Annotated in this window: 49 protein-coding genes and 1 pseudogene (1 of these 50 cut by a window edge); 15 read left to right on the top strand and 35 right to left on the bottom strand. The window is 44.4% G+C overall.

The window, feature by feature from the left end; all coding sequences use genetic code 11:
* Window positions 1-39 precede the first annotated feature (39 nt).
* The 3 genes from AC6CHU_RS11565 to AC6CHU_RS11555 form a co-directional block, all read right to left on the bottom strand.
* A complete protein-coding gene (locus tag AC6CHU_RS11565) occupies window positions 40-411 on the bottom strand; it encodes a DUF423 domain-containing protein (protein ID WP_159863507.1) in 372 nt (123 codons plus the stop codon).
* 26 nt (window positions 412-437) lie between these two features.
* The gene (locus AC6CHU_RS11560) at window positions 438-713 is read right to left on the bottom strand and encodes a YwdI family protein (protein ID WP_159863508.1); all 276 of its coding nucleotides are present in this window, start codon (window positions 711-713) and stop codon (window positions 438-440) included.
* A 322-nt stretch (window positions 714-1035) separates the two neighbouring features.
* Window positions 1036-1713: a uracil-DNA glycosylase gene (locus AC6CHU_RS11555; protein ID WP_159863509.1), complete on the bottom strand. Its 678-nt coding sequence runs from the start codon at window positions 1711-1713 to the stop codon at window positions 1036-1038.
* A 181-nt stretch (window positions 1714-1894) separates the two neighbouring features.
* Between AC6CHU_RS11555 and AC6CHU_RS11550 the strand changes: the two genes are divergently transcribed.
* On the top strand, window positions 1895-2224 hold the full coding sequence (locus AC6CHU_RS11550; RefSeq protein ID WP_159863510.1) for a YflT domain-containing protein: 330 nt from the start codon (window positions 1895-1897) through the stop codon (window positions 2222-2224).
* 81 nt (window positions 2225-2305) lie between these two features.
* On the opposite strand, the gene AC6CHU_RS11545 is transcribed toward AC6CHU_RS11550, so the two are convergent.
* The 5 genes from AC6CHU_RS11545 to mobA all read right to left on the bottom strand — a co-directional run bounded on the left by AC6CHU_RS11545 (window position 2306) and on the right by mobA (window position 5203).
* On the bottom strand, window positions 2306-2704 hold the full coding sequence (locus AC6CHU_RS11545) for a hypothetical protein (RefSeq protein ID WP_159863511.1): 399 nt from the start codon (window positions 2702-2704) through the stop codon (window positions 2306-2308).
* Between the two features lie 105 nt (window positions 2705-2809).
* Window positions 2810-3829 (bottom strand): thiazole biosynthesis adenylyltransferase ThiF, encoded by a 1020-nt coding sequence (locus tag AC6CHU_RS11540; RefSeq protein WP_159863512.1) that lies wholly within the window; start codon window positions 3827-3829, stop codon window positions 2810-2812.
* A gap of 29 nt (window positions 3830-3858) precedes the next feature.
* Window positions 3859-4089 carry a molybdopterin converting factor subunit 1 gene (gene moaD / locus AC6CHU_RS11535; protein ID WP_159863513.1) on the bottom strand — a complete coding sequence of 77 codons (231 nt, stop codon included), beginning with the start codon at window positions 4087-4089 and terminating at the stop codon, window positions 3859-3861.
* Complete coding sequence (locus tag AC6CHU_RS11530) at window positions 4082-4546, bottom strand: molybdenum cofactor biosynthesis protein MoaE (RefSeq protein ID WP_159863514.1); 465 nt, start codon at window positions 4544-4546, stop codon at window positions 4082-4084. The genes moaD and AC6CHU_RS11530 overlap by 8 nt, the downstream gene beginning before the upstream one ends.
* A gap of 60 nt (window positions 4547-4606) precedes the next feature.
* Window positions 4607-5203, bottom strand: a complete 597-nt coding sequence (gene mobA, locus AC6CHU_RS11525) for a molybdenum cofactor guanylyltransferase (RefSeq protein ID WP_159863515.1) — start codon at window positions 5201-5203, stop codon at window positions 4607-4609.
* Between the two features lie 386 nt (window positions 5204-5589).
* Between mobA and pdxK the strand changes: the two genes are divergently transcribed.
* The 3 genes from pdxK (at window position 5590) to bshB2 (ending at window position 7603) form a co-directional block, all read left to right on the top strand.
* Complete coding sequence (gene pdxK, locus AC6CHU_RS11520; RefSeq protein WP_159863516.1) at window positions 5590-6417, top strand: pyridoxine/pyridoxal/pyridoxamine kinase; 828 nt, start codon at window positions 5590-5592, stop codon at window positions 6415-6417.
* A 142-nt stretch (window positions 6418-6559) separates the two neighbouring features.
* Window positions 6560-6907: a YojF family protein gene (locus AC6CHU_RS11515; RefSeq protein ID WP_226618774.1), complete on the top strand. Its 348-nt coding sequence runs from the start codon at window positions 6560-6562 to the stop codon at window positions 6905-6907.
* A gap of 30 nt (window positions 6908-6937) precedes the next feature.
* Entirely contained in the window at window positions 6938-7603 is a 666-nt protein-coding gene (gene bshB2 / locus AC6CHU_RS11510; RefSeq protein ID WP_498121685.1) for a bacillithiol biosynthesis deacetylase BshB2, read from the top strand.
* A gap of 28 nt (window positions 7604-7631) precedes the next feature.
* Here the strand turns inward: bshB2 and AC6CHU_RS11505 are convergent, their stop codons facing one another.
* A complete protein-coding gene (locus tag AC6CHU_RS11505; protein ID WP_498121683.1) occupies window positions 7632-8066 on the bottom strand; it encodes an SRPBCC family protein in 435 nt (144 codons plus the stop codon).
* A 78-nt stretch (window positions 8067-8144) separates the two neighbouring features.
* A complete protein-coding gene (locus AC6CHU_RS11500) occupies window positions 8145-8867 on the bottom strand; it encodes a Crp/Fnr family transcriptional regulator (protein ID WP_498121681.1) in 723 nt (240 codons plus the stop codon).
* 237 nt (window positions 8868-9104) lie between these two features.
* Here AC6CHU_RS11500 and AC6CHU_RS11495 point away from each other — a divergent pair, with 237 nt between their 5' ends.
* The 3 genes from AC6CHU_RS11495 (at window position 9105) to AC6CHU_RS11485 (ending at window position 11574) form a co-directional block, all read left to right on the top strand.
* On the top strand, window positions 9105-9824 hold the full coding sequence (locus AC6CHU_RS11495) for an ABC transporter ATP-binding protein (RefSeq protein ID WP_159863521.1): 720 nt from the start codon (window positions 9105-9107) through the stop codon (window positions 9822-9824).
* Between the two features lie 2 nt (window positions 9825-9826).
* Entirely contained in the window at window positions 9827-10855 is a 1029-nt protein-coding gene (locus tag AC6CHU_RS11490) for an ABC transporter permease (RefSeq protein WP_251283831.1), read from the top strand.
* 68 nt (window positions 10856-10923) lie between these two features.
* On the top strand, window positions 10924-11574 hold the full coding sequence (locus tag AC6CHU_RS11485) for a TetR/AcrR family transcriptional regulator (protein ID WP_251283832.1): 651 nt from the start codon (window positions 10924-10926) through the stop codon (window positions 11572-11574).
* Window positions 11575-11600: 26 nt separating this feature from the next.
* On the opposite strand, the gene AC6CHU_RS11480 is transcribed toward AC6CHU_RS11485, so the two are convergent.
* The 3 genes from AC6CHU_RS11480 to AC6CHU_RS11470 form a co-directional block, all read right to left on the bottom strand.
* Complete coding sequence (locus tag AC6CHU_RS11480; protein ID WP_498121679.1) at window positions 11601-12686, bottom strand: PQQ-dependent sugar dehydrogenase; 1086 nt, start codon at window positions 12684-12686, stop codon at window positions 11601-11603.
* Window positions 12687-12710: 24 nt separating this feature from the next.
* Window positions 12711-13568 (bottom strand): HAD family hydrolase, encoded by an 858-nt coding sequence (locus tag AC6CHU_RS11475; protein WP_159863525.1) that lies wholly within the window; start codon window positions 13566-13568, stop codon window positions 12711-12713.
* Window positions 13569-13658: 90 nt separating this feature from the next.
* Window positions 13659-14318, bottom strand: coding sequence for a DNA alkylation repair protein (locus AC6CHU_RS11470; RefSeq protein WP_159863526.1), 660 nt, complete (start codon window positions 14316-14318; stop codon window positions 13659-13661).
* A 383-nt stretch (window positions 14319-14701) separates the two neighbouring features.
* Here AC6CHU_RS11470 and AC6CHU_RS11465 point away from each other — a divergent pair, with 383 nt between their 5' ends.
* A complete protein-coding gene (locus tag AC6CHU_RS11465) occupies window positions 14702-16021 on the top strand; it encodes a short-chain fatty acid transporter (protein ID WP_251283836.1) in 1320 nt (439 codons plus the stop codon).
* Between the two features lie 81 nt (window positions 16022-16102).
* Here the strand turns inward: AC6CHU_RS11465 and AC6CHU_RS11460 are convergent, their stop codons facing one another.
* From AC6CHU_RS11460 to AC6CHU_RS11445, 4 genes are all read right to left on the bottom strand, one after another.
* Complete coding sequence (locus tag AC6CHU_RS11460) at window positions 16103-16306, bottom strand: hypothetical protein (protein ID WP_341070742.1); 204 nt, start codon at window positions 16304-16306, stop codon at window positions 16103-16105.
* Between the two features lie 66 nt (window positions 16307-16372).
* Window positions 16373-17380 (bottom strand): ABC transporter ATP-binding protein, encoded by a 1008-nt coding sequence (locus AC6CHU_RS11455; RefSeq protein ID WP_498121676.1) that lies wholly within the window; start codon window positions 17378-17380, stop codon window positions 16373-16375.
* Between the two features lie 11 nt (window positions 17381-17391).
* Window positions 17392-18198, bottom strand: a complete 807-nt coding sequence (locus tag AC6CHU_RS11450) for an ABC transporter permease (protein WP_159863530.1) — start codon at window positions 18196-18198, stop codon at window positions 17392-17394.
* Between the two features lie 3 nt (window positions 18199-18201).
* Complete coding sequence (locus tag AC6CHU_RS11445; protein ID WP_236566183.1) at window positions 18202-18960, bottom strand: ABC transporter permease; 759 nt, start codon at window positions 18958-18960, stop codon at window positions 18202-18204.
* Between the two features lie 219 nt (window positions 18961-19179).
* Between AC6CHU_RS11445 and AC6CHU_RS11440 the strand changes: the two genes are divergently transcribed.
* On the top strand, window positions 19180-20544 hold the full coding sequence (locus AC6CHU_RS11440; RefSeq protein WP_159863532.1) for a YjiH family protein: 1365 nt from the start codon (window positions 19180-19182) through the stop codon (window positions 20542-20544).
* A gap of 43 nt (window positions 20545-20587) precedes the next feature.
* Here AC6CHU_RS11440 and AC6CHU_RS11435 read toward each other — a convergent pair whose 3' ends face one another.
* The 8 genes from AC6CHU_RS11435 to AC6CHU_RS11400 all read right to left on the bottom strand — a co-directional run bounded on the left by AC6CHU_RS11435 (window position 20588) and on the right by AC6CHU_RS11400 (window position 28541).
* A complete protein-coding gene (locus AC6CHU_RS11435; RefSeq protein ID WP_159863533.1) occupies window positions 20588-21052 on the bottom strand; it encodes a hypothetical protein in 465 nt (154 codons plus the stop codon).
* Window positions 21053-21078: 26 nt separating this feature from the next.
* The gene (locus AC6CHU_RS11430; RefSeq protein ID WP_498121674.1) at window positions 21079-22176 is read right to left on the bottom strand and encodes a PRK06851 family protein; all 1098 of its coding nucleotides are present in this window, start codon (window positions 22174-22176) and stop codon (window positions 21079-21081) included.
* 243 nt (window positions 22177-22419) lie between these two features.
* A complete protein-coding gene (ybaK, locus tag AC6CHU_RS11425) occupies window positions 22420-22896 on the bottom strand; it encodes a Cys-tRNA(Pro) deacylase (RefSeq protein WP_251283841.1) in 477 nt (158 codons plus the stop codon).
* 115 nt (window positions 22897-23011) lie between these two features.
* On the bottom strand, window positions 23012-24673 hold the full coding sequence (locus tag AC6CHU_RS11420; RefSeq protein ID WP_251283842.1) for a glycoside hydrolase family 13 protein: 1662 nt from the start codon (window positions 24671-24673) through the stop codon (window positions 23012-23014).
* A 195-nt stretch (window positions 24674-24868) separates the two neighbouring features.
* Window positions 24869-25330, bottom strand: a complete 462-nt coding sequence (locus AC6CHU_RS11415; protein ID WP_236566184.1) for a hypothetical protein — start codon at window positions 25328-25330, stop codon at window positions 24869-24871.
* Between the two features lie 97 nt (window positions 25331-25427).
* Window positions 25428-26330, bottom strand: a complete 903-nt coding sequence (locus AC6CHU_RS11410; protein WP_159863538.1) for an NAD(P)/FAD-dependent oxidoreductase — start codon at window positions 26328-26330, stop codon at window positions 25428-25430.
* A 427-nt stretch (window positions 26331-26757) separates the two neighbouring features.
* The gene (locus AC6CHU_RS11405; RefSeq protein WP_159863539.1) at window positions 26758-27348 is read right to left on the bottom strand and encodes a hypothetical protein; all 591 of its coding nucleotides are present in this window, start codon (window positions 27346-27348) and stop codon (window positions 26758-26760) included.
* Between the two features lie 11 nt (window positions 27349-27359).
* On the bottom strand, window positions 27360-28541 hold the full coding sequence (locus tag AC6CHU_RS11400) for a ParM/StbA family protein (RefSeq protein ID WP_159863540.1): 1182 nt from the start codon (window positions 28539-28541) through the stop codon (window positions 27360-27362).
* 468 nt (window positions 28542-29009) lie between these two features.
* Here AC6CHU_RS11400 and AC6CHU_RS11395 point away from each other — a divergent pair, with 468 nt between their 5' ends.
* Both AC6CHU_RS11395 and AC6CHU_RS11390 read left to right on the top strand, forming a co-directional pair.
* Window positions 29010-30278 (top strand): GGDEF domain-containing protein, encoded by a 1269-nt coding sequence (locus AC6CHU_RS11395; RefSeq protein ID WP_159863541.1) that lies wholly within the window; start codon window positions 29010-29012, stop codon window positions 30276-30278.
* Window positions 30279-30506: 228 nt separating this feature from the next.
* Complete coding sequence (locus AC6CHU_RS11390; protein WP_159863542.1) at window positions 30507-32000, top strand: peptide MFS transporter; 1494 nt, start codon at window positions 30507-30509, stop codon at window positions 31998-32000.
* Window positions 32001-32094: 94 nt separating this feature from the next.
* Here the strand turns inward: AC6CHU_RS11390 and AC6CHU_RS11385 are convergent, their stop codons facing one another.
* The 6 genes and pseudogenes from AC6CHU_RS11385 to AC6CHU_RS11360 all read right to left on the bottom strand — a co-directional run bounded on the left by AC6CHU_RS11385 (window position 32095) and on the right by AC6CHU_RS11360 (window position 37458).
* Window positions 32095-32595, bottom strand: a complete 501-nt coding sequence (locus AC6CHU_RS11385) for a cupin domain-containing protein (RefSeq protein ID WP_159863543.1) — start codon at window positions 32593-32595, stop codon at window positions 32095-32097.
* Window positions 32596-32614: 19 nt separating this feature from the next.
* Window positions 32615-33462 (bottom strand): annotated as a pseudogene (gene ypfJ, locus AC6CHU_RS11380) (KPN_02809 family neutral zinc metallopeptidase).
* Window positions 33463-33575: 113 nt separating this feature from the next.
* Window positions 33576-34697 (bottom strand): NAD(P)/FAD-dependent oxidoreductase, encoded by a 1122-nt coding sequence (locus AC6CHU_RS11375; RefSeq protein ID WP_159863545.1) that lies wholly within the window; start codon window positions 34695-34697, stop codon window positions 33576-33578.
* A 184-nt stretch (window positions 34698-34881) separates the two neighbouring features.
* The gene (locus AC6CHU_RS11370) at window positions 34882-35073 is read right to left on the bottom strand and encodes a hypothetical protein (protein WP_159863546.1); all 192 of its coding nucleotides are present in this window, start codon (window positions 35071-35073) and stop codon (window positions 34882-34884) included.
* Between the two features lie 68 nt (window positions 35074-35141).
* The gene (locus AC6CHU_RS11365; protein WP_159863547.1) at window positions 35142-36119 is read right to left on the bottom strand and encodes an ornithine cyclodeaminase family protein; all 978 of its coding nucleotides are present in this window, start codon (window positions 36117-36119) and stop codon (window positions 35142-35144) included.
* 13 nt (window positions 36120-36132) lie between these two features.
* Complete coding sequence (locus tag AC6CHU_RS11360) at window positions 36133-37458, bottom strand: MFS transporter (RefSeq protein ID WP_159863548.1); 1326 nt, start codon at window positions 37456-37458, stop codon at window positions 36133-36135.
* A 198-nt stretch (window positions 37459-37656) separates the two neighbouring features.
* On the opposite strand from AC6CHU_RS11360, the gene AC6CHU_RS11355 reads away from it, so the two are divergent.
* Both AC6CHU_RS11355 and AC6CHU_RS11350 read left to right on the top strand, forming a co-directional pair.
* The gene (locus tag AC6CHU_RS11355) at window positions 37657-38829 is read left to right on the top strand and encodes an MFS transporter (protein WP_498121669.1); all 1173 of its coding nucleotides are present in this window, start codon (window positions 37657-37659) and stop codon (window positions 38827-38829) included.
* 225 nt (window positions 38830-39054) lie between these two features.
* A complete protein-coding gene (locus tag AC6CHU_RS11350) occupies window positions 39055-39255 on the top strand; it encodes a YbbN family protein (protein ID WP_159863550.1) in 201 nt (66 codons plus the stop codon).
* A 43-nt stretch (window positions 39256-39298) separates the two neighbouring features.
* Here the strand turns inward: AC6CHU_RS11350 and AC6CHU_RS11345 are convergent, their stop codons facing one another.
* The 3 genes from AC6CHU_RS11345 to AC6CHU_RS11335 form a co-directional block, all read right to left on the bottom strand.
* Window positions 39299-39907, bottom strand: a complete 609-nt coding sequence (locus AC6CHU_RS11345) for a TasA family protein (protein ID WP_159863551.1) — start codon at window positions 39905-39907, stop codon at window positions 39299-39301.
* 81 nt (window positions 39908-39988) lie between these two features.
* Window positions 39989-40534: a signal peptidase I SipW gene (gene sipW / locus AC6CHU_RS11340; RefSeq protein ID WP_498121666.1), complete on the bottom strand. Its 546-nt coding sequence runs from the start codon at window positions 40532-40534 to the stop codon at window positions 39989-39991.
* The gene (locus AC6CHU_RS11335) at window positions 40503-41267 is read right to left on the bottom strand and encodes a DUF4047 domain-containing protein (protein WP_159863553.1); all 765 of its coding nucleotides are present in this window, start codon (window positions 41265-41267) and stop codon (window positions 40503-40505) included. The genes sipW and AC6CHU_RS11335 overlap by 32 nt, the downstream gene beginning before the upstream one ends.
* A gap of 247 nt (window positions 41268-41514) precedes the next feature.
* Here AC6CHU_RS11335 and AC6CHU_RS11330 point away from each other — a divergent pair, with 247 nt between their 5' ends.
* Complete coding sequence (locus AC6CHU_RS11330; protein WP_159863554.1) at window positions 41515-43230, top strand: M4 family metallopeptidase; 1716 nt, start codon at window positions 41515-41517, stop codon at window positions 43228-43230.
* A 62-nt stretch (window positions 43231-43292) separates the two neighbouring features.
* On the opposite strand, the gene AC6CHU_RS11325 is transcribed toward AC6CHU_RS11330, so the two are convergent.
* Window positions 43293-44549: a helix-turn-helix domain-containing protein gene (locus tag AC6CHU_RS11325; RefSeq protein WP_251283848.1), complete on the bottom strand. Its 1257-nt coding sequence runs from the start codon at window positions 44547-44549 to the stop codon at window positions 43293-43295.
* Window positions 44550-44839: 290 nt separating this feature from the next.
* Between AC6CHU_RS11325 and AC6CHU_RS11320 the strand changes: the two genes are divergently transcribed.
* Window positions 44840-44924, top strand: the start of a protein-coding gene (locus tag AC6CHU_RS11320; RefSeq protein ID WP_498121664.1) for a S8 family serine peptidase. 3668 nt of this gene lie beyond the right edge of the window; only the first 85 of its 3753 coding nucleotides appear in the window; the start codon lies at window positions 44840-44842; the stop codon falls past the right edge of the window.

Below are 44924 nucleotides of genomic sequence, written 5' to 3'. Positions count from 1 at the left end.
GAAAAAGGAGCTTTGACCCCAGGTCAAAGCTCCTTCCTTTTATAAATATTTTACTGCCGCAACGATCAGAAGCACCCAAGCTGCAAGGAAAGAGACTCCGCCTAGCGGTGTAATCGCCCCTAATACGCTGATTTTGGTTAAAGTCAGTACATATAAGCTTCCTGAAAAAAGGATAATGCCGATTACCATCAGCCAGCCTGACCAGGATAATAGAGATGTCGCCGGCAGCTTGCCAAGCAAAACACCAATAATCAAAAGGCCGGTTGCATGGAACATCTGGTAGGTGACACCCGTTTTCCATGTCTCCAGATACTTGGGCTCCACTCTTCCTTCAAGTCCATGAGCTCCGAACGCCCCCAATGCAACTGCTAAAAAGGCATTAATAGCCCCAATTATAATAAATAGCTTCATAGTCCCCTGCACCTCTTATCTCTTTATTAAAAATCGAATAATGAATCGCCATTTGCCTCATCATCCATCTGCATTTTCTTTGGCTGCAGATTCGCCGGCTGAGCTGTCGGCTGTGCACTGTATGTATGGCTAATAGACGAAACAGCAGCTGTATTTCCTGTATCCGACTCATCCAAAACCAGCTCGCATAATGACTTGATCGCCTGTACTCTTTCTCTGATTCTGGCGTCAGACGAGCTGCCTTTCGCTTCCAGCAATTCCTTCTCCATCTTCCCTAATAGCTTCTGAACAGAGATATTCACCCTCTACACCTCTTTCTGTAAAAAAGCGCAGCCGCCTGCGCAAATCGGCCAGTATAACCAGCATATAAAGTTTATCAGGTTTTCTTTTCAAAACGCAAACAGGGATGGCCGGAAGCCCTGAAAACTTCGAGAGCAGGCATGTGCCTTGTTTTAAACTGAAAGGCCCTGCAGCCTTTTGGGTGGTTACGGTCCCAGGTCACATAGAAATATTTGCACTTAAAACAATTGATTTTCTGTGAACTCATTTTCTTTCTCCCCAGAGCATATTTCGAGCACTTCCTGCATAAAACGGTATGTTTCACGTGAAACATGGCGAAACGTATCAGAGATTATGAATCTGCCAGTCAACCGGCTCTTCTCCAAGCTCATTTAAGATTTCATTCGTTCTCGAAAATGGCCTGCTCCCAAAGAACCCTTTCCTAGCCGAAAATGGGCTGGGATGGGGTGATTTGATGATAAAGTGTTTGGAAGCATCAATCAGCACTTCTTTTTCCTGTGCCGGTTTGCCCCATAATATAAAAATAACGGGCTGTTGACGCTCATTCAATTTTTGGATAACCGTGTCGGTGAACGTTTCCCACCCTTGTCCCTTATGCGAATGAGCCTGCCCTTTGCGGACAGTCAGAACGGTATTCAGGAGCAGCACCCCTTCTTTGGCCCATTTTAGCAGATAGCCATTATTGGGCACGCTGAAGCCCAGATCATCCTGCATTTCCTTGAATATATTTTTCAAGGAAGGAGGCAGTTTGACATCCGGCTGAACCGAAAAGCTTAATCCATGTGCCTGTCCCGGTCCGTGATAAGGATCCTGCCCCAATATGACTGCCTTTACATTTTTGTAAGCTGTATAGTTGAGCGCATTGAATATATCCTCCTGCTTCGGATAAATGGTCTGCTCCTCATATTCCTTTTTCAAAAATTCACGAAGATGAAGATAATAGGGTTTCTCGAACTCCTCTGCCAAAATCTCCTGCCAGTCATTTCTTAATATACGCTTCATCCGCCGACTCCTCCTCCTCTTATTTGAACTGTTATTCTCATACCCATTGGCTATCATGACATAATCTATCATTCTTGCATATATGTTTAAAATATCTCACAGCGGATATGTAATAAATAGAACGGGCAGGAAGAGCTGCCCTTAAAATAAATTTTCAATTCTTTTAAGGAGGATGTTAAATATGTATAAAATTGAAATTGTCGAAAATGGTGTACAAGCTACTGATGCGATTGATATGCTGCAAAGCCAGGGGTTCAACAAGGGAAACATCTATATTTTTGCACATGACAAGGATCGTTCCGAGCACCTTTCTGACGCGACAGATACAGGCGAAATCGGCATGAAGGAACAGGGATTATTCGATTCTGTCGGCAACGTTTTTAAAAAGCGCGGAGATGAGCTTCGTTCAAAATTTGAATCCGTTGGGTTATCAACGGTAGAAGCAGAACAATATGAAAAAGTATTGGATGAAGGCAAGCTGGTCATTGTGGGTACAGATGAAGTGAAATAATAAGAAAAGCGGAGGCGCCGTGTGAACCGGCGCTGAACCAGCAAAAAAGCGATGAATTTTTTCATCGCTTTTTTGCTGCACTTAAAACATCCAAACCCATAATCCTATAAGCAGAACCGGGTAAAGCACATACCACCACACTCTGGTGATATTGACCTTTGACAGGATGAAAAATACCAGTTCCGGCAAAACAAGCAGACCTAACTGAAGCCAGATAAAGGTATAGAAATGCTCAGGCGCAATCATGCCATTCCCTGTCGCCCAATCCCCGCTATTAAACAGAAAATAGAAGAAATTCAGGAAAGGGAGAATGATAGCGAAAAGAATCCGGCTGATATGAACAATCAGATCCGCAGGACGCTTGTTTTTATACAGGGGCGTAACCGGCATGATAAAACTATATAAAATCATCACAAACCCCATAAAATTAACCAGCAGCTGATCGAATAAATACCCGAAAAAATACATAAATGTAATCATTGTTAACCTCTTTTGCCCTTGTTGTCTTTATTTTACAGAAAAGGCAGAGGGTAATATAAGATAAATAAGCACTAGTTTTCTACCTCTTGCTTAAAGCTTCTCGCATTACCCCATAATCCGCTGATAAATGGATTTCGCCTGCGCTAAGTCCTTAGTGCCATGGATCAAGGCCCGTCCGTCCTTAAAAAGGACCATACGCTGCCCCTCCATGTCGACGGAAAGCAGATATGGATTGCCTTTCACCTGATATCCGAGTGATTTCAGCTGCCCGGCAATTTCCGTGAACTCCATTTCCAGTTCTTGCGGAGGACGGATCTGAACGGTGTCTCTCCCGCAGAGAACGGTGGATTTCATCATGTTTTCCGGCTGCAGGTATGGATAGGTCCGTTCTGTTCCGCAGGATAAGCAGCCTTCATCCTTCGCTTTTGACACCTTCATGCTTGTGTACTGATTTCTCCATAAATCAAAGCTGACCATGGCAGTCCTGACGGCGTCCCAGTCCTCAGCCAGAATCTTCAGTGCCTCTGCCGCCTGGTGGGCGACAACCATTTGCACAGCAGGCGCAATTATCCCGCCGGTGTCACAGGTCATCCCCTGGATCGGGATTTTTTTCAATAAGCAATTCATGCATGGCGTTTTCCCTGGAATGATGGTCATGCTCATGCCAAAGCTGCCGACACAGGCTCCATAAATCCATGGAATATTATATTTCTGGGAGATATCATTGATGGCCATTCTCGTTTCAAAGTTGTCGGTTGAATCGAGGATCAGATCCACCCCTTCAATAAGCTCCTCCAGCTTTTCCGGAGTAGCATCGCCAATGATCGGAGTGATCTCAACCTCACTATTAATCTGTTTCAGCCGTTTTTCAGCAGCGGCCGCTTTCGGCATTTTTTCAGCTGCATCGCTTTCGGCAAAAAGCTGCTGGCGCTGCAGATTGCTTTCCTCGACATAATCGCGGTCAATAATTGTCAGTTTGCCGGTACCGGCACGCGCCATTAATTCCGCATTTCCCGATCCAAGAGCACCGGCACCGATGATCAGCACATGCTTAGAGCGGATTTTTTCCTGCCCTGCTTTTCCAATGGGCGCAAACAAGGTCTGGCGTGAATACCTTTCAGACAATAGGGCCCCTCCTCTCTATAAAAGCTGCGTCATCCGCCGCTGACTGGAGGGATAAAAGCAACCGTATCTCCATTCTGAATCATTTCATCATCTGAAGCGAATTCCTCGTTCACGGCTGCCATAACGGAATCAAGCTTCAGCTCAAATTCTTCCTCAAGCAGCTGTTTCAGTTCAGCGATTGTTTTGCCGCTGACATCCCTTGTTAATGAATCTTCTCCAACGCGATCCTTTAAATGGGCAAAAAACATAATATTATTCATTTAAATCATCATCCTCCGGTTTTCCTTTTGGATATGACACTGTTTCCAGCTGGTTGCCGATCCACTCTTCGCCGTCTTCCCAATGTTCCTTTTTCCAGATCGGAACAATTTCTTTTATTCGTTCAATCGCATAGCGGTTGGCTTCATACGCATCGGCACGATGAGGAGTGGAAACGGCAATGACCACCGCTACATCGGTAATATCGAGCTTGCCTGTGCGGTGGGTAATCGCCACTTCTGCCCCGTTCCAGCGTTCTTTTATCTCAGTTCCAATCTGTTCCAGCTTTTTCACAGCCATTGACTCGTATGCTTCATAGACTAGGTAAAGTGTTTTTTTGCCGTGAGTCAGCTCGCGGACTGTTCCGATGAAGGTCGTAATCGCCCCCGCTTCCCGCTGGACCACTTTATCAATCACACTTTGAATATCGATCGGTTCTTTAGATATTGCAAAATTCATGCGGTCACCTCGTTTTATTTGATTTTGACATATTCCGAACTTGAATGGAAATCGCAGTTCTTATTCTGGGTCGGCCATTTTCAGTGCCTGCCAGTATTCTTCAGGATGATTCATGTTAAAAAAGTGAGCGTCTTTATAGTCGATCCCCCTCTTCTTAAGTTCATCATCTCTTATAATTTTACTATCGATATCTTTTAGAAATTGGCGGATCCTCAGCTTATTCTCTCTCAAGGCCCGGTCCGCTGCTTTTGCCGCATCCTTCCTGTATGCGGCAAAAAGCGGATGAAGCTGCCCCTCAATTTCAGGTACGGCTGCCTGATGCTGATCCAGCTGTTCAAGAAGATGGCCGGCAAGCTCCCCTGATATAAACGGCATGTCACATGCCACAATCAGATTGCTTTGTGTCCCGGACTTTGACAGGCCGGCATGAATTCCCCCAAGCGGTCCCTTCTCTTTCCATTGGTCACTCACAATGGGATGGCCAAGGAACTGGTACTCTTCCAGGTTATTGGCTACGACAATGACATCAGGCATGATAGAAGACAGCTGCTCAGCAATGCGCTCAATGACCGGTTTGCCCCCTATTTTCAGAAGAGCTTTATTTTCTCCCATCCGGCTTGAATGGCCTCCAGCTAAAATGATGCCTGTCCTGCTCATTTTCTCACCGACTTTCGATATTTCTTATCATTATTTTACATTTTACCATCAATTCGGGTCTGTTTCTTTTAAGAAGACTGGTATTCTATGGAGATTTTGTTTCAGAATTTGAATTTATGTGCGGATAGAACCTTTTATGTGCGGATAAGTGTGATTTATGTGCGCATAACGAAGTTTTTGTGCGGATAAGTACATTTTATGTGCGCATAGCGCTATTTCTGTGCGGATTCCCCAATTTTTTTTGCTCATAGCCATATTCCCTGCGTTCAGGGATAACTGATGTATATTGGGTTACCTTAAGGCTATCTGCAGTCCGTTATAGTTTTTCCCCTTTTCAATTATTGTTATAATTAGACAAAGATATCCAGCAAGGAGGAATTAGGCATATGACTATGAAAAAAGTAATGACCATCGCAGGTTCCGATACGAGCGGCGGCGCCGGCATTCAGGCGGACCTTAAGACATTCCAGGAGCTTGGCGTTTACGGGATGACTGCACTGACGACAATCGTGACAATGGATCCGAAAAACAACTGGAGCCACAATGTGTTTCCGATTTCTGCAGACATTCTGGAAACTCAGATCGAAACGATTGTATCAACAGGAATCGATGCGATGAAAACAGGCATGCTCGGTTCTGAAGAAGTGATTAAGATTGCTGCAAAGACCATTAAAGAAAACAGCCTGGATCATGTTGTCATCGACCCGGTCATGGTGTGCAAGGGCGAAGATGAGCCGATTCATCCTGAATTGAATGAAGCATTAAGAGAGCTCCTTGTCCCTCTTGCAACAGTGGTTACACCAAACCTGTTTGAAGCATGGCAGCTGGCTAAAACCGGTCCGATTAAAACGGTTGAAGACATGAAGGAAGCAGCTGTTAAGATTCATGAACTTGGAGCGAAGTATGTATTAATCAAGGGCGGCAGCAAGCTTCAGCACGAAAAAGCCGTCGACCTTCTCTATGATGGACAAGAGTTCACTCTTTATGAAAGCGAACGCGTGGAAACGACTTACACGCATGGCGCAGGCTGCACCTACTCTTCTGCCATCACAGCTGAAATTGCAAAAGGCAAGCCTGTCAAAGAAGCAGTTCAGACTGCGAAAGACTTCATTACGGCGGCCATCAATCATGGCTTCCAATTAAATGAGTATGTAGGCCCGACCATGCCGGGTGCATATCGCAAATATGGCGCAGGCCATACGGAATCAGAATAAGGCTGAGGAACAGAGTCCAATGGGGCTCTGTTTTTTTGGACAATGTCGAGGTTATATCTTCTAAACTGAGATTACTTTTTCGCTTTTCATTTACTTTTTTAGTAAGATAAACACAAAGATAACATGAAAGGGGGACTATAAAATGGAACCAGCAGTAAAGGAACATGTTCAAAAAGAGATCGACCGCCTTGCCGGGAAAGAGGTCTTTATTCATCTGGAAACAACGAATGGAGCATATGCCTCCCATTTTGATGAAACCTTCTTTTCTTCAGGCGCCTATATCCGCAATGCCCAATTGGTTTATGAACATGGAAAAGTCACTGGCAAAGGCCCTTACCGGGTTGGTTTGAAAATGAATTTTGGCTGGGTGTATGCTGAAGGAATTACCCACTTTGAAGTGGATGAAGAAAACAGGCTCCTTCTGGCCGGCCATGATTTCAGCGGCAAGCTGGCAGTCGCCCTGCAAATTAGTGAAACTCCTTTTGAATAAGAGGAATGAAAGGAAAGGAGCACGACCATGATGGAAAAGGAAAGACATGTACTCGTCATCTTCCCTCATCCGGATGATGAAGCATTTGGCGTATCAGGAACGATTTCCTTACATATCGATAATGGCACACCCGTCACTTATGCATGCCTGACGCTTGGGGAAATGGGACGCAATATGGGAAATCCCCCTTTTGCCACCAGAGAAACCCTACCAAAAATCCGCAAAGAGGAGCTGGAGGAAGCAGCCAGGGTTCTGGGCATTCAAGATTTAAGGATGCTGGGCTACCGGGATAAAACCGTCGAATTTGAAGATGAGGAGATGCTCGCAAACAGGCTCGGAGCCATCATCGGCGAAACGAACCCATCCCTCATCATTACGTTCTACCCAGGATACGCTGTGCACCCTGACCATGACGCGACAGGGGCCGCTGTCATCCGTGCGGTAAAAGAGCTGCCTGCTGATAAACGTCCGAAGGTTCACTGTGTCGCCTTCTCCAATAACTGTGAGGAAGAAATCGGCAAGGCCGATGTGGTCATTGATGTCAGTGCAGTAATCGATCGGAAAATTGCAGCCATTAAGGCACATGCCTCCCAGACACAGCTGATGGCAGCAAACATGGAAGAAAGCATAAAAAAACAGGATCCGGAAGTACTGGCAAGAATGTATAAAGAGCGCTTTTGGACTTATAAAATATAGAAAAAAGGGAGCCTCTCGCTCCCTTTTGTTATTTCTCCATCATTTCCTTCAAATACTGAAGCTGGCTTCCGTCTTCCCGCTTCACAATATTCACGATAAAACGCTTCGTTAATCTGGCAACAAGCCCGCTGGTTTTGACGGTTGCTTCCATCTCCACCTGGGTTCCTTCTTCTATTTCATGAAAATCATATTTATATTCAGTTATCAGTCCATTGGCATTGCTGCGGATGGTATAAGTTCTGTCCTGTTCAAAAACAATGATCTCTACATCCGCGGTGATCTTCTTCCCTCTGACCATGCGTGTTTCAACAAACTTTGTTCCTTCTCCGGTCGCACCCTCGGTCTGTTTTTCCATTTTCACGACAAACGGCATCAGTTCAGAGACGTTTTCCATTTTAATCATATAATCAAATACTTCATGTACAGGTTTATTGATAATCTCACTCGAACGAAAATCAGCCATGCTTTGCACCTCAGAGTCCATAAGTCTATGACTCTATTATATAACAAAAAAGCAGGCTGGAGTAAAGGCAGCATTCCCCTACAGCTTCTGGCGGTAAAGGGAGCAAAATTTGCACCAGTCCACAATAACGATTTTCCTGCCTGTAATTTCGATAATTCCTTCTTTCTTCAGCCTGGAAAAGACGCGGCTGACACTTTCCCGGGAGGTTCCAACAAGGGTGGAAAATTCCTGGACGGTTATCGGAAGCTTCAGATGCATCTGGTTGCAGTAGTTGGCACCGAATTTTTCCGCGAGCCTTTCCAAGGTCCGGACTGTTTTCGTATACACATCAAGCAGTGCAATATCCCTCATAATGGAGGTCATATCACGCAGAGATTCACTCATATAGCGGATAATCTGCACAGCCATTTCAGGCGAATACAGCAGCTCCTGCTCCAGTTCATCGGTATTCAGAAAATAGATTTCTCCATCCTGCACCATGGTGCCGGTCGCTGGATAAGTATGTCCCTTCTGGTTAAAAAGGTTGGCTTCAGCAAAAATCTCGCCTTTTTTCTTTATGCAGACAATCAGCTCATTTCCATGTTCATCCTGCTTCGTCAGCTTCACAATGCCGGAGTGAACAAAGTAAACACCTTTGGCCACCTCATATTCAGACATAATTCTTTCGCCTTTTAAATATGCTTTCTTAATAATTCGATTATCAATCCGCTCTAGGGATTCACTGGGGAGCTCTTTAAAAATGTCAATCTTGCCTAAAAATTCGTTGATTAACGGTTTATGATCCTGCTTTTCATATTCCATTCCCATCCCCCGCTTTTACCATTCTTATGAACTACTTTAGCTAATTAGGGATTGGGATGAAGTGACGCAACTCACAAATGCATTACGTTCTTTTATTAATGAGTGATTACTCACTTTACAGGCAAACAGGGAATGATTTATGATAATAGTGAGTGATTACTCACTTTACAGGCAAACAGGGAATGATTTATGATAATAGTGAGTGATTACTCACTTTTAATAAAAAGGAGTGAACAAATGAATAATTCAATCGTCTCCATTCAACATGTATCCAAGAAGTACGGAAAGCAACAGGTTTTAAATGATATCCGCCTTGAGATTTATGAAGGTGAGATTTTCGGCCTGCTCGGCCCGTCGGGAGCAGGCAAGACGACGCTTGTAAAACAGCTGGCAGGCCTGGAGGAGCCAACACAGGGAGAAAATTATATTTTCAGCGAAAAAATGCCCAGACTTGATTTGATCAAACGAATCGGCTACATGGCACAATCCGATGCGCTGTACACTGACTTGACAGCAAAGGAAAATCTGGATTTCTTTGCAGCGCTGTATGGGCTAAGCCGCAAAGAAAAAAGGCAGCGGATGAATGAGGTGATGGAACTGGTTTCATTAACAGACCACATGCATAAAAAGGTTTCCGACTATTCAGGGGGAATGAAGAGAAGACTTTCCCTTGCCATTTCTCTCTTGCATAGTCCTGGCCTCCTTATTCTCGATGAACCTACTGTTGGAATTGATCCCGTTCTAAGAAAAAACATCTGGGAGTCTTTTAGAAGCCTGAAGGAGAAAGGGACCACCATCCTGGTGACAACCCATGTCATGGATGAAGCTGCAAAGTGCGACAGGCTGGGCATGATCAGGGACGGACAGCTCATTGCAGCAGGAACACCTGAAGAATTAATGCTGCAAACCAGCGCTGCCACTATAGAAGATGCCTTCCTGGCATATGGAGGTGCTTAACATTGAGGATTATGGCTCTGATTATTCGAATACTGCGCCAGATTGTAAGAGATAAACGGACGATGGCTCTATTGATCTTCGCCCCGATCCTAGTTATGAGCATGCTTCATTTAGTATTTAACGGGGATGAATATAAGCCAAAAATCGGCATTGTGAACCTGCCTGAAAAAATAGAGGCTCAGCTTAACTTGGAAAATGCCAAACTCGAACACTATGAAACAGAGAAGCAGGCGAAAAAGGATTTATCAGCCAGTAAGCTCGATGCATATCTGATGTTTGATCAAATGCCGCCGTCAGTCGTTCTCGAAGGCAGCGATCCAAGTGTAAACGGAGCTGTTATGAGATGGGTTCAGGGTGCAGTGAAGCCCCTGCAGCCTAATGGCGGGAATCAGGAAATAAAAACCGAATATATATTCGGCTCCGAGGATATGGGGCAGTTTGATTACTTCGGACCAGTATTGCTTGGATTCTTTGTCTTTTTCTTTGTATTTTTGATTGCCGGGGTATCCTTCTTAAGGGAAAGAACAACCGGAACACTCGAACGGCTTTTGACCAGCCCGCTCCGCAAATGGGAAATTGTTGCGGGATATATCATGGGATTTGGAATTTTCACGATGATCCAAGCAGCCATCATTGCCTGGTATGCAATCTATGTGCTCGGCATGATGATGGAAGGTTCGTTTGGATATGTTCTTCTGATCACACTGCTCCTATCACTGACAGCATTGACTCTGGGAATCCTGCTGTCTTCGTTTGCCAGCAATGAGCTGCAAATGATTCAGTTTATTCCGCTTGTTGTGGTTCCACAGATCTTTTTCTCAGGGTTATTCAATCTGGAAACCATATCAGAGTGGCTCAGCTGGATCGGCCCTGTTACTCCCCTGTATTACGCGGCAGACGCACTAAAGAATGTAATGGTGAGAGGCTTTGGATGGGATATGATTTATAAAGATCTGCTGATGCTGGTCGCTTTCTCCCTGCTCTTTATGATGCTGAATATCGCTGCACTAAGACGGTACCGGAAAATATAAAATTTCTTTTTACAAATTCATTCCTTTATAATAAGACTATAGATTTTGGACGTATAAAGGAGTTTACCATGCCAGAGCAGGATTCCATTTTAGAAGAGTTATTTCAGGAAGAAGATAAACTGACAGAGAAGCAGAAAAAAATTATCGTGGCTGCGATTGAATCGTTTTCCGAAAAAGGCTATGCAGCCACTTCGACAAGCGAGATCGCCAAAAAGGCAGGAGTAGCCGAAGGAACCATCTTCAGGCACTATAAAACCAAAAAGGATTTGCTGATGGGAATCATATCGCCGATGATGGCAAAACTGATTGCTCCATTCGTCATTAAAGATTTGTATAAAGTCATCCATCATCAATATGAACACTTTGAAGATTTTTTAAGAGCCATGATGGCAAACCGGATTGAGTTTGCTAAAAAGAATATGCCTCTTATTAAGATCCTGATCCAGGAAATCCCGTTCCACCCCGAACTGAAGGAACAGTTTAAAGAGCATATTGGCAGGAAGGTATTCGACCGTTTTGCCAATTTGGCTGAACACTATCAGAAAAAAGGCCAGATCATTGAGATTCCGCCCTACAGTGCCGTCCGCATGACCTTTACCTCGATATTTGGTTTTCTCGTCGTCAGGTATTTAGTTTTGCCTGAAGCCGAATGGGATGATGAAAAAGAAATCGAGCGGACCATACAATTCATCATGCATGGACTTTCAGCCAAAGACTAAAGCCTGGCACACCTGCCAGGCTTTTTTTATATATCCGAAAGCTGAATTTTATAAAGCTTGTCATCCTTCTGCAGCGGATTGCCGCGTCCGTCTGTATTGTTGCTGATAAAATAAAGCACATCCCCTTCAATGAAGACATCGCGGATCCTGCCTAAGTTAGACACGATCTTTTTGACATCCTTTGTTTCCAGATCAAACTCCAGAACGGCACTTCCCCTTAAGGCGGCAACATATAGCCTGCCTTGATAATAGTCCATCCCGGAAGGAGCCCAGGTTTCGTTATCTCCTGAGGTAAACAGCGGCAATTCCATGCCTTCCTTCTTCTCGGTCCCTTTTATAACGGGCCACCCGTAATTTTCCCCTGGAAGGATCCTATTGATTTCATCATTGGCAGATGGGCCGTGCTCACTTTCATATAATGTCCCATCCTCAGCCCAGGCAAGCCCCTGCGGATTGCGGTGGCCATAGCTATAAACATAAGAGCCGCTGAACGGATTATCCTCCGGCACACTGCCATCGAGATTTATTCGGAGTATTTTCCCTCCAAGGGAATTCACATCCTGGGCAATTTCCGGATTAGCGGCAGCATCGCCTGCAGTCGCATAAAGCTTTCCGTCAGGTCCTATTTCAAGCCGGCCGCCGTGGTGGAACTGCCCGCTCGGGATTTGATCGAGCAAAAGCCTCTCTTCTTTCCACGTTCCATCCTGAAGCCGGAGGGTTACTATACGGTTAAACTGTCCTGAGGTGTTTTCATAGGTGTAATAGGCATACGCTTCATTTGATTGCAAAAAATCGGGAGCCAGCACAAAGCCGAGCAAGCCGGCTTCAGAAGCTGTAGACAGCTTTTTCTCAAGCTCCACCTTTTGGCGTTCTTTCCTGCCGTCCGCCACTTCTACAATACTTCCCTGTCTTTCCGTCATATAAAAGGTTTCGCCCGTTTTGGCAATGGACCAGGGAATATCGAGCTCATCTGCGAGTACCTCCGGCTCTGCACCAGCAGGCAGACTGGCCACCTGATCCTCGACCTGCTTCCTGCTATCATCCTCCCCTGCACTTGAGCACCCGGCCACAAGGCCCAACACGAACAGCCCTAAACCTAACACCTTTTTCATCGAGCCTTCTGCCTCCTCGAAATTCTACTTCAGTACTTCCCAGATTGCCTCGGCTACACCGCTTTCTTCATTTGCGGATGTTACTGCATCACACTGCGCTTTAATGATGTCATCGGCATTTCCCATGGCAACTGATCTTCCTGCACGTTTGAACATGGACAAATCATTATAATTATCGCCAATGGCCATCGTTTCCAAAAGCGAGATTCCTTTTTCTTTTACAAAAGCTTCAAGGGCAATACCCTTTTGGGCGTTCACACTTGTCAGCTCAAGATTCTCATCCCCTGATGAGCTTACGGCCATGCCTTCAAGCTTAAGCAGGTCTTCTTTAGCAGAAACAAGAAAATCCGGTTCAAAGGAAAAAGCCAGCAGCTTGTAGATTTGATGCTCTTCACTGTTGAATAGCTCATCATAGCTGTTCACTTTACGGACAAGCCCTTTTGTAAAGCGCTCTTCCGCTGCTTTGGTTACTTCATCAATATCCGCTTCAGGATTCCCGCTTAAAAAGATATCGACGATAATGGACACACCGCGGTCTTCATCAATGGTATATGTACCCTGGTTGGTGTATACCTCGAAATAAACATTGTTCTTAACAAGGATATAAGCTGCCTTTTTGGCAAGGTCCTTATCAAGCGGATTGGAGGATACGACCTTTCCATCTGAGGCTCTCACTTCTGCCCCGTTTGCACAAATAATGGGACAGGAAATGCCGGCTTCATCGAGAACAAAGCTTGCTTCGAAGTAGGAGCGGCCTGTCGCTATGACCACTTCAACTCCTTTTTCCTGTGCAGCTTTAATGGCTTCTATATTTTCAGGTGTGACTTTTTGTGTGGCGGTTAAAAGCGTTCCGTCCATATCACTGGCAATGCATTTAATCATTAGATTCACCTTCTGGCTGTAGTATTTTTTCTGAAAAACTTATCTGCCATTCTATCATGTTCTTTCCGTTAGGTTAAATAATTGCTCTTCTTAGACATACTTACTGCCTTCCCTGACACTCAATTTAGCAAGTGTGTTTGATTCAATAAACCTCTTAACGGACTCGGGATTTGTTTTCGAGTATTCCCTAAGAGCCCAGCCAATGGCTTTTTGAATGAAGAATTCTTTGCTGTCATTATTCAGGAGGATGTAGCGGTATAGCAGCTCTTCATCTGTGCTGGCTTTGTATTTCAGCTGAAAGAGGATAGCCGTTCGGCGAAGCCACATATTTTCACTGGTCGCCCATCCCTCTATTTTTTCGGGGATGACCTCCGGATTTTTGGCTGCAATGGCACCTACTGCATGGCTGGCCAGCATGTCAACCGTATCCCACCAGGATTTTGCTGTAATCAGCTTTTCGATTAATGACAGATGGCTTTTGTCCAATTTCCTGGTGTACTTCCCTATGTAATCTAGGGCAGCAGCCTGGTATTCACGCTCGTCCATGTCCCATAAGGTCTTCACAAACTGCGGATTAAATTCCTGCTTCAGGAGCCCTGTTTTATTAAAATATTCCTTTAACAAAACTCTTCTTTCAGGTGACTTGATCCCGAGGAAGGGAAAGTGGTTTTTCATATAGTTTTGCATGGGGACCGCTTTTTCTGTGTCCCGGTTTTCTTCAAAAAGCTCGATTAATAGTTGGATATTCATAAATGCACTCCTTCTTGTCGAAAGCGGGTTTATGTCATCATGTTCCGGTTATGCTTATTCCGTTTTCGTATAGCTCTTCCACTTTTATTTAATTCCATTTTATAGAGTTTTATCTGTACTTTACAAATTCAGTGAGTGATTAGAAAAAAACGGGGCTGGTTCGGACTCTAATTGGCAGGTTTCTGCTTTTTGTGTCCGAAGTTGGACCCGGTTCGGACTCTAACTTCCGCTTTCCCCCTAAATGTGTCCGAAATCCCATTGGATCCATCACTATAGCCCCGTTTTCCAATCCCCAGACAAGTATTATTTCAGAAAAGAAGGAATAAACTGAATTTTAAAGAAAGTATATTAAGTCAAAGAAAAAATCTTTAGGGGGTTGCAGCATGAGGGTACTGGTATCTTTCTTTAACCGCATTATGCAGCGGTATTTGCCGGATCCATTTTTATTTGTCATTATCCTAACTTTTGCAGTTTTTGGTTTGGGCTTAATTTTTACAGATAATGGACCTTACCAGATGGTCCAGCATTGGGGAAATGGGTTCTGGGGCCTTTTGAGTTTTTCCATGCAAATGGTGCTGGTCTTAGTTACAGGGCACGTGTTGGCCAGCAGTACGATCTTTAAAAAGGGGTTAGGTGCTTTGGCATCATTAGCCAAGTCACCCGGCCAGGCTATTCTGATAGTGTCATTCGTGTCCATGATTGCCAGCTTAATTAACTGGGGATTCGGTCTCGTGATCGGCGCTTTATTTGCGAAAGAGCTTGCCAAAAAAGTGAAAAATGTGGATTACCGCCTGTTAATTGCAAGCGCTTACGCAGGCTTCGTTGTCTGGCACGGGGGAATTTCCGGATCGATTCCATTGACGATCGCGACTCCCGGCCATTTCTCTGAGGATATGATAGGCGTCATTTCTACAGACCAGACGATTTTCGCCGGCTTTAATATCTTTATTGTGATTGCACTTTTACTGGTTTTGCCCTTTGTAAACCGCTTTATGATGCCGTCAAAAGAGGAAACGGTTGTGGTGGATCCCGTTCTTCTTCAAGACGACATTCAGGCAGCGACGCTTGAAAAAGGGGCGTTGACTCCAGCTGAACGCCTGGAAAATAGCCGCCTTATTTCCATGCTTGCAGGGATTCTTGGACTAGTTTTCTTATTTTATTATTTCGCAGCAAATGGCTTTAAGCTCAATCTTGATATTGTGAACTTCTTGTTCTTGTTCCTCGGCATTCTTTTCCATGGAACGCCTAAGCAGTTTCTCGAAGCGGTTCTGAATGCGGTAAAAGGAGCAAGCGGCATCATTATCCAGTTCCCGTTCTATGCCGGAATTATGGGGATGATGACTGCCTCAGGGCTGGCTGCAGTGATGTCCGAAGCCTTTGTCAGCATTTCCAATGATTACACGTTCCATTTCTTCGCCTTCTTAAGCGCAGGGGTTGTGAACTTCTTCGTTCCTTCAGGGGGAGGCCAGTGGGCTGTTCAGGCTCCGATTATGCTTGAAGCGGCTCAGTCAATGGGTGCTTCCATTCCCAAAACGGCCATGGCGGTCGCATGGGGTGATGCCTGGACCAACTTAATTCAGCCTTTCTGGGCGCTGCCGGCACTCGCCATTGCAGGGTTAAAAGCGAAAGACATCATGGGATTCTGCGTCCTGACTCTCCTGGTCAGCGGTGTGATCATTTCCGCGGGATTTTTATTTTTCTAAAAGGAAGAGAGCATGGCATCCGCCATGCTCTCTTATTATGGACACCTGCCTCATCAGATGGGCAGGACCCTCAAGCTTATTTTATGACATTCCATTATGATGATCGTTTTTCATATTATGCATATTGGATTCCATATTGGCTCTCTCTGACTCAGACACATGCTTTTCGTTTTCCTCAGGATTAAAATCATCTATTCCATGCTTTTTATGCCACCAGTCCACAAACATTCCTGCTCCCAGTAATACGGCACAAAAGCCCAGCAAATATAGAATCAATATGATCACCTCACTCTATTATATCGGATTTTCAGAAAATATTGATATATTAACCAAGCCTATTTTTCTATGATGCTACACTTTAACAGTCTCCGGCAGATCCTGATAGCCCTCCTGATAAATGCGGCTGATAATCGATTCGATGGCAGGCTCTTCCACTGTCAGATCTTTGATATTATGTGTTTCGGTAATTTGTGCAATGAGGCCTGAGGCTGACATTTCATCACGGTTAAATCGGATCCAGAAGCGGCTTGCTTCTTTTTTAAACACCTCTCCCCCCTTAAGCCTGAGGCTGTGGGATGATTCCTCCAGGTCCACGATGAGTGTCCTCGTTTTGCCGAAACGCTCTTTGACGACTGCAATTTCCCCATCATACACCTTTTGCCCATGGTCGATGAGGATCATCCGCTCACAGAGCTTCTCAATATCCTCCATATCATGGGTAGTTAAAATAACGGTAATATTACGCTCCAGATTGATCTCCTTTATAAAAGTCCTCATCTTTTCCTTTGCGACGACATCCAGGCCAATCGTCGGCTCATCCAGAAACAGAATGGGCGGGTCATGCAGCAGGGACGCGGCAATGTCAGCCCTCATTCTTTGTCCTAGAGAGAGCTGGCGGACCGGTGTGTTCAGGAATTCATCGAGTCCTAATATCTCGGTAAAAGTGTCCATATTTTTCTTATACCGTTTATTCGAAACCCGATAAATTTCCTTCAGCAGTTCAAACGATTCTATTGTAGGAAGATCCCACCAGAGCTGTGTCCTCTGCCCAAAGACCACTCCGATATTCTTGGCATTTTCCTGCCTGTTTTCATAGGGAATGATGCCATTTACCTTTACACACCCTGAAGTGGGGACTAGAATGCCCGTCAGCATTTTGATGGTGGTGGATTTTCCGGCGCCATTCGGTCCGATATAGCCGACCATTTCCCCTTCATTGATCGAAAAGCTGATGTTTTTTACAGCTTCTTTTTTTATATGCTCTCTTTTTACGAGGCTCTTTACTGCGCCAAGGAAGCCTGTCTCCCGCTTGGCGATCATAAAGTCCTTCATTAAATGCTCCACCTCTATAGCCGGCATTTCCAGCCCTCCTATGAACCTGTACTTTTATATCGCTTTAAACCCAGCATCCAAACCCAATAAGCAATGGTAAAAAAGACGATGCCGACAAGCGGCGAATAATACCCGATAGTCTCCGGGAAAAAAGGCGTTTCTTTTTCGAGGATGACAGCGGCGGGAAAATAGTTCACAAAACCGAATGGAATCACAAAAGCTGTAAACCATTGGACGACTTTCGGATAAATGACCAGAGGGTAATTGGTCAGATTCCGGGCCGGATACATGGCCACCCAGTAAAATTGCTCTGATTTCGTCGTCCAGAATGCGAGGGCAGATATCATGACAAGAAGGCCGCCCTGGATGAGGATGCCCCCAATCACAGATAACAGCAGAAACAAACTTTTTCCGATGGTCCAAGCCAGCTGCAGCTCAAAGCTGACCCATATAAAGATGCCGATGCTGAAGATGAACTGGCCAAAAGAGGCAACATCAAACTTCATCGCCATGAAATGAAAAAACGGATTGATCGGCCTGACAAGAAAGCGGTCAAATGTGCCATTTAGAATATAGGTGTCCAGCCCCCTGAAATGAAAAAAGAGAATGATGCAGAACCCCCAGGATAAAACAGCGACTGCAAATAGAAACAGCATCTCGTAAAAGGTCCATGAGCCGAGTTCCTGAAACTGGTATAGCATAATCCACATTGTGACAGCGGTGCCTGTATAGGAAGTAATGAGGCCGACAATCCTCATGACAAAGGCAAACCGGTACTGCAGCTGGGCCCTCACCCCTGCTGAAATAAGCTTAAAATACAAATCAAAATATTTGGCGATACTCACACTTTATCCCCCCTGCACCACTACTTTTTGGGATGCTCGATTCCAGACAAACCTTAACAGCAAATAACTCGCTGCAGCCCAAAATAATTGGACACCCAGGGAAAGCAGAATCTCCGTTCCAGAGATTTTTCCTATAAAAATGGCATTGGGAATGTAATAGATTCCCTGAAAGGGCAGGTAAAGCGCCATCGTTCCCAGCCAGCCCGGGAAAAACCACAGCGGAATGACAGAGCCTGACAGAAGTGACATGGCGAAGTAAAAGACATCGACAATGCCCCCCGTTTCAACAAGAAAAAAAGAAAGCAGCCCAAAGGACATTTCAATGCAATAACGGATCAGAAATCCAATAAAGGCTGATACGATGAATAGAGCCCAGGTCCCCCAGCCTGAAGGGAGTGTCAGATCCATAAAAATGAACATGACGGTATATAAAGGGAGAAGCGCAGTCATTATGTAAAAGGCGACACTGCCAAAATCAGCAAAAAGGTAGCGGAGCGGCACATCGAAGGGCCTCATTAATTCCAGGGAAATATCGCCTGTCCGGACCTTCTCCTGAATTTCCCACAGCGGAGTTCCCGCCCCATTTACTCCCGTTAAAAATTGGCTGACCACAATATATGTCAGCATGGACTCAAAGCTGACTCCGCCTGCCTCTTCCCTTCCGGCATATAAGGCAGTCCAGATTGAACCCCACATCAGCAGAAAAATGAGGTTTGAGCCGAGCCGTGACCATACATCAAACCGATAAACGGCTGATCTCAAAAAGGCCTTCTTTGTGAAAGTCCAATATAGCCGAAACCTGAACATCCGCACACCAGCTTTTTGATTTTTTTGATTATTTCATATTTTAACATAATATGGGAGGCAAAAAATAAGAAGTTTAAAAAGAAGGAAAACGGTGGAATTTAAGAGAAAGAATTGGCTTTTTCAGTGGTTATGAATTAAAATTACATATGGTTTATAAATATAAGAAAAAGGTGAATGATATTGATTGATGCATCCAGAAAGAAGCATTCTTCTTCCGACCTGATAAAATTTCTCATACCGTCTTTAATTGGAATCAGCTTATTCATGGTTCCAATCAAATATCAGGGGGATATTACGATTCCCATCGCCATTTTTTCAGGCTGGATTCAAAACCTGCTTACAGACTATCTCCCTGAAATTATGGCCTTTATTATTGTAATTACACTATTAGGCACGCTGCTTGCGAAATTTGCCAAGCCTGCTTTCATAGAGAAAAGCCCTTTTTTCAAAAACTTATTTGATGTTCCATATATCTGGGCCGCAGCGAGATTTATAGGCGCTGTTTTTGCTGTAATCACCCTATTTCAGCTCGGGCCTGAACAGATCTGGTCTGAAAACACGGGCGGACTTCTCTTAAATGACCTTCTGCCGATTCTGTTTTCGGTCTTTTTATTTGCTGGGCTGTTTCTGCCATTGTTATTAAACTTTGGATTGCTTGAATTCTTCGGCTCACTTTTAACCAAAATCATGCGTCCTGTATTCAAGCTGCCTGGAAGGTCATCAATTGACTGTGTAGCTTCCTGGCTAGGTGACGGGACCATCGGTGTTCTTCTGACTAGCAAGCAGTATGAGGAAGGCTATTATACAAAAAGGGAAGCGGCCATTATTGGGACGACCTTTTCTGTTGTATCCATTACCTTCAGCCTTGTGGTTATTTCACAGGTGAATCTTGGCCATATGTTTGTGCCCTTTTATCTGACCATCACAGCAGCAGGTTTCATTTGCGCCATTATCAGCCCGAGAATCTGGCCTCTGTCAAGAAAGCCTGATACGTATTATAACGGCCAGGAAACGGAGCTTGATGAAAGCATTCCTGAAGGATACACTCCATTCAGCTGGGGGCTTAAGCAGGGCTTAGAAAAGGCACGCACCAATCACAGTCTGAAAGCCTTCTTCCAGGATGGCGCCAAAAACATTCTGGATATGTGGATGGGTGTAGCTCCGATCGTCATGGCTATGGGAACCTTAGCTCTGATTGTTGCCGAATACACGCCGGTTTTCACTTTTCTGGGAATGCCGTTCATTCCGCTGCTTGAATTGATGCAGGTGCCGGAAGCAAGAGCCGCTTCTGAAACACTTGTGGTCGGGTTTGCCGATATGTTCCTGCCATCCGTGATCGGAGCAGGCATCGAAAGCGAAATGACCCGATTTATTGTGGCTGCTGTATCTGTCACCCAGCTGATTTATATGTCAGAGGTCGGCGGACTTCTGCTTGGCTCCAAAATACCTGTATCTTTCTGGGATCTTGTTATTATCTTTATACAGCGTACGCTTATTACGCTTCCGGTGATTGTACTTGCTGCTCATTTTCTTTTTTAACATACGGAAAGAGGTATCCTTTTGCGGGATACCTCTCTTTTGTTTAAAAGCATTGAAAGGATCGAATTCTCCTCAAGTCTGTTCCGTAATACGTCCAGCGCCAGGTTCTCCAGCGCCAGCCCGCTACAGAAGTCCTGCCGACAAAAGTCGGGAAAAACCAGAAGCTGTTTCCGTTTTGCAGCCATACAAAGGTATTGCGGAATAAGCAGCCTCTTATGGCTCCAGGATCAATAGCAAACGTGCTGACCTGCTGCATTTGAGGTGTGAAGCTTGGCGGAGGAGAAGATGGCGGTCCATCCTGTCCTCCAGGGCCGCCTCCGCCTCCCGGGAAACCTGGCGGCGGTCCCGGAGGTCCAAATCCTGGCCCTCCTGGCGGAAATCCGGGAAGATTAAATGTCGGAAGCCCCGGAATGCTAATCCCGCCTCCTGATCCCCCGCCTGGGAAAATGCGGCCATGTTCATTGTGGTCATACATATATGGATAAAACGGATAGTTTGAATAATCCATCTCGATACTCCCTTCGAATCTCTGATTTAGACCTTCTCTGCAATCATCAGCAGCTCAGAGCGGACCTGGTCTTTAATCCGGTCAACCACTGAAAAATCCATAGCATTTACATAGATATTCTCGAGTGTGTCCCTCTGGGTTTTTGCCCGTGCCAGATAAGATATGGCTTCGGTCATTTTATTTTTATAACGGGTGCTGATATCCTTTATCTGTTCAGCGTAAATTTCATCCGTGCCTGAGTTGATTGTAATTTCGTACATATCTACAATTTCATCCCCATCACGATCAGGGAAATATTCATGCGGGGCCGTGCTGTCAAAAATAGCGAGGCCCAGTTCGCGTACAATGATCATATCCAGGCTGTGCGGATCAAAGCCGCAATGATAAATTTCAATATCAAATCCACGGCTCTCAGCTTCTGCTGCCAGCTTCTTCAGCATGGTTGACTTCCCTGAACCCGGACGCCCTTTTATAAAGTACCTTTTTTGAATATTCTCCGTAAGATTTGGCACAAAATCCACCGCTCCGATTGGAGTGGCTGCCCCTAAATAACGATGTTTCACAGTTGGTGTTTTATTTAATTTTGTATTTCCGTAAAAAGTGGAAATGAGCTTCTTCGTCAGTTCATCCGCCTTCTGGAAATTCATATTTTCTATATAGATTTCTTCCCATTCATCATGAATCCTCAATGCTTCGGCAAATGTGTCATATGCCGCTGCAAAGGAATTGCTGATCTGGCCTGACAGTGTCGTGATTTCATCTTTACTCGCAGCCAGTGCCCTTGAATCCCAGGCTTCTCCGAGATTGATATATTCCTCTACCGCGCCAGGTGCTTTTGGTTCGATTACATGCGGCGCTGTTCCATCGACAATGCCTGCTTTTAAAGAAGGAATGATGACGCCATCGAGAGATTGACTGTCAGATGAGCAATAAATATATTCCAGGTCATAGCCTTTTTCAGACAGTTCCGTCCCGATTGCTTTCATCAGGGATGATTTGCCTGTTCCCGGTCCGCCTTTTAAAATAAACAAACGGTCAAGCCCTGCCAGGTTTGATTCGAATAAATTGTGGAACCCCCGGGCCGTATTCCCGCCGGCGAAGTATTTTAATATTTTCCCAGCCACTCCTACACTTCCTTTCGAAATGCATTTTCACCTTACAGTATGCAAATGGGGCCGAATGGGTGAAAGCCTATTTAGAAAAGCGGAAGCGCCTTGCCCACGAATGAACGCAGACTAAGAATGCCAGTCATGTGGCAACGCCTGCATACCCCCTTGAGGGGTTAGGTGCTGCAGCTGGACAATTATGACGTTCAAATTTTTTCATAAAAAAGTGCTGAATCAGGTGATTCAGCACTCTTGCTTCAATTATTTAATTAAATCAGTCAGCTCAGCACCAATGGCCATCTGCAGGTCTTCCACTTTGAGCTCCATCTGCATGCCAATTTTGCCGCCGCTGACTATGATCAGATCAAGCTCTTGCGCCTTTGCGTCAATGAAAGAGGGATACTGCTTTTTCATTCCTACCGGTGAGCAGCCGCCGCGGATATAGCCGGTCAGCTTCTGGATATCTTTGACCGGGATCATTTCCACTTTCTTTTCTCCTGCAGCTTTCGCGGCCTTTTTCAGGTCGAGCTCCTCTGTCACAGGAATAATGTACACGAAGACCTGCTTGCTGACGCCCTGGGCGACCAATGTTTTATACACGGCTTTAGCATCTCTGCCGATTTTCTCTGCAACCGAAACACCATCAATCTTCCCGTCCTGGCTGTCATATGTAATCAATTCATAAAAGACCTTCTGAGCATCGAGCATGCGCATCGCATTTGTTTTACCCTTTGCCATTGCCTGCGCCTCCATTGTTAATTTTCCTCATTTTAACATTTTTAGCCTGTTTTAAAAAGGTACAGAAATAAGAACAGCAGGATTCCTCAAAAAGAGAATCCTGCTGACAGTTCAATTATTTCAATCGGTACACACGGGCTTCATATGGCTTAAGTGTAAATGAATCCATATCATTATGGGTTTCAACCGGATAGTTATTCAATAAAAGCTGATCAAAGGATAGTGTAAATTCAGCTTCAAAAGACGCTTCCTCTGTAGAAAGATTAGTAATCACAACTGCCTTGTCATCATCAGAGGTACGGGTATAGGCATAGATCTGCGGATCTTCTTCCAGCAGTAAATCATATTGGCCATAGGTAAAGACCTCATTTTCCTTCTTTAATCGGATCATTTTTTTATAGAAAGAAAGGATAGAATCCCCGTCCTGCGATTGGACCTCCACATTGATCTCCTTATAGTTCGGATTGACCTTCATCCACGGCTGGCCTGTTGTAAATCCTGCATTAGTTTTAGAGGACCACTGCATTGGCGTACGGCTGTTGTCACGGGAAGAAGCCCAGATGATGTCCATGATGTCCTGATGGGAGTTGCCTTCCTCTTTCTTCAGGCGGTACAGATTTTTCACGGCGACGTCATCATAATCATCTATGGATGGGAATTGGACATTGGTCATGCCGATTTCCTGTCCCTGATAAATGAATGGCGTCCCCTGCATCAGGAAGTACATAGAACCCATGGCCGTTGCGCTTTGCTGCCAGTATTCTTCATCATTCCCCCATGTAGATACGACGCGCGGCTTATCATGGTTCTCGATGAATAACGCGTTCCATCCGTCCGCTTCCAGGCCTTTCTGCCAGCGGGTCAGAACCTTTTTCAGCTCGACAATATCAACCTCAGGGTTTGTCTCCGCGTCCCAAAGACCAAGGTGCTCAAATTGGAAAATCATATCCATTTTACCCTGTTCTTCACCGACCCACAGATCAGCTTCATCCACGGTCACACCGTTGGCTTCGCCGACTGTCATTACATCATAGTTCGCATAGGTGCGGTCTTTAAATTCCTTTAAGTACTCGTGGATGCCTTCCTGATTCATATGCATGTCGAAGGAAGACACATACTTTTTCTTCTTCGGATTTGGCATATCAGGCAGGCCGGCACGCTTTTTAATATGACTGATAGCATCAATGCGGAACCCGTCAATTCCTTTATCCAGCCACCAGTTCACGGTATCATACAAGGCCTCGCGGACCTCTTTATTTTCCCAATTTAAATCAGGCTGCTTCGTTGAAAAAACATGAAGGTAATACTGTTCCGTCTTCTCATCGTATTCCCAAGCCGATCCGCCGAAAATACTTTCCCAGTTATTTGGCTCCTGGCCATTCTTGCCATCTCTCCAAATATACCAGTCTCTCTTCTCTTTCTCTTTGGAGGACCTGGATTCAATGAACCACGGATGCTCATCACTAGTATGGTTCAGGACAAGATCCAGGATCAGCTTCATATCGCGCTTATGGACTTCATCCATCAGCTGATTGAAATCCTCCATGGTGCCGAAGTCCTCCATGATATCCTGGTAATCTGAAATATCATAGCCATTATCGTCATTAGGAGATTTGTACATTGGGCAAATCCAGATCACATCAATGCCTAACCCTTTAATATAATCCAGCCGCTGAATAATACCCTGAAGATCGCCAATTCCATCTCCGTTCGAATCCTGGAAACTGCGGGGATAAATTTGATATCCTACTGCCTCTTTCCACCAAACCTTTTTCATGTTAACACCCTCATTATATATAATATAATCATCCTTTTGATGCGCAAACGTTTGCATTAAGTTGCATAAAAAAAGCTGCCTGCTTTTAAGCATTTGCATACTGCTACAGTAAGTGTAACGCTTACAATCCATTTTTTCAATACCCTAAATGAATTAAAACAGCCGCAGCTGGCAGTGCTGCGGCTTCCGATATGATCAGGCCGGCTCCATTTGAAGCTGATCCCGGTATGGTTTTAATGAATGATAGATAATTTTCTGCATGAATGCCTTATCCATGTCCGGCAGGAGCTTTTCAGCAAATGCCCAGGCATTTTCTTCAATTTTTAATGCTGTAATACAGCGTTCCTGCTCTGTTAAGCAGACATCAAGATGGCTGGCCAATTGCTCCAGCTCCGCATCTTCTGCATGGCCTAACTCATGAGCAAATACAACGGTAAAATAGTCCAGAAAACGTTCAGCAGAAGCAAACAGCTGCTGGCATTGGTTCTTAATCTCCTCCACATAAAGGGTTACTGTATGTGTCCCCATGCTGTATTTTCCGCCTGCTATACGATTTCCCGGAAAATGTTTCTCTAATTTAATGTCCGCCTGACTCCCCGATCTCCCCAATAACTCCTGAACGACTAGATCCAAGCTTTCTTTCTTCAATGCATACACCTTTCTCTGTTTAATAGCTTATAGGCTATTATATGAGAAAAGAGTACAGAAATAAACCAATATATACCCTTTATTCTGACAGGTAAACCTAAATTCCTTAATTATTTTCCTGCAACAGCGATTTATGGATCCAAATGGCAGCCTGAGCGCCCTCCCCCATCGCAATGGTTACTTGTTCCGAATGTGCAGCCACATCGCCCGCTGCCCAAACATTTCTGACACTTGTCATTTTCGAGCGCGGATCTGTGAGGATATGCTTATTTTCAAGCCGCTCTGCACCCAGCTGCTTCGCCAGGCCGGATTTTATCTCATTTCCGCCAAACGCAATAAATCCTCTTTCACCTGTAATTTTTTTACCATTTTCAAGCTGTACTCCAGTGAATTCTTCGCCCTCTGCAAGCACCCTGCTTATCGCTTGTTCAAGGTATTCAATCTTTTTTTCTTTCATTTTCTCCAATAGTTTCTCATCCGCCGACTTTTTTTCGTGGTTGATAAAAACAAGGTCATTTGTCCAATAAGACAAGGTTAAAGCCATATTAGCACCGGCATTCCCAGAGCCAAGCACAAGGGTGCGTTTATCTTTAACCTCATACCCATCACAGTCGGGACAGACATAGACAGATATGCCAAGACATGGCATCAGCTCGGGGAATGGCGGAATACGGTCCATGACGCCCGTAGCCAGCAGGATCCGTTTGCCGGAATACTTATTGCCCCCTTCGGACGAAACCACAAACCCCTCATCTGCTTTTTCAGCCTGCTCCACTTTTTCATTCACAAACTCCACTCCAAGACTTTCCGCATGCTTCCTCCCAGCCTCACGAAGCTCCGGTCCGCTCACACCATCAGGATAACCTAAGATATTATGATAACTTTTGCATATCGTGGAACGACCATCATTGGAATCCAGCACCAGCACCTTATGTTTATACCTGCCCAGCTGAATGGCAGCCTGGAGCCCCGCAATCCCTCCTCCAACAATCAGACAATCATAATCCAATGTATTTCCTCCTTTTCGCGCCAATATAGGCTATAGGTGTAAATTACCCAGAAAATCAGGTTCCAAATACACTTATTTTGTAAAATGGGATGGTTTTGTATTGGGGAGGGGGAGCTGCTGATTGAGGTGCGGGGGATTTGGTTTGTTGGTGAAGTTTGGGTCTTTGGATTTTGTCGAACATGCGGGGCTATTCAGGAGTTTTACACAATTTCTTAATCATTTTGTCGATTAAGCGGCTTCTATTCGCATTTATGACGCTGTTTCTTGGAATTTATCAAATATATGGTATCTACACAGAGCTTTGACGCCGATTCCTTCTCCTTTTATCGAATAAAACATATCAACCCCAGACCAAAATACATTATTTCCCAAAAACCTCTTCCCCCAACACAAAAAAGAGGGGTCTCATCCCTGAAACCCCTCAAATTCATTTATTCATATGTGCAAGAAAGCCGCCAAGAAGAGTATCGAGGTCTTCTTCGCCTTCCTCTTCAGTTTCTTCTTGCTGTTCCTGTTTAGCTTTGTCCCAATCAAAGTCAAGCAGATCATCTTCCATATCCAAATCTGCCTCAGCCATTTCATCATCTTCTAAAGCAGCAGCTGCTGCATCATAGTGATTCACAGCAGGCTTCGCCGGCACCTCCTGCAGATATAGTGCTTCATCTATATCAGAAGAGCGGCTGTTCAAGGACGCCAGCAGGGAGGTTGCCCGCACCGGGTCCGTGATCAGCTGATAAATGATGCTGCCAAGCAATGCTTCTGAGTGTTCATGCTTCAGCCAGTCGCGCTGGACTTTGCTTAGCCCCTTCGGAAGGGGAATGGTGATGGTTTCCCGGTCTTTTGATTGAGCACTGCTCACTCCCTGCATCACAAATTCAGCCATTTTGCTCGAGAAATTCCGCTTTTCGGTTTCCTTGAGCTTCTGTAAATGCTTCAGAATGTGATCAGGAGTGTCAGATGGTACACGAAAGGATATGGATTGTCCTCTCTTAATTTCAGAAGAGGAAGCTTTACTCATGAAAAATCACCCTAGTTGGCTTTTACAGGTTTCTTGTCCTGGGCTGCCTTATCTTTATTCGTTCTTCTTGAAAAATCAGAGATTAGCTTGTAATAAGCATTTGCCATCATCCAGATGCTTTCCTTTTCATCCTCGAAAAAGTCAATGTTATAGCCATCCAGATTGTTATTTAATGTTTTTAGATAATCTTTTAAAACAATGGAGCCTCCGCCGACGAAATAGCAGATTTCTGTCTGGGAGTTTTTCTGCCAAACGTTGCGGAGCAGGCGATACTGCTTCTTCGCCAGGTCAAGCAATATACGGTCAGTAATATCATGTACGCTTGTGCGGCTTCCTTTAACCATAATATGATTGCGGTCATTTTTCTTCGTGATGATTTCCACGACGTCTGTGCGGCTGTCTAGCTCAACGCCATGCTTAGAACGAATTTCTTCACGGATGGACTCAAGCGCTTCAGACACGCCAAGGTTGAAGCCCTGCGCCTTATCATCATCTACATTGCGGTTTTTAATCACAGCGATATCCGTAGATAATCCACCGATATCCTGGATTAGAATGCGCTTATCAATTAAATCCTTATTGATGATGTTTAAGTTATTATCCATTACAAGATTGATATAAGCAGCAAATCCTTCAGGGTAAACCTTGATTTCTTCAAACTTGATATTTACTTTTTGCCCCTGGTACTTCGGTGTTACAAGGAACTCAACCTGATGGACAGAGCCCAGCAGCTTGGAACGGTAGCCCGCATCCTTACCTTCCTTTACTTCACGAAGCGGAAGTCCTGTGCCCAGTGTGTAGTTTGCATCAATCACATTACCAGACTTTTTAAAGCCAGTGGTACCGCCGTTCTGAACAGCATCCAAAGCCAAAGCAGTGAAAAGCATAACTAATGTCTGGTCTTCTTCAGACTTGCTGCTGCCCGGATCCAATTCAGTAGCGTTGTCGCTTTTTGTTGCAAGGTGTCCTACACGGTAAATCGAATTGTTTTCTTTCAGGGCAGGGGAGTGGACTCTAATATGTATGCCTTCAAGCGGATTCTTGCTGTCCAGGTCTTCAATCCCGATAACCGGGCGGTCCTCAACATCTCTCGCAATTACATTCGGTATATTTAATTCTGAATCCAATTTTCCAAAGATTGCTTTAATAGAATCGTTTCCTACGTCAACTGCTGCAATACGTGAATTTGTCAAATTCATTCAATCCTTTCATTCTCCAAAATATAGAGCTGCTATTTTAAGAGTAATTCAGATTGAGAGATTAATCAATGAGAGGAAATAAAAAGTAATCAAAGCGTAAAAACGTAAACAAAATGTAAACATATACCTACATTGTATACACTTTCCGTATACTTGTAAACAAAAGTGCACACATCCTTATATATCAACGCGCACACACTTTTGCACACTTGTTTACATTTACGTATACAATTGTAAACATTATTGTATACATGTAATCAAATTTGTTTACAACTGGTTTTTCCGGTGTTTTTATTAAAATTTGATAGTTTAGGAAAGAAATTATATCCTTAACTTCTATAAGTAGAAACAATCAAATTTGATAATATTAAAAAATTTAGAAAATAAATTAAATTAATCTACTTTCATGGTAAAAATTCCTATAAAATAGGAGTATAAAAATAGGAAAAGGAGTTTCGAAAGATGCAAGGCTCCAGAGTATTTATGGTATCTCTTTTTATCATTTCCGTATGCACTGCCTTTTTCTCAGAAGGCATCATTGTAGAGAGCTCTGTATATATAAAAGCACTGAGCATATACCTGCTATTTGCATGCCTGTATTATCATTTGCGGATCATTAGCAGAAATGGAAATACATCGATCGATTATGGGATTAATTACAGCCTTTCATTTGGACTGTTTACAGGGCCATTAGGTCTGTTGATTTTTGAAGTCATCTACCGTTTCTGTGTGTACTTATATAAAAAGAATACAAAAACAGAGGATCCAGATGAATTTTTCCATACGTTTTATAACATCGGTTCCTTTGTGATGAGCAACTCTATCGCATTCTATTTGTTCCATCTGTTATCTCCCCTCTTTCAGGGACTGCCTTTTGGTTTTTGGATCGTTATGGTGATGCTGATTACCGTAATTTCTTTGCTTTCAGATCTATTTCTGATCATTGTTTTTAAACTGACAGGAGACATTAAAACGAAGCAGGAAGCAATTGATTTTATCAAAACAAGAAGTGTACTGGACATGGGGAAGATTGCCTTTACGAATGGCCTTTTGCTGTTATTCCTAAAGGAGGGAAAATGGGAAATCCTAATAAGCCTGTTTATCCTTAATTATCTTGTGAGCAGGTCCTTCTTGTCGAAATCACAGATGCTTCAGAATAAAATCGAACGGGATAAGTTTGAGCAGATGGCCTATACTGACTTTCTAACTGGTGTTTTTAACCGTGCCTATATGGATAAAAAGATGACGGAGCTCAATCATTCAGAGGAATGCATTGGTATAGTTGTTGCTGATATTGATAAATTCAAGAGGATTAATGATAGCTATAATCACGCAGTTGGTGACCAGGCAATCAGACACTTTGCCGATACTTTAAAAAGCCACCTCTCCAAAGATGATTATTTATTCAGGAGCGGAGGAGAGGAATTTACGATTATTATGAGGTTCAGGACATATAATGAGTGTTTGAATTTAGCTCAGAAAATACGCAAAGGGGTTGAAAACAGCCCTTTTCAAGCTGATTTTAAAGAGCAATCCATCTCTCTTTCCATAACTGCATCCTTCGGTCTTTTTTACTATAAAGTGAACGAACTGCTATCTATTGAAAAAGCTTATGTTTACGCAGATCAGCTCCTTCTCCAGTCCAAGGAAATGGGAAAAAACAGACTGACGGGCAGGGAAGAGACTGCCTATCCGCACAGACCGGCAGAAGCACTTTTGACAAACGCATAGATACTCATAGCCGCCGGTTTGGGCGGCTTTTTTATGGGCAGATTACCTATTTTTTTATAAAATTAATAATACTATTATTATTCTGAAAAAATAAACTTTAATTAGACTTCCTGGGAAAGTATATTTATCCCTACTCAGAAGCCAATAATAACCACCGTTACATAAATTTTTTTTTGACAATTAGCAACTATGAAAGATATTATAGAATAGCTAAAAGGAGGATGAAACATGTCAGATTTTAATAGGCAGAAAATTGTTGAAAGTGTGCCTCAAAAAGGTTTCTTTGGACATCCTAAAGGCTTATTCACACTTTTCTTCACTGAATTTTGGGAGCGCTTTTCTTACTATGGAATGAGAGCAATCCTTGTTTACTATATGTATTATGAGGTTTCAAAAGGCGGATTAGGCCTTGATGAACCTACTGCTTTAGCGATTATGTCCATTTATGGTTCATTGGTGTACATGTCCGGAATCATCGGCGGATGGATAGCTGACAGATTACTTGGAACTTCGAGAGCGGTATTCTACGGCGGAATATTAATCATGCTCGGTCATATTGCCCTTTCTATTCCAGGAAGCGTGGCTATGTTCTTTATTTCCATGGTTCTCATCGTTTTAGGTACAGGTTTATTAAAGCCAAATGTATCAAGCGTAGTTGGAGACATTTACAGTCCTGAAGATAATCGCCGCGATGCAGGTTTCAGTATCTTCTATATGGGCATCAACCTTGGCGGATTCCTTGCGCCTTTAATTGTCGGAACAGTTGGAATGAAATATAATTTCCATCTTGGTTTCGCGATTGCTGCGGTTGGTATGTTCTTTGGCTTATTGGTGTTTATCTTTACAAAGAAGAAAAATCTAGGACTAGCTGGTACTTATGTAGCTAATCCTTTATCTCCAGATGAAAAAACAAAGGTTTATACAAGAATTGGCCTTGGTGCTGTTATTATTGCCATTTTAGTCGCTGTTGGCATCCCAACTGGACTTTTGACATTTGATTCGTTTATTGCCCTTGTTGGTATTCTCGGTATCGGTCTGCCGATCATTTACTTTACTGTGATGTACCGCAGCCCGAAAACAACAGATGTGGAACGTTCACGCGTCATTGCCTACATTCCATTATTTATTGCAGCTGTTATGTTCTGGGCTATCCAGGAGCAAGGTTCGACGATTCTTGCCAATTATGCAGACAAGCGCACACAGCTTGATTTTATGGGACTTGACATTTCACCGGCGTGGTTCCAATCACTTAACCCATTGTTTATCATTATCTTTGCGCCAGTATTTGCCTGGCTGTGGGTGAAACTTGGCGATCGCCAGCCTTCAGTGCCGAAGAAGTTCTCACTGGGTCTTTTATTTGCCGGCTTATCTTTCCTTGTAATTCTTCTGCCAGCCTATTTTGGCGGAACAGATTCCCTGGTAAGCCCATTATGGCTGGTTCTCAGCTACTTCATTGTGGTTCTTGGAGAGCTTTGTTTATCTCCAGTAGGACTTTCAGCCACTACCAAATTAGCGCCTGCTGCTTTCTCCGCGCAAACGATGAGCCTTTGGTTCCTATCAAATGCGGCAGCACAGGCAATCAATGCACAGATTGTTAAGTTCTACACACCTGAAACGGAAATGGTCTATTTCGGAGTAATTGGTGTAGCTGCGATTGTACTTTCCATCATCTTATTCATTTTGAGTCCTAAGATTCAAAAATATATGAAGGGTGTACGATAATAGAAAAGCGGAAGCCAGAAGAGCATAAACTCTTCTGGCTTTTTTTGTGCGCATTTTCAAGGAATCTGTTTGATTGGCCGGTAAACCCCTGCCCTTATCCCTTCCATTCCGCAAGCATCGGTCCTTCTTCCCCATAAACGGGATCCTCCTTCGGAACCGGGACATTTTTTATTTCTGCTAGTGCCTGTACGCGATCTGATGGGTCCTTTTTCTTCATATTCGGGCTTGTTCCGCCGGGGTAGGCACCTACGACTTCGAAGTCAGGGCTGCTTTCAATCTTCTGATGCCCCGTGCCTGCAGGAAGGAGAATGACGTCGCCTTCGCTGACCTCCAAGCGCTCTCCCTCATCACCGCCGATAAGGACGGTGGCCTGCCCCGCTTTGACTCCCAGTACCTCGTGAGTATTCGAGTGATAGTGATGATAATCATACACTCCTCCCGTCCAGCTTCCGGTCCATTGATGCCTGCTGAAAGCCGACGCTATTTCTCCGGGCTCTCCCTTAAAGACACCTTTGTAAATGATCACAGGGAACACGGGATTATTGGGAATTTGTCCATCATCGTTCAGCAGAATCAATTGAATCTGGCTATCCATTCAGTCCGCTCCTTTCTCATCAAAAACTGCTTTGCTTAAACGTATCTCCGCCTTTAATAGTTCCTTTCTGGAATCCTTTGTGAAACCATGACTTCCTTTGTTCTGAAGTGCCATGTGTAAAGCTTTCCGGCACGACATAGCCCTGCGCCCGTTTTTGAAGGGTGTCATCCCCTACTGCGGTGGCAGCATTCAGGGCTTCTTCCAGATCGCCTTCCTCTAGATATCCCATTCCCTGGGCATGGTGAGCCCAAACGCCTGAATAATAGTCAGCCTGCAATTCAAACCGGACAAGATATTTATTAAATTTCTCTTCACTCATCCTCTGGCGGAGAGGCATGATTTCCTCAGTCGTTCCCAGCAGTGTCTGCACGTGATGCCCAACCTCATGGGCATCACATAAGCCATGGCAAAATCACCGGGAGCTTTGAATTTCCTTTGCAAGTCTTCGTAAAAGCTTAAATCGATATACAGTTTTTGGTCGCCCGGACAATAGAAAGGCCCAACAGAAGAGGACGCTGCCCCGCATGCAGATTGGACGCTCCCTGAGTATAGAACAAGGGTCGGCTCTTTATACTGCAACCCCTGCTCTTCAAAAATTTCCGTCCAGACCTCTTCTGTATCCGCAAGCACAACTGAGACAAAGTCAGCAAGCTCTTTTTCCTGCTCTGACTCTTCATACGGCACAGCTGTACCGGAGTCTGATCCTGTCATATTGCCTAAAAGCTCTCCCGGGTCACCTCCAAGAAAGGTAAATAACAATACTATAATTATTCCGCCGAGGCCGCCGCCAATCAGGGTTTTTCCTCCGCCGCCCATGCCTCTCCGGTCCTCTATATTAGAACTCGCTCTTCTGCCTTTCCACTTCATGATTCAGCCTCCTAATGAACATCACTTTCATTAGTGTATACCCGAAATGAAGCGATTTATTAACGGATCAAATACAAAAATAAGTGCCTGCTTTCGAACAGGCACTTTGAGATCTATCCATTCTTTATCGCTCCAGCCGGGTCATAGAGGCTAAGGTCGATATCAACCTCTTGACCGAGAGCAAGCCTGGCCAGCTGGGCACCCAGAAACGGCCCTGCGGTCAGCCCTGAGGCGCCAAGTCCATTTGCTATGTAAAGTCCTTCAAGACCCGGAATTTGACCTATAATGGGCAGAAAACCGGGTGTATAGGGGCGAAATCCCACCTGTGCTTCTGTGAACATTCCATCCGATAATCCCGGGGCGATTTCTAAAGCTTTTTCAAAAATTTCATTCAATCCGCCTGCAGTTACTCTTAAATCATAGCCCATGTCATCTTCATGGGTGGCACCAACGACGATGCGCCCTCCTTCAAATGCAAGGATGTATTGATTATTGGGAGGAATGACAACCGGCCAGCTTCCAGTATCCTCTTCTTCAAGCTGAAGATGGACAATTTGCGCTTTTTGCGGCTTCACATCCAGCTGGATTCCAAGCGGCTTAAAAAGCTCTCCTGCCCATGCTCCGGCCGCTGCAATCACTGTTTCCGCTTCATATTGCTCACCGTTGGCTTTTATTGCTGTAACCTTATCACCATGGGATACAAGTTCTGCTGAACCCTGCACCAGTACTGCACCATGTTTTTCAGCTGCCCGCAGCAGGGCGTCCCTCAGTGCGCGGCCGTTGACGCGAGCCGCACCGCTTACATGTACAGATGCATATTCCTTCGCCACTGGCGGAAAAAGCTGCGAGGTCTGTTCCGGGGAAACCGGTGTAATCTCCCCCATTTCAGGAGCATCTCCGCGCCTTTTCATGGCCCGTTCTTCCATTTTTTCAAGCTTGGCAGGATCTGTATGAAGACTTATGGCGCCTGCCTGCTGGTAGCCTGTCTCTGTCTCGCCGTCATTTTCAAGCTCTTTGATCAGTGTACGATAATAGGCCGCTCCCCCTTTGGCGAGGGCATACCATGCCTTATTCCGCCGCTGTGACAGCCATGGGCATATGATTCCGGCCGCTGCATTGGTTGCCTGTCCTGGATCTTTGCGGTCGATAACAGTGACCTTTGCACCCGCCTTTGCCAAATGGTAGGCAGCCGAAGCCCCCAGTATTCCTGCTCCAATTACGATATGACTTTTCATAATGACTCCTTTTTACGATCTGGTTTGGCTCTTATTTTACAAGAGATGGGGACGGTGTTCAATTTTGCTCTAGGTCATCCAGTTTGATTTACTTTCACTGCAGCGGTGAAGGAAAGTGGCCTCTTTTCATGGGCCAATAGGCAAAAAAACTGCGTGACGGGCGCAAAACCCATCATGCAGTTCATTAAAACGGCTTATTCGGTTCATAGGTCGGCTGCTGGTTGCTGGCCTCATACTGCTGGCTTTTAGCTGCCGCATCCTGGACGTTTTCTTCAAGGGCAAATTCGGTGTCCATTCCCTTTTTAAATTGATCTGCCTGGTTTTGGGCGGCGATGATCTGCTGTTCTTCGGTTACCTTATTTGGCTGCTTTGGCATCTCTATCTCTCCTTTATTTTAGAAGTATAGCTATAGATTTTCCAAAGCTTCAGGCACTATTCACCTTTTTACAGTTCCACCTTTATTCCGATGCCTTCAAGAATTGCCTTTTCATAAACAGCTGCAGCGACAGCGAGGTCAAAGTAGGCAATGCCGACGGACTTGAAAAAGGTAATCTCTTCATCGTTTTCTCTGCCCGGAATCATCCCGGCTGATAATTGCCCGACTTCGCCATGAAGGTCCGAAAAGCTCCAGATGCCTTCTGTAGCAGGAATAATAAAATCACCGGCTTCATCTTTGACCCCTTCTATTGTATCTGCGACAATCTTAGAGCTTCGCAGCAGCGTTTCCGGGTCAACTTCCTGCATATGCGGAAGATAAGAGCCTACCCCGTTAATATGCGTGCCCGGCCGGAGAGCCTTGCCGGAGAATACCGGCTTATCCGAACGGGTGCTGCAGATCACGATATCCGCCCGGGATACAGCTTCATCCGCACTTTCCAGGATGGTTATCTCCCCAGGGAAGCTGTGAAATTTCCCAGCAAACTCATGTGCTTTTCCAGTTGTACGGTTGTAAAGGAATATTTCCTCTATTTCACGGACCTCCAATACAGCCTGAAGCTGCTCCTCCGCCATGGCCCCGCAGCCAATCACGGCCACTGATCTTGCCGATTTTTTCGCCAGGTGCTTAGTGGCAATGCCGCTTGCGGCCCCGGTCCGGAGTCTTGTCAGGTAAGAGGCATTCAAGCATGCCAGATGCTCCCCTGTATCCGTATCACTTAATAAAATGACTCCCTGAGTGGTTTTTTTGCCGATTGCAGGGTTCTCTGGAAAAATGGTGACCACCTTCACAGCCGTTTTTCCGATTGGAGGCATAGCACTTGGCATGTAAAGGGCGGAAGCGTTCTTCTCAGGAAAGTCCAGTACGGTTCTGTGGGGATTCTGAATTTTCCCTTCCAGATTATGCACCAGGGTATTTTCAAGATCTTTAATGGCTGATTCCATCGTATAGATGGATTTGATTTCTTTTTCAGATAATAAAAGCATAAACTCTACCTTTCTAAGCTTTATGGGTTTGTCCGAAGCCAGTACGGAAATCTTCCGGCGGATCAGAATCCAGGTCCTGATTGCTGCGGTCACGGACAGATGCAATCGCAATCAAAGAGATCGCAGCTGCAAGCATGATGTATAACGCAACTGGAACATAGGAATTGTTATAGGCATTCAGCAGGGCTGTTGCAACGAGAGGAGCAGTCCCGCCTGCCAATGCGGCCCCTATTTGATAGCCCAGAGTAATGCCGGTATAACGGACATTTGACTTAAATATTTCAGAAAACATCGTTCCAAGAACAGCGGTGATGGGAGCCCAGATAATCCCGAGACCCAATATGGTAGCGACAATCAGCAGTGCAGCCGACCCCTGGTGAAGGAGCCAAAAGTATGGAAAGGCATAAAGCATCATCAGGACCGTTCCGCCGACATAAAGCTTTTTCCGGCCAATTTTATCCGACAGTTTTCCCATGATTGGGATCAGAATAGTAGTAATCACGGTTGCAATCGTCACGGCATTCAGGGTAACGGTACGCGAGAACCCAAGCTGGGTTGTCGCATAGGAAACAATAAAGGTTCCAAAGATGTAAAATGGAGCTGTCTCCACCACTTTTGCGCCAACCGCAATCAATACTTCCTTCCAATGGCTGCGCATCGTTTCCACGAACGGAATCTTGGCAATTTCGCCTTTTTCCTGGGCCTTTTTAAAGGATGGTGTTTCATCAATGCCTTTGCGGATCCATAAGCCAAAAAAGACAAGCAGGGCACTTAGAATGAATGGCACACGCCATCCCCATGATAAAAAGGCTTCCTCCGGCAATAGCGTCATGACGGATAAGGCAAGCGTTCCGAGGAGCATACCGATGGTGACACCCATCTGCGGAATGCTTCCAAAAAAGCCCCGCCGATTTTTGGGGGCATATTCAACGGCTAGCAGCAATGCACCACCCCATTCTCCTCCGAGGCCAATTCCCTGTATCAGTCTTAAAATGATCAGAAGAATTGGCGCCGCCACACCTATATTGTCGTAGGTAGGCAAAAAGCCCATGAGGACTGTGGCACCGCCCATAAGGGAAAGTGTGAGGACAAGGGTTTTCTTTCTGCCGATTTTATCGCCGATATGGCTGAAAATAACGCCGCCTAGCGGACGGATGAAGAAGGCCAGTGCGAAAGAAGCATACGCCAGCATTAAACCGACGGCCGGATCGTCACTGTGAAAAAACATTTGATTAAATACAAGAGCAGCAACCGTTCCATATAAAAAGTAATCAAACCATTCGATGGAGCTTCCGATCAGGCTTGCAATCAGTACTTTCTTTTCTAATTTCTTTTCCATTCCATCTCCCCCTCTCACGACTGAAAAAATGTACAAGTTCATCATAGTTTATATTATTTTGATATTTCAATAAATTTTTAAAATTGGCTGATAAATAGAACTTATTTACCTGCCAAATCCCTAAGATGAAAGTATGGGAATGTTTTTGTTATAATCATAATACTTAGATGGAATTTGACTTTAACTGGAGTGAACACGTTGAATACTAAAAAAGCATTGCCTCTTTTATTCGCTGTTATGTTTCTTGTAATGGTGGGGTTTGGAATCATCATTCCAGTCATCCCCTTTTATGCGGAAGAATTAGGGGCATCACCCACTGAACTGGGCCTGTTAATGGCCGTTTATTCGCTGATGCAGCTGCTGTTTGCGCCTATGTGGGGGCGCATTTCCGATAAAATTGGACGCAAGCCTGTCATTATGATTGGCATTTTTGGCCTTGGCCTGTCTTTTTTCATGATGGCCTTGTCCACTGAGCTTTGGATGCTGTTTGCGGCCAGAATTATTGGCGGCTTTCTGTCGTCTGCCAATATGCCGACAGTCATGGCTTATGTAGCGGATATTACATCAGAAGAAGACCGCGGAAAAGGGATGGGCATCATTGGAGCTGCAGTGGGCTTAGGGTTTATTTTTGGTCCGGCAATCGGCGGCATCTTTTCCCGGGAAAGTTTGAACCTCCCCTTCTATGCGGCAGGAACTTCCTCGTTTATCACATTTTTCCTTGTCATGCTGGTGCTGAAGGAATCTCTGTCACCTGAGCAGCGCAGCCAGGGAACGGCTAAGCGCCCTGGCCTGCTGACCACTTTAAATGGAAACGGGGGCATCCTGTTTATCCTTCAGCTGTTTGTTTCATTGTCACTGGCAGGACTTGAAGCTACTTTCGCTTACTTTGCGGCTGATAAGGCGGGGCTTGGCACAGTTGAGCTTGGCTATATTTTTATGATCATGGGATTTGGAGGAGCCCTTGTGCAGGGCGGTCTGGTAGGAAGAATGACGAAGAAGTACGGCGAAGGATCTGTGATTCAGCTGGGGATTATCGTCTCTGCCATTGGCTTTGGGCTTATTCTTCTGGTTGACAGCTTTACGACGGCAGCGATTTTCCTGACGATTTTCGGGATAGGGAACGGGTTTATCCGCCCGAGTGTTTCTTCCCTGCTGACAAAGACATCTCAAACCGGTCATGGCAGTACGACCGGCCTGCTTTCATCCTTTGATTCCCTGGGGCGCATTATCGGCCCTCCGCTCGGAGGATGGCTGTTCACCATCAGCATCGGTGCGCCTTATCTATCGGGAATCCTTCTTTCCGGATTGGCATTCATACTGTATCGCGTGTATGCTGCCAAGGTGAGCAGAACCCGTTCATTTTCATCTTAAAAAGGGGGCTTCCTTGCCTCCTTTTTCTGCTTTTGCGGGATAGTCTGGATGAAGTGTCCCTTGTTATGGAAATTGTATAATAGAAGCAGGAGGAGGATAAAGATGAAAGAGCTGTCCGCGATCGAAGAGGTGCATCAGTTTATACAAAGCACTGAGCTTGGGCTAATTTATGTGCTGACTGACAGCTGAATTGTCTGTCATGGCCTGCTTCCTCAGGTTGAGGAAGTGTTAAACGATTTTCCCCGTATTGATTCACGGCTTGTAAATGCCGGTAAAGTAACTGAAATTGCCGGGTACCTGATGGCCTTTACAGTGCCTGTGATTGCCTTATATCTGGATGGAAGAGAAATATTGAGGGAAGCGCGGTTCATACCGGTTGAGAAGCTTCGTGATGATTTGACAAGGGTTTATGAGAATATTTTTTGATGAGTAAAACAGGACTGGCGTGCTTCCGCCAGTCCTGCTGAAATTAGTTGCTGCTCTCATCTGTATCGTCATGGTAGGAGCCGGCTGCCTGCTCCGCATTAAATGTCCAATTGACTTCCAGCGTGTCACCCTGGAACTGGTTTTGGTCTTGTCCATTTTCCACAAACTCAAACAGAACAAAGATTTTCTCCTTTTCACCAGCTGGAATGCCGTCCGGTTTTGGATAGCCCGATGTATTAAGCTCCGTCAGGTCCGGCTGCTGATTTTGAAGCTCATACAGAGTCGTTTCAACTACAGCATTTGTTGCACTGCTGGTATTGTACATGATCGTTACTTTAATATGCTTGGCAAAGTCATCTGTATTATCCCCTTTTGCATCAGCCACACTGTAATTGGTGTTCAAAAGGACTTTATGAATGTCCAATGTACCATTATTTTCCAGTGTAAATTCACGGTAAACTTCATCGCCTGGTTTAATGTTATCGATATTCACAACCGCGCTTGGATTCATTCCCAAATCCAATGTTCCTGAAGCAAATGTGTTTTGGGTTTCAACTGTGTCGCTAAAATAGGCAAATGTTCCTCCGCCGATTAATGACAATCCCATTGCAGCACTCAAAACACCCTGACTGATCTTCTTTGTAAAACTCATTCTTACATTCCCCCTAAAATTGTAATAGATAATTTATTAAACTCTTATGTACGTTTGCAGATACATAGGAGATCTAACCACTTATGCCTGACTTGATTCAATCTCCCTTTTTGCTCCAATAATGGTGCTGATTGCGGAAATTAATAATAATACTCCCGGCACAATCAATAAAAGGGCAGAACCTGTCTTGGAACTGGCAAAATTCAATGCATACCCGGCGTATGGAATAGAAAAGCCGTAATACTTGCCAACCACATGATGAGGATATACAGTCCATGGATCTTCACTATCGTTGTTATCCCCTTTAGTCTTGAATGCTGCTTGTCCATTTTGTTCCAGTACCTCGGTAATTCTATGGGTAATTAACTTCTCTTCCATGCGGAACGTGATAACGTCCCCTTTTTTATATGAAGACTGGTTATCACTTAACTTAATAGCAATAACCGAGCCTGTTTGAAATGTTGGCTCCATGGATCCTGAGAGAACCGCTTTAAACTGATGCCCATTCAGTGCTGGCTCCCCTCCCGAAATTCTGGATGAAAGAACCACAAATGCGATCAGTCCGATTCCAATCATGAAAAGGGTAACCGTTATATTACTCACTATTTTCAAGAGTTTTTTCTTCATCGTTCACCAGCTCCTGGTCTGTAATCTCTATGGACTCCGCTTCAGAAGGATCCTGATTGCCTGGTGCATGCGCGTCAGGCAGCGGCTCTTCAAGAGTCTGTTCCTTTTCTCCCTCACTATCAGCAGGTTTTTCCTGGCTTAATGCAGCACCAGAATCAGAGGGCAAGTCCTGTTCAACTGGCTTGTCAGCTGCCGCAGCCTCTTCTTCCACATCTAACTCCTTCATCCTCAGCCGGATGGCACTGTCCGCCTCTTTTACCCTCTGAAAATCTATTTCTGCCTTTACTTCACTCAACAATAGATTTGTATTCTGATATCCTTCATGAATATAAGCGAAAGAACGATTCCCGGTATGAATGCTTTTGGCCTGCTGTTCGTACTCAGACAGCTCCTCAGCAATACTGACCAGCCTGTCCATTTGTTTCCTTAGCTGCTCTTCCAATTCTGCCAGCTGATGCAGTCTTTCTTGTAATTCCTGCTTCGATTCTGTATTCCAGGAAATCTCCATGGCCCGTTTAAAATTCTGTCTCATGCTGCTGGATATCCCGTCGGCTTGATCCTCTAAAGTTTGAACCGTTACCGGAAAAACAAATGCAGACGTTATTGTTATCGGCTCCAATTTTACGCCGCTTGAAAATAAAGCTTCTGTTTCCCCGACAATCAGATGCCCTGCATAAAAAGACAAGCAGCATAAGCATGGAAAAACGATTCGCTTTGGCATCGACTTTTTCAATCGGCCCCCTCCTTTCTGTCCATCTGGGAAACATTATACAAAATTTTCAGAAGTTTTAAATTGGGTTAATTCTTATCTAAAAACAGGTCGATAATTGTAAATTTATGGCGATTTAATTTGAACTTCTCAATGAATCTATGAAAAATTAACCCAATGCGAGATTTACTGAAATAGATTGATTTCCTCAATCATTTTCCTAATAATACGAATTGTCACACTTTATTATTTGGTAGAAGGAGAGGGTTTTATGAAAAAGAAGCGTCAAAAGAAAAAGATAAGCAGAAAAGCAGCCATTCCAGCTGTATTAGCCTTATCCGTGGCTTTTGGAGGGCTTTTGCCAACATCCTCAGCATTAGCTGCCGAGTCGGCAAACACGGCAACTGTGCTATTTAAGGCAGAAGGATTAAGCAAGCATGAAGTGGTAAAAGCTTATCTGCAATCAAAGGTTCAATCTCCAAAAGTGAAGCTTGCAGATCCCGGGGAGCAATTTAAAATTGTGAGCGAACAGGAAGATTCCGAAACAGGTACATACCATGTGCGTACTGTTGAGCAATATAAAGGAATCCCGATTTACGGTTCCGGACAAACTGTTGCACTGGATTCCAGCCATAACGTATATGCTTCTCTTGGCAAAGTCACTCAAAACCTGGCTCGCTCCATTATTCCAACTGAGGCATCCATTTCAGAAGAGGAAGCGGTCAGCATAGTAAAAGAAAGTGTTGAATCACAGATTGGCGAAGTAAAAAATTACGATGGTATACAATCTCAATTGCTGATTTACCCGCATAAGGGAAAAAACTATCTCGCTTACTTGGTTAAAGCCTCCACATCCTTTCCAGAGCCTGGCTACTTCCATTATTTTGTGGATGCAATGAGCGGAGAAGTCATAGAAAACTTTAATAAAATACACACGGTAGATGAGGAGACACTTACTCCGATAACGGGAAGAGGGCTGGATGTGCATGGAAACTTGCTGTCATTTAATGCGGCAAAGGACACAGCGACAGGAACCAGCTATTTGTATGGACCTTCTGTCTGGTCATCTAACTCGGTTCCAATGGCAACATTTAATGCTAAAGCAATGGACCCGCTTATATTTAACTTGGGCAGTGTCTTACTAGGATTTACAGGATTTGAAGTCACAACGAACAGCGGAAGTAACTTTTTCCATGATCCGGCTGCCATTTCAGCACACTACAACTCGGATAAAGTAAACCGATACTATCAAGCTGTTCATAAGCGAAACAGCTTGGATGATAAGGGAATGAAATTGATCAGCACAGCCCACATAGGCACAAAGTGGAATAACGCTGCCTGGAATGGAATTCAAATGATGTACGGAGACGGGGACGGCATTAAATACAGCTCCCTTTCCGGCGGACTGGATGTAGCTGGACACGAAATGACTCATGGCGTGATTGAACACACAGCTGACCTCGTTTACGAAAGTGAATCGGGAGCAATCAATGAATCATTAGCAGATATTCTGGGGAATTTCTCGGAAATATATACGACGAAAGAAGTTGAATGGGAGCTGGGAGAGGATATCACCACCCCTAATATTCCTGGTGATGGAGGGCTGCGGTCCATGAGTGATCCAGCTTCCAAGAAGACAAGTCTCATGCCTTCAGGTCACTATCCGGATCATTATGATGACCGCTATCTGGGTACAGAAGACAATGGCGGCGTTCATATCAACAGCGGAATTAATAATAAGGCTGCTTACTTAATCAGTCAGGGCGGCACAAACAATGATATAACGGTAACGGGGATTGGCACTTCAAAAACGGAAAAAATCTACTATCGTGCTTTGACACTTTATTTGACATCTTCCTCCGGATTCCATGACATGCGGGAAGCAGCCATCAATGCTGCCCGCGACCTGTATCCTGATAAAAACGGTGCTCCGTCTAAAGAAACCCAAGCTGTTATGGATGCTTATGCTTCTGTAGGTGTAAACTAAGAACCAAAATCAAAAGCCATGAACCAGTTTGAAAGGGGCATGGCTTTTGACTTATAACGGGTTCATTCACACGGAATCGATTCAATAAAGATATTCGAAACCTGGACTGCCTTCTCATATTGCTCCGTCTCCACGTAATATTGGTACAATTGCTTGCCAAACCGGTTGGTAAACATGGCGTTACTGATGGAAAGGAAATAGGGAAGTGCCTCTTTTTCTATATAACTATAATATTGCTCACTTTGGTCTTCTATCCGCAGAATAAGGAGCTTGAATATCATTTTATAGAACCGGTTCTCCAATTCCCTCGCCATAGACATTCCTTCCCTGGCTCTTTTCAACAGCATTGTTTTCCGCATTAGCTTCCCTTCCAGACAGGCATTAGTATAGTTATGCAAACGCTGAAGATACAGCACAGAGGGCCTGGCCACTAAGCTTAAAGCCTCTTCTAAAACCTTATTAGCCTTTCGGTATTCTTTCCTTCTGATATACTCATAGCCTAAATTGTTTAAGAGCAGCGACTTTGTATTAGGTAAATTCAGCAGTTCACTGTTATGGATTAATCTTTGATAGGATGCCTCCAAATCTTTAAAATCAACCTGCAAATCATTTCCAGCCTGAACCAGCATCAAGGCTTCAGCCGAAATCGCACCCATATAATTATCCGTTTCCTTGAAGTGTAAAAGTGCCTTTTTGGCGTATGCGTAAGCCACTACCTTGGAATTGGTCCAATGATAAGCTGCTGCCAAGTGGTAAAAGTATTCCTGATTCCCATATTCATTCACATTTATGTCCTTTAAAAAGTTTATCGCTTTTTGAAAATTCCTGGTTTTGGAGTCTCTATACTGCAATATGTAATAGATTCCCCATACGTGTTTCAACATATTTTCTTCATAAGGAGGAAGATCGGTGTAGTCGTTTTGTATATGGAACAAAATCTCTTTAGCCTTATCTAAATCCATTTTTTTTAAATAATATCTCGAAAGAAGCAGGTCGTAAAAAGCGGCATGGCTGGAGGAAAGACTGATAGGAATGCCATCAAGCTCTTTTTTGATTTCCTCAGTTACCTTCGTATTTTTCATAATGATTGCCTTATGCCATTGGTGAAGCCGTTCTTCTAAATTAGCAAATCGGTTAATCTCCAAATCTATATCCAAGTTCAGACGCTCTGAAAAAAGCTGGATAATCTCATAGGAAAATGGCGTCTGTCCACGTTCGATTTTGCTCACGTGTGTAATCGAGCAAATGCCCCTTCCCAATTCCTCTTGTGTAAGTCCTGCCTTTTGGCGGTGAAATTTAATTATTTCTCCAGCTAACACGAAAGACTCCCCCCTGAACTAAAATGAGTTTAATAAGATTTATTGTAGTAAATGGAAATCCTATTTTGTTTCCTTCTTAAATAACCCCAAATTTTATTGTTATATTTACCTATAATCCTCCCTAAAACTTCCATGGTTTACTGAATTTTAATTCTTTCGTAGTGCTTTCGCCATATAAACAGCCCCCTAATTCCCCCGATTAACAGAATGTTCTTTCTTATCTATACTTTTTAATAGAAACTATGAGTTTGGTTATACCACTATTTTTTTGTAGAGGAGAATGTGCAAGAATGAGAGATTTCAGGCTTAAAAAATATGTAACCGCTGCCATGGCTGCAGCAATGCTGGCTGTTCCGCCCCTCCAGGCTTCTGCCG

This window comes from Cytobacillus sp. GQ23, from assembly GCF_059758675.1.
This window is presented reverse-complemented; position numbering and strand designations above follow the sequence as displayed.

Coding starts and splice junctions, on each gene's coding strand:
- AC6CHU_RS11565 (WP_159863507.1), bottom strand. CDS start 411: ATGAAGCTATTTATTATAATTGGGGCTATTAATGCCTTTTTAGCAGTT.
- AC6CHU_RS11555 (WP_159863509.1), bottom strand. CDS start 1,713: ATGAAGCGTATATTAAGAAATGACTGGCAGGAGATTTTGGCAGAGGAG.
- AC6CHU_RS11550 (WP_159863510.1), top strand. CDS start 1,895: ATGTATAAAATTGAAATTGTCGAAAATGGTGTACAAGCTACTGATGCG.
- AC6CHU_RS11545 (WP_159863511.1), bottom strand. CDS start 2,704: ATGATTACATTTATGTATTTTTTCGGGTATTTATTCGATCAGCTGCTG.
- moaD (WP_159863513.1), bottom strand. CDS start 4,089: ATGAATAATATTATGTTTTTTGCCCATTTAAAGGATCGCGTTGGAGAA.
- AC6CHU_RS11530 (WP_159863514.1), bottom strand. CDS start 4,546: ATGAATTTTGCAATATCTAAAGAACCGATCGATATTCAAAGTGTGATT.
- mobA (WP_159863515.1), bottom strand. CDS start 5,203: ATGAGCAGGACAGGCATCATTTTAGCTGGAGGCCATTCAAGCCGGATG.
- pdxK (WP_159863516.1), top strand. CDS start 5,590: ATGACTATGAAAAAAGTAATGACCATCGCAGGTTCCGATACGAGCGGC.
- AC6CHU_RS11515 (WP_226618774.1), top strand. CDS start 6,560: ATGGAACCAGCAGTAAAGGAACATGTTCAAAAAGAGATCGACCGCCTT.
- bshB2 (WP_498121685.1), top strand. CDS start 6,938: ATGGAAAAGGAAAGACATGTACTCGTCATCTTCCCTCATCCGGATGAT.
- AC6CHU_RS11505 (WP_498121683.1), bottom strand. CDS start 8,066: ATGGCTGATTTTCGTTCGAGTGAGATTATCAATAAACCTGTACATGAA.
- AC6CHU_RS11500 (WP_498121681.1), bottom strand. CDS start 8,867: ATGGAATATGAAAAGCAGGATCATAAACCGTTAATCAACGAATTTTTA.
- AC6CHU_RS11495 (WP_159863521.1), top strand. CDS start 9,105: ATGAATAATTCAATCGTCTCCATTCAACATGTATCCAAGAAGTACGGA.
- AC6CHU_RS11485 (WP_251283832.1), top strand. CDS start 10,924: ATGCCAGAGCAGGATTCCATTTTAGAAGAGTTATTTCAGGAAGAAGAT.
- AC6CHU_RS11480 (WP_498121679.1), bottom strand. CDS start 12,686: ATGAAAAAGGTGTTAGGTTTAGGGCTGTTCGTGTTGGGCCTTGTGGCC.
- AC6CHU_RS11475 (WP_159863525.1), bottom strand. CDS start 13,568: ATGATTAAATGCATTGCCAGTGATATGGACGGAACGCTTTTAACCGCC.
- AC6CHU_RS11470 (WP_159863526.1), bottom strand. CDS start 14,318: ATGAATATCCAACTATTAATCGAGCTTTTTGAAGAAAACCGGGACACA.
- AC6CHU_RS11465 (WP_251283836.1), top strand. CDS start 14,702: ATGAGGGTACTGGTATCTTTCTTTAACCGCATTATGCAGCGGTATTTG.
- AC6CHU_RS11455 (WP_498121676.1), bottom strand. CDS start 17,380: ATGCCGGCTATAGAGGTGGAGCATTTAATGAAGGACTTTATGATCGCC.
- AC6CHU_RS11440 (WP_159863532.1), top strand. CDS start 19,180: ATGATATTGATTGATGCATCCAGAAAGAAGCATTCTTCTTCCGACCTG.
- AC6CHU_RS11435 (WP_159863533.1), bottom strand. CDS start 21,052: ATGGATTATTCAAACTATCCGTTTTATCCATATATGTATGACCACAAT.
- ybaK (WP_251283841.1), bottom strand. CDS start 22,896: ATGGCAAAGGGTAAAACAAATGCGATGCGCATGCTCGATGCTCAGAAG.
- AC6CHU_RS11420 (WP_251283842.1), bottom strand. CDS start 24,673: ATGAAAAAGGTTTGGTGGAAAGAGGCAGTAGGATATCAAATTTATCCC.
- AC6CHU_RS11405 (WP_159863539.1), bottom strand. CDS start 27,348: ATGAGTAAAGCTTCCTCTTCTGAAATTAAGAGAGGACAATCCATATCC.
- AC6CHU_RS11395 (WP_159863541.1), top strand. CDS start 29,010: ATGCAAGGCTCCAGAGTATTTATGGTATCTCTTTTTATCATTTCCGTA.
- AC6CHU_RS11390 (WP_159863542.1), top strand. CDS start 30,507: ATGTCAGATTTTAATAGGCAGAAAATTGTTGAAAGTGTGCCTCAAAAA.
- AC6CHU_RS11385 (WP_159863543.1), bottom strand. CDS start 32,595: ATGGATAGCCAGATTCAATTGATTCTGCTGAACGATGATGGACAAATT.
- AC6CHU_RS11375 (WP_159863545.1), bottom strand. CDS start 34,697: ATGAAAAGTCATATCGTAATTGGAGCAGGAATACTGGGGGCTTCGGCT.
- AC6CHU_RS11370 (WP_159863546.1), bottom strand. CDS start 35,073: ATGCCAAAGCAGCCAAATAAGGTAACCGAAGAACAGCAGATCATCGCC.
- AC6CHU_RS11365 (WP_159863547.1), bottom strand. CDS start 36,119: ATGCTTTTATTATCTGAAAAAGAAATCAAATCCATCTATACGATGGAA.
- AC6CHU_RS11360 (WP_159863548.1), bottom strand. CDS start 37,458: ATGGAAAAGAAATTAGAAAAGAAAGTACTGATTGCAAGCCTGATCGGA.
- AC6CHU_RS11345 (WP_159863551.1), bottom strand. CDS start 39,907: ATGAGTTTTACAAAGAAGATCAGTCAGGGTGTTTTGAGTGCTGCAATG.
- sipW (WP_498121666.1), bottom strand. CDS start 40,534: ATGAAGAAAAAACTCTTGAAAATAGTGAGTAATATAACGGTTACCCTT.
- AC6CHU_RS11330 (WP_159863554.1), top strand. CDS start 41,515: ATGAAAAAGAAGCGTCAAAAGAAAAAGATAAGCAGAAAAGCAGCCATT.